This window comes from Hymenobacter sp. UYP22, assembly GCF_040547285.1.
In the GTDB taxonomy this organism is placed as follows: Bacteria; Bacteroidota; Bacteroidia; order Cytophagales; family Hymenobacteraceae; genus Hymenobacter.
This window is the reverse complement of the sequence record NZ_JBEPPK010000004.1, coordinates 286407-344077: the sequence shown is the minus strand read 5'-3', so window position 1 is coordinate 344077 and position 57671 is coordinate 286407. Positions and strand designations below refer to the sequence as shown.

The following is a 57671-nucleotide window of genomic DNA, read 5'->3' as shown; positions in this document are numbered from 1 at the left end:
TTACAGGAAATTTTGGAGCCCGAAAACAAAATCTGCGGTTGGCTGTAGTACTCGCACTTACCCCCAAGGCCACTGGTTTGGGGCGTGTTTTTATCTTTGCCGCGTGAAAAATTACCTCTCAGCCGCCCTTGCCTTGCAGGAAAGCCGGTTGACAACTGCCCGCTTTTCCTCCGTCACCTCCAGCCCGTCCGCTTGCGGCGCAGGCATGGGGTGCTGTTGCTGTTGTTGAGAGTAGCCCTTGGCCGGCCGTAGTGCCCAGGCCGTTTTCACCCTACCCAGGTTTTCTTCTGAGCTGAACGCTACCGGCCAGGTAAGCGTGCAGCGCGTATGCGGGTTAAAGAACCCTCGGAAGAAGCCTGCCTTCTCTTTTGCTGACCTGTGGTTGCTGCCCGGTAGCTGTCCTTTCCCGTGGTTGGAGAGCAGCACCGGTAGCGTGTTGGTTGATGTGCCTTGCACCTACTGCTAAGCCCTTACCCGGGGCTTGGGGCGGGTAGTGTTTCCCTTTTTTCTTCCTTGTTTATGAATCATCTATTCTCCAATCGTCTGGGGCTGGTAACGGCGTTGTCGTTGACCAGCTTTGCCGCCGTTGCCCAGCAAGTGGGCGTTTCGGGGCGCGTGACCAATGCGGCCGGTGAAGGCCAGCCCGGCGTAACGGTGCTGGAGCGCGGCACCAGCAACGGCACCAGCACCGACGCCGACGGCCGCTACCGCCTGGATGTGGCCCCCACCGCCACCTTGGTTTTCTCCGCCATTGGCGCTGCCACCCAGCAACTACCCCTCAACGGCCGCACTAGCCTGGATGTACGCCTGCAGGACAATGAAACGGCCCTGAACGAAGTGGTGGTAACCGGTTCCCGAGCTACCGAGGGCCGGTCCAATATCCTGACCACTTCGCCCGTCGATGTTATTTCGGCCCGGGAAATCAAGGCGTACGCCCAGACCGACGTTACCCAGATCCTGACCTACATTGCCCCGTCCTTCCAGAGCAGCCGCCAAACCGTAACCGATGGCACCGACTTCGTGGACCCCGCCACCCTGCGCGGCCTGGGCCCCGACCAGGTGCTGGTGCTGGTGAATGGCAAGCGCCGCCACACCTCGGCCCTGGTGAACATCAACGGCACGCCCGGCCGCGGCTCGGTGGGTACCGATATGAACGTTATTCCGCCGGCGGCCATCAAGCGCATTGAGGTGCTGCGCGAGGGTGCGGCGGCCCAGTACGGCTCCGACGCCATTGCGGGCGTCATCAACATTCAGCTCAAAGACGATACCACCGGCGTGCAGGCCAGTAGCACCGTGGGCCAGACGGTGGAAGGCGACGGAGAGTTGTTTCAGGCCGATGCTAATGCCGGTTTCGGGCTGGGGCGCCGGGGTTTTGTGAATGTGAGCGGGCAGTTCAGTAACCGCTCCTTTGTGGACCGCAGCCGCCCCGATACGGCCCCCCTCATTTACCTGGGCAGCAACGGTAACTACCCTGCCAGCGCCAACACCGACCAGTTGAAGCGCGACCTGAAAGCTCAGGATGATGCCCTGGTAGCGGAGCGGGGCTATAACCGCCGCAACATCCGGGTGGGCAGCTCCGACGTGCGCACCTACGGCGGTTTCTTGAACGCGGCCTACGATTTGGCCCCCAATCTAGGCCTGGAGGCTTATGTAACGGGCGGCCTCACACGGCGCACCGGTCGGGCCGGGGCCTTGTACCGCCTGCCCAACCAGGCCACCCAAAGCGACCTGACTCTTTACCCCAATGGCTACCTGCCCTTCATCAACAGCACCGTGGACGATGCCTCGCTCATTACCGGCATTCGGGGCCAGGTGCTGGGCTTCGCGGCCGATTTGAGCAATACCTACGGCCGCAACAGCCTGCGCTACGACGTAACCAATACGCTCAACGCCTCCCTGCCCCAGGGCACCAGTCCCAGGGAGTTCTACGCCGGTACGCTCATTTTCCAGCAGAACACCGTGAACCTGGGCTTCTCGCGCAAGTTTACCAGCGTACCCGCGCTGAGCACCCTGAACGTGGCCTTCGGGGGAGAATTTCGGACGGATATGTTTGAGATTGAGGCCGGGGAGGAAGGATCTTACCTGGCCGGAACCCGCACCGTGAACGGGGCCCGCGCCGCCTTTGGGGCCCAGGGCTTCCCTGGCTACAAGCCCCAGGACGCCGCCAGCCACACCCGCACCAACGTGGCCGGCTACCTGGATCTGGAAAGCGACATCACCGAGAAGCTGCTGGTGAGCGTGGCCGGCCGGGCTGAGCGGTACTCTGATTTCGGCAACAACGTGAGCGGTAAGCTGGCCGCCCGCTACAGCATCCTGCCCGATGTGGCGGTGCGTGGCAACCTGGGCAACGGCTTCCGGGCCCCGTCGTTGCAGCAGCGCTACTTCACCAACTCCAGCACCCAGTTTACCAGCGGGGAGCTGCGCGAGGTGCTCACCACCAACAACGATGACCCCCTGACCCGGGCCTTCGGCATTGGCTCCCTGAAGCAGGAAAAATCGAAGAATTACAGCCTGGGCCTCACGGCGCGCGTGCTCCGCACAATTACCCTGACGGTAGATGCCTACCAGATTGACATCAAGGACCGGATTGTGCTCAGCAGCCAGTTCAACCGCAGCAACGCCGCCGTCAACCAGATTCTGGGCACGCTGCCGGTACAGGGCATCCAGTTCTTCGCCAACGCCGTGAACACCCGTACCCGGGGCTTGGATATTGTGGCGGCTGAGCGGCTACAACTGGGTGCCGACAGCCGCCTGACCCTCACGGCGGCGGCCAACTTCAACGAAACCACTGTGCGTAGCTTCAACAGCTCCCCCTTCATTGATGCCAACCCCAGCCTGCAAAACACCCTGTTTGACCGCGCTCAGCGCGCCCGCCTCGAAAACGGCCAGCCCCGCAGCAAAATCAACCTGAGCGCCGACTACGGTTACAAGATTTTCAGCGCGAACCTGCGCACCGTGCGCTTCGGGGAAATCCAGACCAAGGATGCCAACCCCGACCGTTCCTACATCGACCAGACGTTCTCGGCTAAGTGGGTGACGGATTTGGTGCTCAGCGCCCAAGTGCTCAAGAACGTGGGCATCAGCATCGGGGCCAACAATATCTTCAACGTCTACCCCGACCGGCTTTACCAGGACCCCAACAACAACGAGCAGAGCCTGACTTACACCACACTGGATGCTACCAACCGGGGCCGCTTCCCCTACAGCTCCAACCAGTTCGGCTACAGCGGCGCCTTTTACTTCGGCCGCGTGAACGTGTCGTTCTAACGGTTCACCGGCTTTCGGGCTGAATACAAAATGGCCGGCTTCCTGTGCAGGAAGCCGGCCATTTTGTATCTATCAGAGCAGGACTACTCGCGCAGCAACCGGAACTGTTGGTGCCCGTCGGCGGTGCGGGCTAGGTACAAGCCTGGTGCCAGTGCGGCCGTAGGCTGCCACTGCGCGGTGCCATCGGGGCGGCTGATAAGATGGGCTACTGCGCGGCCCAGGCCATCAACTACCGTAATACTCTGCGTGCCGGGTTTCTCTAGGGTAAATTGCACCTGTTCGCGGAAGGGAGTGGGGTAGGCCGTAAGTAGTGTGGCTCTGGGGGCAGCAGATCCTGTAATTACTCGGTTAGTCACTTCAATTGTGACGGCCCGAATTTCCCGGCCATTTTGCGGGCAGGAGTCGTCGTTTACCATCACAGCAAACGTGTAGCGACCCAGCGGCAAGGATGTTGGTACCTGCCACGTAAAGCGCGCTTGCGAAGAGGATACGCTTTGGATGGAGGGAAAGGTAACCGAGGGATATAGTGCGCTATACAGCAAAGGCGTGGAGCTGCTAAAACGGAGCTGCTGTCCGGCATCGGGGTCAGTACCTGTGAGGGTCAGATCAACAGTTTGCCCAGGATTGACAGGAATGGGCCGCGTGAAATCTAGGGTAGATGTTCCGCGCTGTAAAGCGGTGAAACGCGGATTTCTGTTGGAGCTAAAATCAGTCCGGACGTTGTAGAGTACATCGTACTGGATGCTGCCAATTTTAGTCCAAATACCATTCAGACGCCGAAATTCATTGGCCTGAATAACCATCACGTAGCTGCCCTGCACAAGGGTGAAGGGCACGGTTTCCAGTACGCCGGTAACAGCATCCAGCTTGAAATGAGGCGGCTGGACAAAACCAGCTGATGGGCGTGGGCAGCCCTGAGCCGTGAACCCCTCCGTCGGCGTTACAAACGCATAGGCCACTGAATCTCCATCAGCCTCCGCCGCTTTGGCAGTGAACTGGTGGTATTGCGTACCATTTAGGTCAAAAGCATCGGTGGAAACAAATTCCGGCGAATTGTTAACCAGTCCGGTTGAATTGTCGAGCGTTGCTGTAATAGTACCGCTGGAGCTTACTGAGTTGGGTATGTTAAGCACTCCATTTCGACGGTTAACGTTGTCAACCAAAAGCGTCCAGCGGTTGCGTGGTAGGGTAACTACCGCGGTATAATAATTCTTTCTGATGTTGAGCGCACCGCATTGGGCTACCCCAACTTGCTCAAAGCGCTGCCGGGGTATGCGGAGGGTAAAGCCATTTTGTACAGCAGCGGCACATCCGGCTTCCAAATTTGGCAAGCAGTTCAGCGTTGTTGCCGGCTCATCAACTGCGCCAGGAGTAGTATCAGTATAGAGAATGACCTGCACCTCATACTGGCTGGGTTGTGCAAGACGGCGGTAGGTAATGGTACCGGCGAGGTAATGCGTTGCATTGGCGGCAAAGCTGCTACACAACAAAAGGACGCAGATACCAAGACGGAGAATACATACTGCTTTCATATAGAAATAAGTGAGTGTGCTTAGTAATACCAATAAGCCAACGAAAACCCTATTTACCGCCCGCCGTGGAGTTGCTGTCCAGAATCTTCAGGAGCTCGTTGAGCTTGGGCGTCAGGATGATTTCGGTGCGGCGGTTGAGGGCCTTATTCTGGGGCGAGTCGTTGGTGGCTATGGGCACGTACTGGCTGCGGCCCGAGGCCGTTACGCGCTCCGGCTGCACGCCGCCGGTAGTGAGCAGGCGGGCAATTTCGGTGGCACGCAGTACACTCAGGTCCCAGTTGTCCTGCATGGCCCCGGCCGGGCGGCTGAACGGTACGTTATCCGTGTGGCCTTCCACTACCACGTTCACATCGGGCTGTTGCTGAAGCACGGTAGCCAGCTGCTTTAGCGCCTCCTGGCCCTTGGGGTCCACTTTGGTTGAGCCCGATTTGAACAGCAGCTGCTCCGAAAGGGACACGTATACTTTACCATCTTTCATCTTCACTTGCAGGTCGGTGCCCTGGAAGCCGCGCAGGGCGTTGCTTACGCTGGCTTTGAGGGCATCCACGGCCCGATCTTTCTCGGCCAGGGCCTTCTGCAGCTCCGCCAGGCGGGCCTCCCGGGCCGTGAGGTCGGCGGTAAGTTTGTCGATGTCGGTGCGGCTCTTGCGCAGGTTGGTATCCAGCTCGCCCAGCTCGGCTTCCCGGCGGGCCAGGTCCTTGGCTACCTTGTTGTAGTCGGCCGATTTGTCGGCCATAGCCCGGTCAGAGTTCTTCAGCAGCTTATCGTAGCTGTCGGTGAGCTGGGTGTTGAGCTGCTGCATGCGGCGCAGGTTACGGCCGGTTTCGGTGGAGTCGTCCACCAAGCGGCGGGTATCCAGGCGTAGCTGAGCCAGCTCATCGGAGGCCTTTTTTAGCTCCGTTACGGCCTGGCGGTACTGGCGCTCAGCGTCGGCTTTGCCCTGTTCGGTAGCCGTCTGGCGCGCTTTCAGGTCGTCGTATTTTTTGGAGGCCACGCAGCCGGGCAGGGCCGAGGCCGCCAACAGGGCGCACAAAGCAAGGGCAGGAAAGTGTTTCACGGCAAAGAGAGTCAGGAGAGGATAGCCAGAAAGCCCGCTGCTAACGCCTGGGGTTTCTGGCCGGCAAGGTAAGGCTCCGGCGGCGGATTCCGGGTAGGGGCCCCGGCGCTTTGCAGGGCCTTTTCTTCGCCTCATCCAACCCCGCCCGTATCCTACCTTCATTCTCTTTTCGCACTTTTGTATTCTGCCGTAACTTGTACCTCGGCAGTAAACAAACGGCCGGGGTGCTACCTTCACGCCCTCCTCTCCATTGACTTAAGCATCTCTCCATATGTCATCTTGGTTTAAGCGCAAAGAAAAAGGCATCGTCACGCCCACCGAACAGAAAAAAGAAACGCCCGACGGCCTGTGGTACAAGTGTCCCGAGTGCAAAACCGTGGCCACCATGGCTGAGCATAAGCGCCTGCTTTCTACCTGCGGCAACTGCGGCCACCACGACCGGATTGATGCCGCCGACTATTTCGATTTTCTGTTTGATAACCACCAATACCAGGAGCTGGACGCCGACATGCACTCGGCCGATCCGCTCCATTTTGTAGATACCAAGGCGTACCCCCAGCGGGTGGCGGCCACCGAGAAAAGCACCGGTCTGAAAGACGCCGTGCGCTCGGCTCATGGTCAGATGAATGGGCTGGGGCTGGTAGTGGCAGCCATGGACTTCAAGTTTATCGGGGGCTCGATGGGTTCGGTGGTGGGCGAGAAAATTGCCCGGGCCATTGACTACGCCCGCCAGAACCGTCTGCCCTTCCTCATGATTTCGCGCTCCGGTGGGGCCCGCATGATGGAAGCTGGTTTCTCCTTGATGCAGATGGCCAAAACCTCGGCTAAGCTGGCCCTGCTTTCGGAAGCCGGCCTGCCCTACATTTCTCTGCTAACGGACCCCACTACCGGCGGCGTTACGGCCTCCTTCGCCATGCTCGGCGACTTCAACATTGCCGAGCCGGGCGCCCTCATCGGCTTTGCCGGCCCCCGGGTTATCAAGGAAACCATCGGTAAGGATCTGCCCAAGGGCTTCCAGAGCGCCGAGTTTGTGCTGGAGCACGGCTTTCTTGATTTTATCGTGGACCGCAAGGAGTTGAAAAATAAACTTACTGAGCTCCTGACCATGCTTAAGCCAGTTGAAGTGGCTGTTACTGAGCCAGCTACCAGCAACTAGGAAATTTCTGCCGTTCAGCTGGTTGATTTTCGGCAAGCTTTTTGGCTAGAGCCCGTTAAATGCGTATTGGGCGCGTTTGACGGGCTTTTTTCTGCTTGCTACTACTTGGCGGTAGCCCTAAAGGCAACGGTATAGAGTCCTTTCTATATTTGCCGAACATTTTTTGCTCAACCGCAGTAAGAACCTGCACAACCACTCAGTCTGCTCTTTTTCTCCCCCTTCAATTTTCAACTCCTATGACTTCTCGCAATTCCCTGCTGACATTGCTGATGGCCTTTGTTCTCTTCGTGAGCTCCTGTGCCACCACCCGCAACCCCAACATTCCAGAGGCCACCAACGGTGCTGGTCCGCGCAACACGGGCATGAGCAAAACCGCTAAGGGCGGTATCATTGGGGCCGGTAGCGGCGCCGTGGTGGGTGGCGTACTGGGCCGCGTAATTGGCGGCAAATCGGGTACGGCTGCGGGTGCTATTATTGGTGCTGCCGTGGGCGGTACGGGTGGTGCCCTCATCGGCCGCAAAATGGACAAGCAAGCTGAAGAGCTGCAGCGCGACATGCAGAACGCCAAAGTGGAGCGCGTAGGTGAGGGTATCAAAATTACCTTCGACTCGGGCATCCTCTTCGATACCAACAAGAGCGACCTGCGCGCTGCTTCCATGACGGAAATCCAGAAAATGGCCGAAGTCCTGAAGAAATACCCCGATACCAACGTCCTCATCGAAGGCCACACCGATGCCAGCGGTTCCGATGCTATTAACCAGCCGCTGTCGGAGCGCCGGGCCCAGGCCGTGGCTAACTACACTACTTCCCAGGGCGTAGATGCTGCCCGCATCACCACCCAAGGATACGGCTCCAGCCAGCCCATCGGCGACAACACCACCGCTGAAGGCAAGCAGGCTAACCGCCGGGTAGAAATTGCCATCTTCGCCAACGAGAAGATGAAAAAGGCTGCCGAAAAAGGCACTCTGTAAGCTGATTCTCCCAGCACAAAAAAAGCCGCCTCATTTGAGGTGGCTTTTTTTGTGCTGTACCGGTAGAATCTACTAGCAGCAAGCGGGCCAACCGGAAAGAGGACTATGACAAGAATAACATTTTGTTGATGCCTTATGTAAATCCTTAGTTTCCAAACGAGAAGATTACCGATAGTATAGAGTTGATTTACGGCGTAGTAGTGCGCTGTACCAGAAATGAACAATTAATTTTGGCGGCAAACGTTTTTGGCAAGGTGGTTGCAAAACCATTTATACGAAAGGCAGCAACCACTTTTGATTTTGTACCGAGCCATTCTTTGCTGCTTTTCTCTTTACTTCACACCAACACACTAACCTCCCCCAACCCCATGAAGAACCTTCGTTCGTTGTTCGCCCTACTGATGGCGGTGTTGCTGCTGGGTAGCAGCTCCGCTGAAGCTCAAACGACTACTACCGCCAAAAAGCCCTGGAGCAAAACGGCTAAAGGTGCCGTTATTGGTGGCCTGGGTGGTGCCGCCGGCGGTGCAGTGCTGGGCCGCGTTATCGGCGGCAAATCGGGTACCGCCAAGGGTGCCATCATCGGAGCTGCCGTGGGTGGTGCCGGTGGAGCCCTCATTGGCCGCCGCATGGATAAGCAGGCTGCTGAGCTGAAGAAAGAAATGGCCGGCGCCAAAGTGGAGCGCGTAGGTGAGGGTATCAAAATTACCTTCGACTCGGGCCTGCTGTTCGCCAAGAATTCGTCGGCCCTGACCTCGGCTGCCCAGGATAACATTCAGGAGCTGGCCAAAACCCTCATCAAGTACGGTGATACCAACGTAATTGTGGAAGGCCACACCGATATCAGCGGTACCGATGCCATCAATAACCCCCTCTCGCAGCGCCGGGCCCAGGCCGTGGCTAATTACGCTCAGCAGCAAGGCGTTGATGCCTCGCGCTTCACGGTAACCGGCTACGGCTCAACCCAGCCCATTGCCGATAACTCGACGGAAGCGGGCCGCGTAGCCAACCGCCGCGTGGAAGTAGCCATTTTCGCCAACGAGAAGCTGAAGAAAGCCGCCGAGAAAGGCACCATCTAAGCAAGTACGCAGCAGTTTTTTAAGCGGCCCTGTCACCTGTTTGGTGGCAGGGCCGTACTGTTTTCAGTGCTATCTGCCTTGTTTCCTATGCCCTCAACCTACAATTCATCCGCCGCCGAGAAAACCCGGGAAAACCACGCTATCCTGAACGAGTTTTATCCGCCGCTTACCCTGGATAAGCCCCGCCGCTCTCCTATGCGGGAGCTGATATCCACCGTTTTGTCGCACCGTACTACCCACGCCGACGAGGAGCTGGCCTACGACCGGATGCTGGACGCTTTTGGGGACTGGGCCGGGGTGCTGGCCGCACCTACAGCGGAGCTGGCTCATGCTATTCGCACTACCCGTTGGCCCGATACCCAGGCCCCGCGCATTCAGGAAATTCTGCGGCGCATTCAGGCGGAGCGGGGGGAGTTTGCGCTGGATTTTCTGGCTGAGTGGCCCACAGAAAAAGGTATGGCCTGGCTGAATGATATGCCAGGAATTGGCCTGAAAACGGCTTCCCTGGTCATGCTCTTCAACTTTCATAAACCAGTGCTGCCCGTAGATACGCATGTGCACCGCATTGCCCAGCGCGTAGGCATGATTGGCCCCAAAGCTTCGGCCGACAAGGCCCACCAAGTACTGCTGGAGCAACTGCCCAAGGATGCCCTCACGCTGCTCAACTTTCACAAACACAACTACTGGCACGGGCAGAAAATCTGCTTCTACGCCAAACCCGACTGTGCCCGCTGCCCGCTGAAAGGGTTCTGCAACTATTACCTGGAGCACTATGGGCCGGCCACTCCGGAGGCTTTGGCGGCCACCCCCAACCAGTGGAATACTGCCTGGGGGGAGCTGGCGCATTAGGTAGTTACGTAACCGCAACTGGCCGTTTGCTGTTAGCTTTGGGTTGGTGTTGCTGCTATTTGCTGGCTGCCACTTGCTAAAGCTCCCCCCATGCGCCTTGTTCGTCACCCGGTTCTGTGCAATTACTACGTCACGTATCGGTGCAATGCCAAGTGCTCCTTCTGCGACATCTGGGAGAAACCTTCACCCTACATCACCCTGGCTGATGTGGAGCAAAACCTGCGCGACTTAAAGCAGTTGGGCGTGTCGGTGGTGGACTTTACGGGCGGCGAGCCGCTGTTGCACCGCCAGATTCACGAGTTTCTGGGGCTGGCCCACGACATGGGCTTTATTACTACCCTTACTACTAATTGCCTGCTCTACCCCAAGTACGCCGAGCGGCTGCGGGGCAAGGTAGATATGCTGCACTTCTCCCTGGATGCCTCCGAGAAAGAGGTGCACGACCGGGGTCGGGGCGTGGCCTGCTTTGATTTCGTGCTGGAAAGCATTCGGGTAGCGCGGGAACTGGGGGAGCGGCCGGATATCCTGTTCACGGTGTTTCGGGAAAACCTGGCGGACCTGGAAAAAGTGTACCGGGAAATCACCCAGCCGAATAAGCTGATGCTGATTCTCAACCCGGCCTTTGAATATAACTCTGTGGCTACTGGGGAGCAGCTGACGCCTGAGGAGCTGGATTACCTATCGGCGTTTGGCAAGCGGCCGGGCGTGTACCTGAATGAGGCCTTTATTCAACTTCGGCGCGACGGGGGCAACCACGTAGCCGCGCCCGTGTGCCGGGCAGCCAGCACCACGCTGGTCATTTCGCCCAGCAACGAGCTGGTGCTGCCTTGCTACCACCTGGGCGAGCAGAAATTCCCGATTGAAGGCCAGCTGCTGACTCTCTACAACTCCCCCCAAGTGCAGCAGCTGGCGGCCCTGGAAGGCCGGCTGCCGCAGTGTGAGGGCTGCACCATCAACTGCTACATGCAGCCAAGCTTCGCCGTGGAAACCAGCAAATACTTTTGGCAGGCCTTACCCAGCACCCTGAAGTACAACTGGGAGAAAGGCACCTGGAAGCGGATGCTGACGCGGTAAGAGTGTAATTGTGAGGATAAGCCGGCTGCTCGGCCTGGGGCATCTGTGAAGCATATCTTTCCAACGTCAAGTACTTAACTATCAACCTCATCTTTTCTATGCCTGCTCTTATCCTGCCGGTTCAAGGGAAAGCCCCACAATTTGGGGCAGATTGTTTCATTGCGGACAATGCCACGGTAGTTGGCGACGTAACGCTGGGCCGGGGCTGCACCGTGTGGTTCAGCGCCGTAGTGCGCGGCGACGTGAACAGCATCCGGGTCGGCGACGAAACAAACATCCAGGACGGGGCCGTCATTCACTGCACTTACCTGAAAGCGGCCACCGTCATCGGCTCCCGCGTGAGCATCGGGCACAAGGCCATTGTGCACGGCTGCACCGTAGAAGATGATGTGCTGATTGGGATGGGTGCTATTGTGATGGACCGGGCCGTGGTAGGAGCCGGCTGCATTATTGCCGCCGGAGCGGTGGTGCTGGAAGGTACCCAGTGTGAGCCAGGCCACCTCTACGCTGGTATTCCGGCCCGTAAAATAAAGCCAGTAAGCGAGGAGCAGCGGGCCGGCCTGCGCCAAACAGCGGCCAACTACCAGCTTTACGCTAGTTGGTTTCAGCCAGCATAAGGGAGAGGGATAAGGCTGAGTTGAAAATTGCCGCCGGAACTGTAGCTTCAGGCTTTCAACTTAACCTTATCCCTGTACGCATGCGTTCTTTTTACTCGTATTTGCTGGCGGTTTGCCTGCTGTTTACTGGCGCAACCGCCTCAGCTGCTCCCGCTACGCTTAATCCAGATGGGCCCGGTAAGCCAGCTTTAGTAACCACCCTGCCCGCTAGGCCCGCCTTAGCTTCTGCCCAGCAACAGTCTCCAGCGGAGCAAGCGGCAGTAGCCTCACCTGAGCATGCTCAGAAAAAGAAGAAATCGGGTTCCAGCAAAGTATGGCTGCTACTCGGGATAGGGGCCGCACTGGCCTTGGTGCGTATCCTGCTGTAAGAGCTACGGCTGCCTAACTACGAGCACCAAAAAGCCCCGCCAAGCAGTTGGCGGGGCTTTTTATCGTACTGGCTTACCAGGGCGGGCTACAGGGCTAAGGCCTCGTCCTGTTCTTCGGCTGACTCGTTGAGGTCCGTTACCCGGATTTGCACCAACTCTACGGCGCGGCCGGCCCGTTTCAGTACTCGGAACTCGTAGTTGTCGAGTACGGCCACGTCGCCTACCTCCGGAATGTTGCCATACAGCACGTTCAGCAGGCCGCCCACGCTTTCGTAGTCGTCACCCTCGGGCAGGGGGTAGGGTAGGTATTCGTTGGCGTCGGAAATAGGCGTGGCAGTATTGACGCGGTACTCGTTTTCGGATACTTTTTCCACTACGGGTACCTCGTTGTCGTACTCGTCCTGAATTTCGCCCACCAGCTCTTCCACAATATCCTCCATGGTCACAATGCCGGATACGCCGCCAAACTCATCCGACACAATGGCCATGTGCATGTGCTTGCGCTGAAACTGACGCAGCAGGCGGTTAATCTTCTTGGTTTCGGGCACAAAGTAGGCCGGCCGCATGATTTTGGCCAGTTCGATGGGCTGCTGCTGCCGGATAATCTGGAGCAGGTCTTTCACGTAGAGCACGCCCACAATATTGTCGATGTTGCCCTGGTACACCGGAATCCGCGAGAAGCCTTCGTTGTAAACGGCCTCCAGCACGGCCTCCTCGGGGGTGTTTACATCAATGGCCGAAAGCTTGGTGCGGGGCACCATAATCTGCTTCACCATCCGGTCGTTGAACTCGAATACGTTTTCCAGCAGCTCGTGCTCGGAGTCCTGAATTTCGCCGCCCTGCTTACTCTGGTCCAATAGCAGGCGGAGCTCTTCGGTGGTGTGCACCTCGTGCTCGGAGGCCGGAGCAATGCCAATCAGCCGCAGAATGGCGTTGGAAATGCTGTTCATCACCCAGATAACGGGGAAGGTGATGTAATAGAAGAACTGCAGCGGCACCGCTACCACTATGCTAGTAGCCTCGGCACGCTGAATAGCCAACGACTTGGGCACCAGCTCGCCAAATACGATGTGCAGCAGCGTAATCAGGCCGAAGGAAATGGGTACGGCAATGCCATGAGCCCCAGCCTCGGTTATCTCGTAGCCCAGCGCGTGAATAATGCGCAGCACAATTTCCACCACCACTTTTTCGCCTACCCAACCCAGCAGCAGGGAAGCCAAGGTGATACCCAGTTGGGTTGCCGAAAGGTAAGCATCGAGCTTATGAAGCAGGCGTAGCGTCAGTTGGGCGAGGCGGTTACCGCTCTGGGCCCGCAGCTCCATTTGCGAAAGTCGAACTTTGACGAGGGCAAACTCGGCAGCTACGAAAAAGCCATTCGCCACAACGAGCAGAATAGTCAGTAATATGTTTAAGCCCATAGATTCGGAAGCCGGACTCGACCGGTCGGCCTTCCATTGTAGGGCAAAAATACGACATTCGGCGTAAGCGGTTGGAAAATACCCGGCTCCGCTTGTAGGTTGTCCCTCGTACGGGCCTTGTATAGTGCAGCTTTCGTAGTGGAAAAACTACTTTCTGCAGTTAGCTGTTGCGGTTTCTCCCGACCTTTGCTTTTTCCCCGACTCTTCGTCGTTTTTTTTCTGCTTCATGTTCCGGCATACTTCTTTTATTTCCTCGCTGCTGCTAGTGCTCCTGCTCACGCTGGGAGCCAGCGCGCAGGTATTGCAGCCCACCAAGCTTTCCGTGGCCCTCAGTAAGCCTACCGCCAAGGTAGGGGAGGAGCTGGACCTCATCGTGCAGGCCCGCATTGATGAAAAGTGGCACCTCTACGCCACCGACTTCGACCCCGACCTGGGGCCTACGGTGTTTACGTTTACGTTTGCCAAAAGTCCGGCCTATGAGTTGGTGGGTAAGCCCAAATCCATCGGCGCCACCAAGCACTACGACGACGTATTTAAGGGCAACGTCACCTACTTCGAAAAAACCGGCCGCATCACCCAACGAATTCGGGTGCTGCAGCCTGGTTCGCTCACTATCAAGGCCGAAACTGAGTTCCAGAGCTGCACCGACGTGGACGGCCGCTGCATTCCCGGCGAGGAGAGCCTGAGCTTTGGGCCCATTGAGGTAACCGGAGCGGCGGCGGCTCCTGCTACGCCCGCCCCCGCCAAAGGCAGCACTGGCGCAGTCGTAACGCCAACTGCCGCCCCTGCCATTGGTCCTGCGCCCGCAACGGCCACCACCGCCCCCACCGAAACAACGGCTCCCGTAGCTGCCACCGCCGCCGCTACCGTTCCCGATTCGGCTACCCAGCCGGCAATGCAACAGGGCGCCGGCACTTCCGTAGCTGGGGGCGCATCTGGTAGTGCCGTTCAAGTTGCCTCTACCGCCGCCGCGGGTGCTGAAGCCGCTGATTCCGGGCTGCTATCCTTGGCGCTTATTGCCTTTGTTTCGGGGCTTAGTGGACTGCTCACGCCCTGCGTGTTTCCACTCATTCCCATGACGGTATCCATCTTCACGAAGGGCTCCGCCGACCGTCGCCAGGGTATTCTGAAAGCCTTATTCTACGGCTTTAGTATCGTCTTTATTTATGTAGTTGTGGGCCTGCTAACCAGCGTTTTGCTCGGAGCCGATGGCCTCAATCTGATTAGCACGCACTGGCTGCCCAACCTAATTTTCTTTGCTGTGTTCGTGGTATTTGGCATGTCCTTTTTAGGCTTGTTTGAAATCACGCTGCCTCACGGCATGGTTAATAAGATAGACGCTCAGGCCGACAAAGGAGGCTGGGCCGGCGTGTTTTTTATGGCCCTCACGCTGGTAGTAGTGTCGTTTAGTTGCACCGGACCCATTGTTGGCTCTATCCTGGTAATGGCGGCGCAGGGTGGGGGGCTACGGCCGGTTATCGGGATGCTGGGCTTCTCCCTGGCGTTTGCCTTGCCGTTTATGCTGTTTGCGCTGTTCCCAACCTGGCTGAAAAGCCTGCCCAGCTCGGGGGGCTGGCTGAATACGGTGAAGGTGACGCTGGGCTTTGTGGAACTGATGCTGGCCCTGAAATTCCTGAGCATGGCCGACCTGGCGTACCACTGGAACCTGCTCCCCCGCGACTTGTACCTGGTACTGTGGATTGCGCTGTCGGGTCTGTTGGGCGTCTATCTGCTGGGCCGCTTCAAGCTTTCCCACGATTCTGATCTGCCCCACTTGAGTGTGGGCCGCTTGCTGATGGCCGTGCTGGCGTTCAGTTTTATGACTTACCTGATTCCGGGCTTGTTTGGGGCGCCCTTGCCTTTGCTGGCCGGCTACCTGCCGCCCCAAAGTCGCCAGGACTTTTCTCTGGCTGCCAGCGCCGCCCCGGCCATGGCTACGGCTCTACCCAACGCTGAGTGCGAAGCCCCGCGCTACGCCGATTTTCTGGAGCTGCCCCACGGCTTGCCCGGCTACTTTGATTTGGAGCAAGCCAAGCGCTGCGCCAAAGCCGCCAACAAGCCCCTGTTCATCGATTTTACCGGCCACGCCTGCGTGAACTGCCGCAAAATGGAGGCCACCGTCTGGAGCGACCCGCAGGTGATCAAGCGCCTCCGCGAAGACTTCGTGGTGGTAGCCCTATACGTGGATGACAAGTCGCCGCTGCCCCGCAACGAGTGGTATACCTCTGCCCACGACCACAAGGAAAAAACCACATTGGGCAAGAAAAACGCCGATTTGCAGCTCACGGGCTTTAACGTAAACGCTCAGCCCTACTACGTGCTGCTCGACCCCAACTCCCCCGCTGATTTGGCGCATACGCTGGCTACCCCGGTAGCTTACGAGAGCAACGTGGGCAACTTTGTGAAGTTTCTGGATGCGGGCCTGGCCCGGTACCGCCAGCAGGTAGCTGCCCGTTAGCCAGCCATTACTCCCCAGGAAAAGCCCCGCGTCGAACCGTCGTTCAGCGCGGGGCTTTTATCTTGTCGGCTCCTACACCTCTGAAATTCCATCCGTATGTTTTCTCACTTTACCCTTCGCGTGGCTATTCTGGCCGCTTTGTTTGGAGCTCCTGGCTTGCTGCAGGCGCAAACTGCCCCCACCACTACCGTCCCGCCCGTTGATGCTTCCCGCATTACCCTGGTTATTCACGGTGGGGCCGGTACCATCACCCGGGCCCTCATGACGCCGGAAAAGGAAAAAGCCTACCAGGAAGCCCTAAACCAGGCGTTGGATATGGGGTACGCCGTGTTGAAGCGGGGTGGCACTGCCCTGGATGCCGTAGAAGCCAGCGTGCGGTTTATGGAGGATTCACCTCTGTTTAATGCCGGTAAAGGGGCCGTATTCACGCACGAGGGCCGCAACGAGCTGGATGCCGCCATCATGGACGGCCGGACCCTGGCGGCGGGCTCAATAGCCGGCGTAACGGTGGTGCGCAACCCTATTACGGCGGCCCGGGCCGTAATGGAAAAATCGGAGCATGTGCTGCTGACGGGGCCGGGGGCTGAGCAGTTTGCCCGTGAGAAAGGCCTGGATATTGTGCCGCCCAGTTACTTCTACACTGAGGCCCGCCACCAACAGCTTGAGAAGGCCTTGGCCGCGGAGCGGAAACCCGGTACGCCCGACCAGCTGAATGCCCCATCAACTGAAGCCAAAAAGCCCGAGAAAGTTAAAGTCAAGCAGAAAGGCGGCAAGCCTCAGGGGGCTGTTCTGCCCGAAAACCAGATTTTTACGGAAGGTAAGAAGTACGGTACCGTGGGGGCCGTGGCCCTCGACCAATTCGGTAATCTGGCCGCGGCCACCAGTACCGGCGGCATGACCAACAAGCGTTACGGCCGCGTGGGCGATGCGCCCATCATCGGCTGTGGTACCTACGCCGATAATCAGTCCTGCGCCGTGTCCTGCACGGGCTGGGGCGAATACTTCATTCGGGCTACCGTAGCCCGCGACATAGCCGCCCGCATGGAGTATGGCCAGCAGCCTTTGCAACAAGCCGCCCAGGCTACCATTGATAAAGTAGCCAAACTGGGTGGTGACGGTGGCCTGATTGCGGTAGACCGGGCCGGCAACATTACGCTGCCTTTCAACTCGGAGGGGATGTACCGGGCGTACATGCGGGGTAACGGGGAGCGGCAGGTGTTAATTTACAAGCAGTAGAGCCCAGCCTCCCAGGCGCAGATACCAAACTCCTGTTTTGAGAAATTGTTAAATAAAAAGGCTCCGGTGCAACCACCCGGAGCCTTTTTTACCTTTATCCGTGCATTTCTTGTTGGAAAGCCTGACCTTTGCGGCCGAAAAGAAAAGCGTGCACAACCGAAATGAATGGGGCAGAATTGCAGTGGATGTTGCGCAGGCTGGAAAAAGAAAAGGCGGCACCCACCCAGATGCCGCCTCTCGATTCAGAACGTACCCACCCAGATACGCCCCGTTTTTCCTCCTCACATAATCCACCCATTTTTTCGCTGTAGAAGAAGGATTCGAACCTCCATGGAGTAGTTAGCCGGCCGCCGGACCAGTTTTTCCCAAATCTCCACCCCCGAGAGAGGAGGGCGCGTCTGCCAGTTTCACCATTCTACACTGTTAAAAACTATCCGCTGCCGCTTGCGTTGGATTATGACAAATGTACTAGGTTGGTTGAAGTAATAAAATAATTTCAGACATTTGTAAAAAAAATTACATACTTTTTAATAAAGTCTTGTTTTCATTGCAATATAGGTAATCAACACCCTGAAAAATGGCTCGTAATTACGAACTTGACGACACTGACCGGAAGATTCTGGCGCTGTTGATTGATGACGCTAAAATGCCCTACACTGAAATTGCGCGGAAAGTGCATGTTTCGGGCGGTACGGTACACGTACGCATGGCCCGCCTGGAGGAACTGGGCATTGTACAGGGCGCTACGCTCAAGATTGACTACCAGAAACTCGGCTACGGCGTACGGGCATTTCTAGGTATTTATCTGCAGAAAAGCTCCGTGTATGAAAGCGTCGTAACGGCACTGCGGCTGATTCCGGAAGTAGTAAGCATCGACTTCACTACCGGGGCTTACGGCATCTTTGCTCGCCTGATTTGTCGGGACACCAACCACCTGCGGGAAGTTTTGCACGAGCAGATACAGCTGATTGAGGGCATTGAGCGTACCGAAACCCTGATTTCACTGGAGGAGGCCTTCAACCGCCCCATTCAGTTGCAGGAGATAGAGGAGGGCGAGAACTAGGCCCTTTTAGTAAGCAAGCTTGCTTGTTGGCGCCGCTGCCCCACCTTGGTGAGGTAGCGGCTGCTGCATTTTCAGGGCATTAGTAAGCTCGAGAGTACCAATGAGGAATTGGCCCCGAGCTAGCATTAATTGTATTTTTTTGGTGAAGTTAAAAAGGGGCTTGGGGCTTGATTTGCTGCGGGTTATATTTCGTGTATTCGTTTCGGGACTACATTAGTATTGGCTACCGTATGAGAATCCACCGTGCTTTTCTCTTGTCCCTAGTAGTGGTAGCCCGCCTTGCGCAAGGGCAGAGCTTGCCGGCCGTGTACCTGAACGACCAGGACGAGGCAACCATCCCGGATAGTGCCACCCATTACCGCATTGTAGACCGCAAAAATGAGCTCCTCGGCACTTACGCCATGCGCGAGTATGCTCTGTCTGGCACGCTGCTACTGAAAGGTACCCTCTCCGCCATTGATCCACCAGTCCGCAACGGGTTGGTGACCTGGTACCACCCCGACGGGAGTAAAGCCAGCCAGGTACATTACCACGATGACGAGGCCTCCGGCCTATACTTGGGCTGGTACGAAGATGGTCAGGTGAGCCAGCGCGGCGACTACACCGATGGCCAACGGGTGGGCCGCTGGATTACCGTGCACCGTAACGGCCAGAAACGCTCGGAGGGGCGCTACAATGCTGGCCGGCCCGTGGGCGAATGGCGCTACTATTATGATACTGGAGAGCTAAGTGCTATTGAGATGCCTGACCGCCAAGGCAAGCCATTGGCCCTGGCCTTCTTCAACAAAGATGGGTCCCCGTACATGGGCCGCGTACGCACGCGGGAATTGCCGCAGTTTCCGGGCGGAGAAGCGGCCCTGCTCAGCTACATTGCCCGCACTACCAACTACCCGCGCACCCTGCGGCGCAAAGGCATTACCGGTAATGTATACGTGAGCTATACCGTGGGCGAAGACGGACGGGTAGAGCAAGTGCGCGTAGTGCAAGGCCTCGCCCCCGATGCCGACCTGGAGGCCCGCCGGGTAGTGGCTAGCCTGCCAGCCTTCGAGCCTGGCCGTGAGTACAACTTGCCCACGGCCATGACCTTTACCATCCCTATTCACTTCTCCGCCAATTTCTCATTGGCCTCCGGTTTGAAACCTGCCCAGGTACCGCCCTCTGAGGCCCGGGCTGCCGCCCCAAACCTGGAAGAATAAGTGTATCTCGGCGCTGTGGCAGCTGGTAGCTGCAGGCGCACAGCCACAAAAAAGCCCCGGCCTGTATGCAGGTCGGGGCTTTTTTGTGGCTGTGCGCCGCTGGTGCCTAGGCAGTTACCTGCGCATCCAGTTTCTGGGCCAGTACGTGCTTGGGCACTGCGCCAACCTGCTTATCCACAACTTGGCCGTTCTTGAATACCAACAGCGTAGGAATGCTGCGGATACCAAATTTGGCAGAAGTCTGGGGGTTCGAGTCAACGTCAACTTTGCCGATAACGGCTTTGCCTTCGTATTCGCCGGCCAGCTCTTCCACTACCGGGCCCACCATACGGCAGGGGCCGCACCACTCGGCCCAAAAGTCTACCAGTACCGGCTTATCGGAGTTGATGATCTGGTCGAAGTTAGCATCGGTAATTTCGATGGCTTTATGTCCCATAATTGTAGGGTTTTTGATGAAATGAGTCTGTACGCTTGTCTGAGCAGCTTGTACGTACAAGTGGGCCGCAAGGTAGCAGATTGCGTTCCAACAAGCAGCGCGCCGGAAAGTTCACTTCGGCCAGAGTGGCAGATTACTGGCTGGGTTAGTGAAGTTGCCCGATACTATTGGCCCAGCGTGGGCCAACGGTATCGGGCGTTATTCAGCACACGATATTGGCTTAAGAGTGATAAGCCCGGGCGTATTCCTGCGCCCGGTGGCGTAGCTTATAAAACACATATAGATTGAAGAAGTGCATGCCTCCCAAAATCAGGATGATGGTGCCGATTTTGATGCTGAGCGTTTCTACGCTGCCTTGATAGCTGGTTATAGCCTCCGTGGTGCGCAGCGTGAGGGTGGCATAGCCGATATTGACGAGGTAGAAGCCCGTCAGCAGCAGCTTGTTCACGGAGTCGGCCAACTGCTCATTGCCGTGGAAAATATCAACCAAAAACAACCGGCCGTTCTTAAACAGCGTGCGGGCCACCCAAATGGTGAGTAGCACGGTGACGGGCAAATACACTCCGTAAACCAGCAGATAGTAGTTCATGGCGTTGAGAAGTTAAAAGGTGAAAATGGAATGTGAAAGTGAGAAACGGAAAGCCAGGCTTATCATAGAAGAAGGTCAGCTTTGATGCAATCAAGCGGGCAGTAGTAGCTAAGCTGCAAGCTGTGGAAGTAAATCAGCCAAAGCCTGCGGGCAGGTTGGAAACCGGAACTGAAACCCTGCTTCCAATAGCCGCTGCGGCACTACCTTGCGGCTCTTTAGAATCAACTCGGTTTCGGTGCGCAGTAGAAAGGCCCCGATTTCCAGCAGCCATCGAGGTTGCGGCAGGTGCCAGCGCGACTGATAGTGTTGGTCGAGTAAGCTCATCAGGGCGGCGTTAGGTAGAGGTTCGGGCGCGCAAAGGTTGAACGCGCCTTCCAACTCCGGTCGGGCCACCAGAAACTCCACGGCCCGGCAAAAATCCTCGATGTGCAGCCAGCTTACCCACTGCTGCCCATTGCCCTGGAGCGTACTCAGGCCAACCTTTGCTAGCCGGACCATTACGGGTAATGCTCCCCCATCGTGCCCGAGCACAATGGCAGTGCGCAAAGCCAGGCGCCGCGTGCGGGGCGTGGCAGCCAGATTGAACTCGGCTTCCCACTTCTGGGCCACCATCTCGGAAAAGCTGCGCCCAATGCGGCCCGTGGCTTCGGTGTTGGCCGGGGCGTTGCCGGTGGTATGCTCGTAAATAGTAGCGGTGGAGGAATTCAGCCACACGAGGGGTGGGTTCTGGCACTGCGCCACGGCCTCTCCCAGCACCCGGGTACTCTCGGTGCGGCTGCGCACGATGGCATACTTGTTTGCGGCAATCCACTGATTTACCGGCCAGGTTAATGAGTAACGCCGCGCCATCTAGCTTTTTGGCCCAGGGTCCTAGGGTGCGGCCGTTCCATTCCACCTCTCCAAACCGCTTCGCCCGCCGGGTGAGCGTGAGCACCTCGTACCCCAACTGCCGGAAATGTTGGGCCAAGTGCCGTCCTAGAAAACCGTTGCCGCCGGCCAGAATCATCAGGGGTTGGTTCATGGGAGTGAGGATAAAAGGTGAGGCAATGGGTAGACAGAATATGAAATACTATTAATTTAAAACTTTCAATAATTATTGAAATATGATAATAAAAAAATAAGCGCCTCCTAAAACCGGCTGCGCATGAGCTTCATGAACGTGCTGACAAACCAGTTCTCATCGGCTTTAATGAGCGTGTTGGCTGCTTTGTCGGCAAAGTCGGCGAAGCTTTGGATGTTGCCAATCATCTGGGTGAAGGCCTTGGTTTCCTCCGGCGTAGCGGCAGGGGAGGGCTCCACCTGTCTGATTTCGCCCAGCACGCGCATGATGGGGGCCAACTCCCGCTTGTGCCTCTCCTGCAAAATGAGCGTAGCTACCCGGTGAATGTCCTTCTCAGCCGAGAAGAACTCCCGCCGCTCACCCGGGCGCAGTTCCTTGCGCACAAGGCCCCAGTCCATAAGGGCGCGCACGTTCATGTTGGCGTTGCCCCGGGAAATCTGCAGCTGCTCCATGATGTCCTCGGTGCTCAGGGCTCCGGCCGATACCAGCAACAAGGCGTGCACCTGCGCCATCGTCCGGCTCACGCCCCAGGCTGAGCCTAGGGTGCCCCAGCCTTCAATGAACTTGCTTTTGGCTTCGTCGAGTTGCATGGTTCAAATGTAGTAGAGTATTTTAAACTTTCAATAAAAATTGAAAGAATTTTTTTAGGCTATTTCCTGTACAGGCTGATTGGTGCATATACGCTCTATAGCCTTAGTGCCATCTTCGGCTATGTAACATAAGTAATCATCAAAGCCACCGTATACTCGCCCTTCACCATCCATGAACAGGAGTAAATGGTCAGAAAAGGCTGTTCCGATAACACAAAATTGTGAGTGACCGATTCGCTGGGCATAGTCTTTCTGAACCCAACTGACATCAACTCCGGCGCTGGCATCACAAGCGTGAAAGTTCAACTCATCTGATCCACCCTCTTCTCGCTTGAATTTTATCGCTAAGCCGCCAAACTCTTCAAGGAAAGCTGCTACCTCCGGAAACCAGTTATACTTCTCATAGATAGAAAGATACACACGGTATTTAAGGGTCAGAACCTTACGTCCAGTGTACCAGCCGGCTTTCCGTAAGCAAGCTCCTGTCAGAGGCGAGAACCTGCAACCTAGGGCACTATTCAGAATTTCCTGCATGATTGGCGAAAATGAAAACGAGGCGAATATTGCTTCTGAAGATAGAAGATATCCGCCTCGTTCAGCTTACTTCCTGCGCCAACCTAAATCAACTGGCAGGCGTCGATTTCCATTTCGCGCATTTTGCGGATGAACTCCTTGGGCTCGATGCGGTAGCGGCGGGAGTAGGTATCCACGGCGAGGTGCTCGTGGGGCTCGGCGAACTTGATTTCGAGCTTTTTGGAGCCCGCGCAGCCTTCCACGGCTTCCATAAAGCGGTCCATGAAGGGTTCCGTAATGGTACGCAGATCCAGCTGCACGCGCACACCGTTGGCCAGTTTTTCCGCCACGTTGAACAAGGGCTCCATGGTCAGAATCTTGAACTCGAACTGGTCGGAGTCGCGGAAGCGCTGGGCGTACTTGCCCCTAATGTACATGGGCGGCACCTGCTCCTTATCGTAGTTGCGGGGGTTGATGATATTGCTGAAGCGCGAGTAATCGTCGCGGAACAAAGCCAGATTCAACGACGACTCGTAGTCCTCCACGCTGAACGACACGAAGGGCTGGCCGGTCTTGGTAGTTTTAAACAGAACATTGGAAATCAGACCGGCTACTGTTACCTCACGGTTTTTATAATTCTCCACCTTATCCAGCCCGCAGGTACAGTAGGAGTCAATTTCTAGCTTGAAGTCATCGAGCGGGTGCCCCGAGAGGTAGAACCCTACGACTTCCTTCTCACGGCGCAGCAACTCTGTGGCGGGCCAGGGCTCCATATCAGCCACTTTGGGCAGCGGCATAGCCACGGCCCCGAAAGCCCCACCGCCGAACAAGCTCTGTTGGGCGGAATCTTGGTCGGCCTGGTACTGCTGGCCCATTTTTACGGCCTTATCGATGAGATTCTGGTCGCCCGAAGGTGCCTCCACGAACTGGCGACGGTGGTAGCGCTCAAACGAGTCGAAAGCGCCCGACAGCGCCAGACTCTCAAACGTCTTTTTGTTCACGGCGCGCAGGTTTACGCGCTTCGAGAAGTCGAAAATGTCGGTGTAGGGGCCTTTTTTGTCCCGCTCGGCCACAATGCTTTCAATGGCAGCCTCGCCCGCGCCCTTCACGGCGGCCATGCCGAAGCGGATCTGGCCCTTTTCGTTTACGTTGAACTTGAGGATGGATTCGTTCACGTCGGGGCCGAGTACGGGCACGCCCTGGCGGCGGGCTTCCTCGATGAAGAAGGTCACCTTCTTAATGTCCGACATGTTGTTGGTCAGCACGGCGGCCATGTACTCGGCGGGGTAGTTGGCCTTGAGGTAGCCCGTCTGGTACGCTACCACCGAGTAGGCGGCGGAGTGGGAGCGGTTGAAGCCGTAGGCCGCAAACTTCTCCATCACGTCGAACACCTCGTTGGCCTTTTTGGGCTTGATGCCGTGCAGCTTCTCGGCACCTTCGCAGAATTTCTCCCGCTCCTGAGCCATCTTCTTCATGTCCTTTTTACCCATGGCTCGGCGCAGCAGGTCGGCGCCGCCGAGGGAGTAACCGGCCAGAATTTGGGCGGCCTGCATGATCTGCTCCTGGTACACCATAATGCCCTGGGAGTAGTTCAGAATGGGCTCCAGCAACTCGTGCGGGTACTCAATTTCCTCGCGGCCGTGCTTGCGGTTGATGAAGTTCGGGATGAACTGCATGGGGCCCGGCCGGTACAGGGCGTTCATGGCAATCAGGTCCTCGATGTTGGTGGGCTTGAGGTCCTTGAGGTACATGCGCATGCCCTCCGACTCGAACTGAAACGTACCGATGGTGTCGCCGCGCTGGTAGAGCTCGTAGGTTTTGGGGTCGTCGAGCGGGATGTCGTCGATGTTGATGTCGACGCCGTGATTTTTCTTGATAAGCTCCAGGGCATCGACGATAATCGTGAGCGTCTTCAGCCCCAGGAAGTCCATTTTGAGCATCCCGGCGGCCTCAATCACCTTGCCGTCGAACTGGGTTACCAGCAGATCCGAGTCCTTGGAGGTGGACACGGGGATGTACTTGGTGATGTCGTCGGGGGCAATGATGACGCCGGCAGCGTGGATGCCGGTGTTGCGCACCGAGCCTTCCAGCTTGTGAGCCAGGCGCAGAATGTGGCCGCGCAGGTTGTCCGGCGCCATGTCGCGCAGGATGTAATCCAGCTCGGGGTTTTCGGCGAAGGCGCCGGCCAGGGTAGTGCCGGGCTTCTCGGGCACCATTTTGGCCAGCTCGTTGGTCTGGGGCAGAGGCAATTCCATAGCCCGGGCCACGTCCTTAATGCTGGACTTGGCGGCCATGGTACCGAAGGTGATAATCTGGGCCACCTGGGTTTTGCCGTACTTATCCACCACGTAGTCAATCACGCGCTGGCGGTTCACGTCGTCGAAGTCGATGTCAATATCGGGCATCGACACGCGCTCCGGATTCAGGAAACGCTCGAACAGCAGCGAGTATTTGATGGGGTCGATGTTGGTGATACCCACGCAGTAAGCCACCGCCGAGCCGGCGGCCGAACCCCGACCCGGGCCCACGGCCACGCCCATATCCCGGCCTTTGTTGATGAAATCCTGGGTGATGAGGAAGTAGCCCGCAAAGCCCATTGTCTGGATGATGCGCAGCTCGTAATCCAGCCGCTCCTCAATTTCGGGCGTGCGCTCGGAGTAGCGGGGTGGCTTGGTCATCGTGACGATGCCTTTGCCCGCACTCGGCCCAAAAGCCCCCACGTAGGTCAGCTCGCGCAGGAACTCGTCGGCATTGGCGAATGCCGGCGGAATGGGAAAGTTGGGGAGCAGAATGTCGCGCGCTAGCTTGGGCGGCGTGATTTTGTCGACGATTTCGTTGGTGTTGTCCAGGCTTTCGGGCACATCCCGGAACAGTTGGCCCATTTCCTCCTGGCTCTTGAAATAGAACTGGTCGTTGGGGAAGCCGAAGCGGGAGCGGGGGCGGGGCATCTGCGCTTCCTCGTCGATGCGCATGAGCTGGCGGCGCACCTGGTCGTCGGAGCTGGCCAGGGGGCGCAGGTTGTCGAGGTGGTCGTAGAGCACCTTGTTGTCGCCGGAAACCAGGCGGAAATACTTGGTCTGGAAGTCACCCACCGGGATGCTGTGCTCCTCGCCGGTGTTCACGCACAACAGCAAATCGTGGGGCGCAAAGTCCTCCTGATTCACGTAGTGCGAGTCGTTGGTGGCAATGACTTTTACGTTGTACTTCTGAGCCCACTTCAGCAGGATCTGGTTCAGATCCTCCTGGCTTTTGCCCGTATTGTCGATGTTCTCGATACCGTGGCGCTGAATTTCGATGTAGTAATCCTCGCCAAACACGTCCAGCCACCACCGCAGCTGCTTCTCAGCTTCTTCTTCTGTCTTCCAGAGCAGGGCCTGCGGAATTTCAGCCCCGATGCAGCAGCTGGTGGCAATCAGGCCCTCATGGTACTGCAGTAGCAGCTCCTTGTCAATACGCGGATACTTGGAGTACACCCCTTCAATGAAGCTCATGGAGCAGAGCTTGGCCAGGTTCTGGTAGCCAGCTTGGTCTTTGGCCAGCAGCAGCTGGTGGTGGCGCACGTCCCGCTCGCCCTTTTCCCGGCTGAAGCTTTTCTTGTGCCGGTCCTCCACCAAATAAAACTCGCAGCCCACTATGGGCTTCACGTTGTACTTATTCGCCTCGGCCACGAAGTTGAAGGCCCCGAACATGTTGCCGTGGTCGGTGAGGGCTACGGCCGGCATGCCGTCGGTCTGGGCTTTCTTCATCAGGGCCGAAATGCTGGCCTGACCATCAAGCAGGGAATATTGGGTGTGGCAGTGCAGGTGCGAGAAGGTAGGCATGGCAAGCGGCTCCGCGCCGTTAGGGCGCCAAGCGGACAGTAAAGTTACCCACGAATCCGCGGCCGAGAAAGATTGCGCGGCAAGGGATTTTGGCGTACCATAAACAAAGAGGACGGCTATATAGCCGTCCTCTTTGTTTATGGTACGGTGAACCCCGAGCTACGCCTGCGTTTACCGGCTGGCCTCCACCACCAGCACTTCCCCGATTTTCACCGAGGGCTCGGCTTTATCATTCCACTGCTGAAGCTGAGCGGGAGTAGTTTTGTACTGCTTGGCGATGCTGAACAGGGTTTCGCCCTTCTGCACGGTGTGGTGTTGGCCAAGGGAGCCGGCTTTATCGGTCGGGGCGGCTAATTTAGTAACGGGGGCGGCTCCCGACTTAGCAGCCGGCATAAGGCTGTTGGTAGGCAGCGGGTACTTCGGTTTAGCCGCTACTTTGGCAACGGACATATTGATGGTGCCCAACTGAGCTGGAGCCGGGGCTTTCACTGCTACCGGCTTGGCCGTACCCATAAAGCCGGAAGCATGCAACCGCTCGGCTGCCTCCTGCAGCGCCGGGTTTTTGGCGGCCCGAGCATCAAACCCGGTGTACTGGGGGCTGCGCAGGAGGGTATTCAGCTCTACCTGCCAGGGTTGCTGGCGCAGGCGCTGGGCTAATAGTTGCTGCTGCTCGCGCGGCAGGCTGGCAGTGTAGTGACTCAGGCGCTGGTTGAGCACCGGAATATCCACCAGGGCCGCGTCAATGAGTTGTACGGTTTTGGCGTCGTTGGGCTCGAAGTAGATGGCCCGGAGCCGCCGCACGCTCGTTTCAACCAGCCCCGACATGACCCGCACGGAGTCGTTGGAAAGTACGGGCCGCGAAGTAGTAGGCTGAGGGGCTGGCGGAGCCACCTGCTGAGCCTGAGCGGTGAGGGAGGCCAACGAACCGGCCGTTAGCAACAAAGCAGAAGTGAAATGAAAACGCATAAAACCCGAGCGGGTAAAAGCTGAACCGATACGTAAAAAACTAGTTAGCAGGCTTGACAAGCAGCACCTCGCCGGGCTTCACCGAGAAATCCGGCTTGTTATTCCACTCCATAATCTGCTTGATGGTGACGCCGTACTTGCGCGAAACGCTGTACATGGTTTCGCCGGTTTGCACCGTGTGCCGCACTGTTGCCGGAGTTGGGGCAGGTGCCGCCGGGGTTGGTTTGGCGGCAGTTGGAGTGGGCTTTGCGGGTAGGGGAGTAGCAACCGGCGCAGCCTCCACGCTGGGGGCCGAAACGCGCAGTACCTGCCCAATGCGTAGGGCTGGCTGCTGCGGCAGGTTGTTCCAGAGCACAATATCGGCCGGGCGCAGGCCATAGCGCCGGGCCACGGAGTAGAGGTTTTCCTTGGGCTGTACCGTGTGCAGCCCGTTAGCTGGCACAGGCTCCACGGCGGTAACGGGGGCTACCGGAACAGTCGGTTGTGGCGTGCTGGGTGAGGCGGGGCGCGGGGGAGCGACTACTGCCGGAGCGGGTTTAGCCGGAACGGGCGTGGCAGGAGCTGGTACTGCAGGGGAGGGAGCAACCGGGCGGGGAACTGCAGTAACCGGGGCCGGCCGCGAGACGGGCTCAGTTACGGGCTCAGCATCGGTTGGCTCGTCGGCCACCGGGGCCGAAGTTGGCAAAGGTTTCTTAGGCAGAGGTGCCGCCGGGGCCGCAACGGGCGTAGGCGCAGCTGTTGCGGGCCGGGTTGGGGCGGGTGGCAGCTCGTTCAGGTTTTCAGTGTGCTCATCGGTGGCGCTGTCGGGCTGCACTACCACCGTGGAGTTATCCTCCTCCACGGCATCTTCCAACGTCCGGTTTGCGGTGGCTGTGCTACCCATGTAGGGTTCAGCATCCTCCGCCTTCTTTTTCTTTTCGGGCTGTTTGGCCGGTTGCGGGGCCGGTGAGGCGGGCGCGGGGCTGGTGCTGGGTTTTTCGAAGGCCGCCAGGGCTACTGCGTTGCTGCCGTTGGCATACTCCACGGGCACGTTTTTGGGGCGGGTATGCTGCAGCCACAATACGCGGCCAGGCCGTAGTTCCTCGTTGCGGGCCATGCGGTTCTTGCTCCAAATAGCCTTGGCCCGGATGCCATACTTCTGCGAAATGGCTACCACACTCTCGCCGGCTTGAGCCACATGGTACTCCGTTTCGGCTTTGTCGCGCTTCTTCTGCACAAAATAGGGCTGGCCGGCCACGATGTTGTCAAAAGGAAACAGGTCGTTGAACTGCATAAACTTGCGCAGCTTCACGCCGGCCCGCTTAGCCAGACCTTCTTTCGTATCGCCGGGCAGCGCAACCACCGCCCGGAGCCCGTTCACGCGCACAAAGTCAGCGCTTTCGGGGTCGGGGGTTGGGTTGTTGAGGAGCTGACCGGCGGTGGCGTTTTTTTGCTGGGCGGCCAAGGCGGTGAGCTGCAGCGGGTCGGTGATGGGCACCAGCATCGTGTACACCCGGTCGGTGGGCACGGTGGGAGCCAGCAGCCAGCGGTTGTATTTGGCCAAGTCGGCAGGGTTTAGCTGCATGGCCTGGGCCATTACGCTCAGGGGCTGCCCAGCCGGGGCCGGAAACTCCTGAAACAGCAGCGGCGGCTTGGTATTCAGGCCAATGGCCGGCTCAAACGCAATTTTGTGAGCCAGTAGGGTCAGAATATACGGGTGCGTCTGCTCCGAAATTTCCATTTCGGTGGCCCCGGCATCGGTGGGCAGGGTGTAGGGTTTGGTGCCCGTTAGGCCCAGGTTGTAGCTGAGCAGCGCATTGGCCCAGTTGCGGAACGTTTTGTTGTTGCGCAGCAAGTATTGCGCGGCGGCCTTGGACGAGGCCGTAATGTGCTTCCGCTCATCAATGGCTTCGTTCATCAGCAGCCCGTAGTCGGCGGCCGACTCCCGCTTGAATTGCCAGTAGCCCACGGCATCATGAATACTCTGGGCGTCGCCCTGCAGGCCGCTTTCCTGGAGGGCCAGGAAGTGAAAATCCAGGGGCAAGCCTTCCTGCTGAAATACCCGGTCGATGATGGGGAAATACGCATCGGCCAGGGCCACGCGGGCCTGGAAGGAGGCTGGGTGGCGACGCAGGGCATCTACCTTCTGCTGCAGGGCCGCCCGGCCGCCGGGCGTGAGGCGCAGGCGCAAATCGGCCAGGTTAAGCTGGGCCGGTACTGGCACGGTTTGGGCAGCCACCAACAGCGGCAGCCACAGCAACACCAGTAGTACAAGTCGTTTCATAAGCGGGGAAATGCAACCACTCGGAGCCGCTGGTCGGCGTTTGTGCGCTGATGCCGGCCCCGTTAGCCTACAAAATAGCGCAAAAAAAGCCTGCGGTCAGGCGTGTCTGCGGCAAATCCAACAGAATACCGGAATCAGGATAGTGTAGCTGCCGGAGGTGAGTCCATAAGGCCGGACATTAAAAAATAGTCATGCTGAGCGGAGCGAAGGACCTTATCACGCTTGAACAGTTTGTTCAAGCGTGATAAGGTCCTTCGCTCCGCTCAGCATGACAGGGATTCTCAAGGACAAATGCCGACAGCTTACATCCCGCCCCCGGGAGGTAGGCCACCACCCGGCTGGCCGAAGCCGCCCGGACCCCGGCGGCGCTCCGTGGGCGCATCCTGGCCGGGCAGGGCCTCCCCGCGGCCGTTGCTGCCCGCGTAGCTGCGGATGTTGTAGGTGAACATCAGCATGAAGTAGCGCTGCAGAATGTTGGTTTGCACGTCCTCGGTGTAGGCGGCCGTAATGTTGCGCTGGATGCTGTTGTTCTGGCCCAGCAAGTCGAAGGCGTACAGCTTTATTTCCGCCTGCTGCTTCGGTCCGATTTTTTTGCCCACTGAGGCGTTCCAGAGCACGAAATTCTGATTGAAGCCCGCCGATAGGCCCGAGTACAGCTGGTGGTTTACATCCGACTGCACGGTGATGCCCTGGGTAATGATCCAGCTGAAACGCAGGGCCGTGTTCTGGCGGAAATACCGGCTGTTAAGCTGCTGGCGCAAGGTGTTGCGCACGTAGCTCTGGCTGGAGTTGCTGCTCAATGTGAAATCCAGCTGGGGGCTGATATTGCTGCTCAGGGCCACACCTAGGCCGGCCGTGGGCGTGCGGCTGTAGTTCAACTCCCCGAACACCAAACCCGGCGTCTGGGAGTAGGTGCCGTTGGCGTTGATGTTCAGATTTGACTTGATAAAGGCCAGCGGCAGGCTGTAGTTCACGAAGGAACGCAGGGAGTATTGCTGGTCCAGGTTGACGGGGCGGGTGAGCTGGCCACCGGCCGGAATGGTGATGTTGTCGATGGTGATGGGGGCGGTGCCGGCGTAAATGGTGTTGTTGGTGATGTAGCGGTTCACGTAGGAGCCGCCCAGCAGGGCAAAAAACGAGGTCGACTTTTCGGGAACGGCCGAGGAGTAGCGCAGAAACAGGTTGTGGCGGGTTTCCTGGCGCAGGTTGGGGTTGCCGGTGGTCAGCTGCAGCGGGTTGGCGTTATTCACCACTTCCTGCAGCTGGCTGATGCTGGGCGGGTTGGTATTGGAGCGGTAGTTCAGGCGCAGGTTCTGCTGGCGCGAGAAGTTGTAGCGCACCTGGGCGTTGGGCAGCACGTTCAGAAAGCTGCGGCGGGTGCTGCCGGGCCGCGGAAACTCCTGGTCACTGCGGAGCTGAGCATTTTGCACGGCCGCCCCCACTGCCCACTGGAAATCCTTGGTCTGGTAGCGGTACGTCACTTCCCCGGAGTTGGTCAGGTACCGGCTCTGAAATACGCTGCTGAGCGTGTCGTTCAGAATAGAGTACTGCTGCTCACCGGGCGAGAAGTTATAGGTGCGCTTATCGGAGTCGTTGGGCGTGTAGTTGACGGAGTAGGCCAGCTGCAGAATGCTTTTCAGCCCAATAGGCTCAGTGTAGTTCACGTTGCCCGTCCAGGCCCAGCCGGTTTGCTCCAGCTCCGAAAACTGATTCAGCAGCGTGGTCTGGGGCTGGCCGCCGCGGAAAAACGTGGTGCTCGAGAGCAGGTTATTGTCGCCGTTCTTGTCGTTGTAGGTGGTGTTAACGCCCAGCGAGAAGGTGCGGCCCCGGCGCTGAAACCGGTGGCGGTACAGCAGCTGGTTGGCGGCCGTAATGCCCGTGAGGGCCGAGCGGAAGGAGCTGTTGTTGGCGCCCTGGTCGGTGTTGGTGGCGTCGGTGTTTACCTGAAAGGTGTTGCCGTTGAGCAGGCTATTGCCCGTGTTGCGCTGCACCGAGAGGCTGGGCCGCCACAGTAAGGAGTTCAGGGAATCAAACTTGTGCTCCAGTCGGAAGTTGAAGCGGTTATTGATGTTGCGGCTGGTGTTCAGCGAGAGTTCATTGTAGCGCAAATCCTGGGTTTGGCCGGTAGGGGCCACGTAGCGACGCAGCAGGTTGGTGCGGCTGGTGTTGTCGCTCAGGTTCACGAAGTAGCTGCCCTGCACCTCGGTTTTGGTGCCCCACACATCGGAGTAGTTCAGGCCCAGGGCGTGAGTTTTGCTAATACCGCCCTGCTGGCTCACCAGAAAGTCGCCGGAGTTATTGCCCCCGCCACCCCCGAAATTGCCCCCTCCGCCGCCCACGCGGCCACCGCCCTGCCCCCGCTGGCCCTGGCCGCCCCCGCCACCCTGGCGCGAGGAGCCCACCACGCCCAGCAAATCCTCGGTGCCGAAGTTCTGCTCGTTCACGTTGTTGCTCTGGGCCACAACGGAAAACCGTTGCTTGCCTTTAAACACATTAAGGTTGCCGCTTAGGCGGTATCGGTCGTCCTGGGGGCCGTAGCCGGCCAATACCCGCCCAAACTTGCCGTTGCGGAAGCTGGGCTTGGTCACAATGTTGATGGTTTTCTGCTGATTGCCGTCGTCGAAGCCCGTAAACTGGCTCTGGTCGGAGGCCCGGTCGTACACCTGAATCTTGTCAATTACCTCGGCCGGAATGTTCTTGAGCACGGCATCCGGGTCGTTACCGAAAAACTCCTTGCCATCTACCAGCACCCGCTGCACCTGCTCGCCCTGGGCCTGCACCTTGCCGGTACCGGGGTCCACGGTTACGCCGGGCATTTTGGTGATGAGGTCCTGGGCGTTGGCATCGGGATTGGTTTTGTAGGAGCCGGCGTTGAACTGGGCCGTGTCGCCCTTCTGGACGGCGGCCGCGGCTTTGCCCACCACTTCCACACCCTTCAGGGCAATGCCGCCCCCGGCCTGCAGCGTGAGGCTGCCTAAGTTGAGCGGCGCGCCATTTACCTCCACGGTGCGCCGCAGGTTCTGATACCCCAGAAACGAAACCGACAACACGTAACGGCCTGTGGGTACGCCCGCTACCGAGAAAGAGCCATCGGCCTCCACGGCCGCGCCCCGCTTGGTAGAGTCGGGTATCTGGGTGAGCAGCACGTTGGCCCCAATCAGCGGCGACTGGTCTTTGGCATCCAGCACCCGGCCGCTTACCGTGGTGGTTTGGGCCTGCGCCACGCCCATACAGGCCGTGAGCAAAAGCAAAATCAGGAGGAAAGGTCTGAGCATTGGTCGGAGAGGATATACTACAGTGGCAATAGACGCAAAACCTACGTCGGCGTTTAGCTTGCGGGGCCTTTCCTGCGAGAAAAAACCGACCAACCCCGCACTATCATCCCCTCAACCCGCCGCTTTTACCGCTTGCGCACCAACAGTAATCCGTCGCGCAGGGGCAGAAACACGTTTTCTACCCGCTCATCGGCCTGCACCTTATCATTGAAGGCCCGCACCGCAAACGTGTCCTTGTCCGATGGTTTTACCGGGTACTCATCCAACGCCTTGCCTCCCCACAGCACATTATCAATCAGCAGAAATCCGCCGGGTCGCACCTGCGGCAGCACCAGCTCATAGTAGGTGTCGTTGTTGATTTTGTCGGCGTCGATGAACACCAAGTCCCAGGTTTCGGCCAGTGCAGGCACAAGTTCCCGGGCATTACCAATGTGCAGCTGAATCCGGTTTTCCTCGCCCGCCTCCCGCACGTAGCGCCGGATGCGGGTTTCCAGCTCGGGATTCTGCTCCACGGTGTGCAGCAACCCATCCTGCGTTAGCCCTTCTGCCAAACACAGCGCCGAGTAGCCCGTGAAGGTGCCCAGCTCCAGTACCCGCCGCGGCCGGACCATGTGGCTCAGCATACTCAGCAACCTGCCTTGAGCATGGCCGCTCAGCATGCGGGCGTGGAGCAGCTGCACGTGCGTTTCGCGGTTGAGGCGGGCCAACAGCGGGCTTTCGGGCGTGGTGTGGCGGTCGGCGTAGCGTTGGGCGTCGTCGGGGGAGTACATCAGGAAGCTTGGTAAATATGACGCCGATGGTAGCGCGCCCATTCTACTTTGAGGCGATGATCTGGGTGAACCTGCAAAGCACCCGGCAAACCCTGCAGATTGAAATGGTCATCTAGGCTCCAAGTACCCATATCCAGGAGCACATGATGATTAGGACACAGACAAAGTAGATTGTCAAGGGTATCAGGACCATGATGTGGGGCACCGAGTGGCTGAAGATGGGCCGCTTCGGCATACGGCCGAACTGGGTTTGCTAGTCGTTCCAGGCAAACCTGACAGTGGAAATCGTACAACCGCTTTACCCGCAGCATCAGGCTAGTGTCACGGACCAGGCGGTTTACGCTGGTGGTAATGCGCGGCGCTGGCCGATATACAGCGGCCGGTTCCTGCACTTGGGAGGCTGCACGTTCAGGCAGCGAATTTTCCGGTAGCTGCTCCAGTAAGAACCGCCAGATCATAAAGGCGGAGCGACCCCGCTCGTATGAGCAACTGGCAACGCTGTAAAGCCCAGCATATTCATAATACCAAGATGAGCGCGCTTTGGCCGGACGAATCTGGCGTATTACCCGAACGGGAGTTTGCTGCTCGAAGCTGCGGTGCAACGCCAGATTACCACCCGTTAGCGTCTGATCCGCCACCTGCGTGCCTTGCGAGTTGCCGCCTTCGCCCGTGTATAAAATGGTGCCGCCAGCATCCCAGTCATCCTCGTAGCCGCCGGAAAGCACAATGGCTTCGGCCGGAAAGCCGGCAATGGAGGAAATGCCTTTCATCCGGTCACGGTGAATTCCGGCCTCCTGCACCTCGTGGCGGTTTAAGAACTCATGGCCCGGCCTGATAGCAGGCACTGCTCCTAGATATACTGGATTCGGACGAGGCATGGCAAGGTTACTCCGGCACGTACTGCAACACGCTTAGGTTCTCGTCCGTCAGGATGTCGTTGGCCAGTTCCAGCAGTTGGGGGGCGGTGATGCGGCGCACCTGGTCGAAGATTTCGTTGATGCTTTCTACCCGGCCAATGTCGAGGGTGCTTTTGGCCAGTAGCTGCATCAGGCCGCCGTTGCTTTCCTCAGCCATGGCTAGCTGGCCCATTAGCTGCTCCTTGGAGGTGTGCAGCTGGGAGGTACCTAAGGCCTGTTCGCGCAGCTTCTTCAGCTCCTTTTGCACCAGCGAGATGGTACGGTTCACCTGTTTTTTCTCCGTGCCGAAGTAGATGCCGAACAGGCCCGTGTCGGTGTAGGGCGAGTAGGTAGCATCAATGGTATATACCAGGCCGTACTTCTCGCGCACAGCCAGGTTGAGGCGGGAGTTCATACCGGGGCCGCCCAGCAGATTGCTCAGCAGGAAAAACGGAATCCGCCGTTCATCGTGCAGCGCGTAGGCCGGCCCCCCAATCAGGCAGTGGGCCTGAGTAATGGGCTTGCGCTCCAGGCGCTCCAGGCGCTGGTAGCCGCTGAACGACCGGCGGGGCCGGGCGCCCAGCTTGGCCGGCAGCGGGGCCAGAAACTTATCGGCCAGGCGCTTCACTTCCTTGAAAGGCAGATTACTCACCGAACTGAACACCAGCCGGTCGGTACGCACGTTTTCCTGCAGGAAGGTATAAAAATCGGCTTGCTGAAAGCCAGATACACTTTCGCGGGTACCCAGAATATTGTGGCCCAGGGAGTGCCGAGCAAATACCACGTCGTCGAAGTCGTCGATGATGGCGTCCTCGGGGGCATCGTGGTACATGGCCATTTCCTCCAGAATCACCCCGCGCTCCTTCTCAATTTCCTTCTCGGGGAAAGTGGAGTTAAACGTCAGGTCCGTCAGCAATTCAAACGCCCGCTCAAAATGGGTGCTGAGCAGGGAGGCGTAAAAGCAGATTTTCTCCTTGGTGGTGTAGGCGTTCAGCTCTCCGCCCACGGTTTCGAGGCGGTTGAGAATGTGGAAGCTCTTGCGCTTCTCGGTGCCCTTGAAAGCCATGTGCTCCCAGAAGTGCGCCAGCCCCAGCTGATGGGGTTTCTCGTCGCGGGAGCCAATATCCAGCAGGAAGCCGCAGTGCGCAATTTTGGTGTGCAACACTTGTTTATGCAAAACCCGGATGCCGTTGGGCAACTCGTACAGGTCGTAATCGGACATTTTATGGGGACTTAGGAACTTGGGGGCGTAGGGACCTGGTGGAGGTGCCAAGCACTGCCCCGGCCCTGTATAACCATGTCACCCGGCATGTAGTTGCAAAGGTAGGGGCGGTGAAATTGTGAAGTGGTGAGTTCGTGAAATCAGGGCGTCATTTTGAAGGGAGTGAAATGCCTTTTTGCGTACAGATGGGTCGTTCAGCAATGTTCTAGCCTATGTAGGATTCTTAGCTTCGCTCAGGATGACGCCCTGACTTCACAAACTCACCACTTCACAATTTCACCGCTTCCGCCTCGGCTAGCACCGCCAGCAGCTGCTGGGTACGAATACCGTGGGCGCAGTGGAAATGGCCCAGCGGGCACTTGCGGTAGCCGTGCAGGCCGCAGGGGCGGCATTCCAATTCCTCCTCCAGCTCCACCACGCGCGAGAACGGACTTAGCGGTCCAAACCCAAAAAACGGTACCGTGGAGCAATACACCGCGCATACGGGCGCACCCACGGCCGAGCAGAGGTGCATGGGGGCCGAATCGTTCACGTAGTTGAGCACCGCCCCGCGCATGAGGGCCGCCGAAGCCAGCAACGACAACTTGCCCGATAGGTTGACGACGCCCGGCCGCTGGGTGCGCTCTAACAGCTGCTGGCAGGCGGCCGTGTCGGGGGGGCCACCCAGCAGGTACACGGTGTACTGCGGGGGCAACGCGGCCAGCAGCTTCAGCCATTGCTCCTCCGGAAACTGCTTGGTAAACCACACTGAGGTAGGCGCAAGGCAGATGTAAGGCCCCGCAGCAGCGTAGGAGGCCGCAGCGGCTTCATCAGTGGGGGTAGGGTAGAGGCGGGGCGGCACCACCGGGCCTTCGTAGGCGGGGCTGAGCAGATGCAGATTGCGCGACACCTCATGCACGCCGGCTGCTACCACGTGCGGAATGGCCCGCGTAAACCGAAATGCCAGCGGGTTTTTCTCAAAGCCAATGCGTTCCGGGGCCCCCGAAAAGGCAGTTAGCAACCCGGTGCTGGCAAACCGCTGCAGGGTAACCACCCGCCCGTACTTCGTCTGCCGGATTTGCTTGAGCAGTTGCCAGAGGCCGCCGTACTTGTTGGTCCTCTTATCCCAGATAAGCACTTGGCGCACATGGGGGTGGTGTTGCACCAGGCCTTCGTTGCCCTTGCGTACCAGAAAATCAACCGGGGTGGCGGGCTCCGTTTGGTGCAGATACTCCAGCAGCGCCGTGGCCAGAATCACGTCGCCAATGAAGGCAGTCTGAATCAACAGGATGGCGGGTGGGGCAGCGGGTTCGGGCATAATACAATATCAGGCCACAAAGATACCAGTTCAGCGCAGGTTCACCACCTTTTCGTCTTATTGCTCGGTAAGAGTAGCAGCCGCCTGTGCTATGCAGCAAGCCAGCGCCGGTACCCGGAAGCCGCCTGCTTCTGCCTAACTTGGCCCGGCCGCTTCGGCGGCTACCTTTGGTTTCCGTTTGTGTCACTTCATCCGTTTCCCGCCCATGCGCTACGGCTCTATTTCGCCCGACCTGTTTACTGAGAACCGCCGCCGCTTCCGCGAGCAGCTGCCGCCCGCCTCATTGGCTATTTTCCACTCCAATGATGTAATGCCGACCAACGCCGACGGCACCATGGCCTTCCGCCAGAACAATGACCTGTTTTACCTCTCCGGCGTAGATCAGGAGGAAAGCATTCTGGTTATTTTCCCGGATGCCGTGCTGCCCCAGTACCGGGAAATCCTGTTCCTGAAGGAAACCAGTGAGCATATTCTGGTGTGGGAAGGCTACAAGCTCACCAAAGACCAGGCCCGGGAGCAGTCGGGCGTGCCCACCATTATGTGGCTGGATTCCTTTAAGAGTGTGCTGCCGGCCCTCATGAACGAGGCCGAAAACGTGTACCTCAACTCCAATGAGCACATTCGGGCCGTGGTAGAGGTAGAAACCCGCGACGCCCGCTTCATCAAGTGGATTAAGGAGGCCTACCCCTTGCACCAGTACCGCCGGGTAGCCCGCCTCATGCACCAGCTGCGCGCCATCAAGAGCCCCGAGGAAATCCGGCTGATGCAGCGCGCCGCCGACATCACCGACAAAGCCTTCCGCCGCCTGCTGGGCTTTGTGCAACCGGGCGTGATGGAGTACGAAATCGAGGCCGAAATTTTCCACGAGTTTCTGCGCAACGCCTCCCGCGGCCCGGCCTACGGCAGCATCATTGCCTCGGGCGAAAACGCCTGCATCCTGCACTACGTCAGCAATGACCGGGAGTGCAAGGACGGCGACGTGCTGCTAATGGATTTCGGGGCCGAGTACGCCAACTACGCCGCCGACCTGTCCCGGTCAATTCCCGTGAACGGCACGTTTACCAAGCGCCAGCGCGAGGTGTACGAGGCGGTGCTCAGCGTGATGAAGTTTGCCACGGCCCGCCTGGTGCCCGGTGGCAGCATTGAGGAGTATCACGCTGCCGTGGGCCAGCACATGGAGCAGCAACTCATTAAGCTGGATTTGCTCAGTGAGCAGGACGTGCGCAACCAAAATCCGGCCGCTCCGCTCTATAAAAAGTACTTCATGCACGGTACCAGCCACTACCTGGGCCTGGATGTGCACGATGTGGGCTTCAAGTACCGCACCTTCGAGCCGGGCATGGTGTACACCGTGGAGCCCGGTATTTACATCCGGGAAGAAGGGCTGGGTATCCGCCTCGAAAACGATATTCTCATCACCCAAACCGGTAACGACGACCTGATGAAGAATATTCCGCTGGAGGCCGCCGACATTGAGCGGCTAATGCGGCGGTAAGCTGGCGCCGCATTACCTGCGCTACGCAAAAAGCCCCGCGCTCCTAAGCAGGAGTGCGGGGCTTTTTTAATTTTTTTCCGGCAAAATTTTCTGGCACAGCTGGCCAAGAGCCGTGTAGCCGATAATGGCCCGTTGATAGCTGTAAGTAAGTATATAACTTATTGAATATGTAACAATTGTAGCCAATGCCGTTGAGGTAAAAAATGTGCCTGTTTAGGCGCAGGACAACTTTATTACCTAAGGGTAGGTATAGGCGGGTAGTCCGGAGCATGGCCGACTACAGGCGTTTTGCTTCCAGCTAAGCCATTTCTTCCACCTAATTTCGCCCTCATGAGACACCTTTTAGCAACCTCAACGGCCCTGGGTCTGACGCTTCTGGCGGCAGCTCCGCGGGCTCAGGCCCAGACGGCCGACCGGAAGACGGCCATTGGCCTCAACGTAAGCGCCATGCAGTACAAGGGCAATTTCGGCTCTGACTACTGGAAGTTCGGTGAGAACAAATACGCTCCCGGCATCACCTTTAGCCGCTACATTTCCCAGGGGCTTGATGTGCAGCTGAGCGGCAACTACGTGGAGTTCAAGAAAGATGCTCCGGCCGGCGCGCCGTATTTCGGTAGCAACTTTGCCACCAACGTGGTAAACGTAAATCTGGGCCTGAAATTCAAGCTATTTAAGGATGAATCCCCCGTGCGGCCCTACCTGCTGGCGGCTCCGGGCCTTACCTACACCAGCCGGGAGGGAACCATCAACCGCAACGGCACGAGCACCAACATTGCCAACGACAAAAACCACTTCGACCTGTTCGGGGCGGCTGGTATCGACTTCCACTTGGGGGAGGCGGTAACTCTGTTCGTGCAAACTGGCCAGCACGTGCCGCTGAACGCCAACATCGACGGCGACCCGGTTCGGGATGACAACAAGTTTGATGACCGGTTCCTGCAGCATACCGTGGGCCTGAACATTGCCCTGGGCAAAGCCAAGGATACCGACGGTGACGGTGTGCCCGACCGCAAAGACAAATGCCCCGACACGCCCAGCGGCGTGGCCGTAGACGAAAACGGTTGCCCCCTCGACGGCGACAAAGATGGTGTGCCAGATTACCAGGATCAGTGTCCCACGGAAGCTGGTACGGCTGCTATGCAGGGTTGCCCCGACCGTGACAACGACGGTGTAGCCGACAAAGATGACCAGTGCCCCGACCAGGCCGGCCTGCCCGCCCTGCGCGGTTGCCCTGATGCCGACGGTGACGGCGTAGCGGATGCTGCCGATAAATGCCCCGATACCCCCCGTGGTACCCAGGTAGATGCCAACGGTTGCCCGCTGGTAGTGGACGCTGACGGTGACGGTATTCCAGACTCGGCCGACAAATGCCCCGATACCCCGCGTGGTGCCAAGGTAGATGCCAACGGCTGCCCCATGGAAATTGACCCAGGCGTGCGCAAACTGGAGCAACCTGTTCGTTTCGAAACCAACAGTACCGTTATCAAGCGCACCTCCTACGGCACGCTCGATAAAATGGTGAAAGCCCTGAAAGACCACCCCGAATACAGCCTGCGCGTAATTGGCCACGCCGATTCCCGTGGTACCGATGAGTACAACCAGGCTCTGTCGGAGCGCCGTGCCGGCTCGGTGAAGCGCTACTTCACCGGCAAGCAAGTTGACCCCGCCCGCGTGGTTACGGAAGGTCGTGGTGAGTCGGAGCCTGCTGCGCCGAATACTTCCGCCTCCGGCATGTCGCAAAACCGTCGGGTAGAGTTCAAATTTGAATTCTTCATTCCTAACGCTCCCCAGCCCTAAGCTGCCGGAGTAACCAACCTACAAAAGCGGCGTACCACTTGGTGCGCCGCTTTTTTTGTCCGCCTGTGCCCTTTTCCTCTCTCCGTTCATCCTATTTTTTGCTCCCATGAAACTTCGTTCTTCCTCCTTGCTGCTTGCGGTGGTTCTATTGCTGCTGGCCGGTTGCCGGGCCAGCGGCCCGGGCAATCCGGCCCGCACCGTAGCTGAGTTCTTCAACAAATACGAAAACCGCCCCGGCTTCAAAGCCACCGACTGGAACGCAGGGCTTGGTACCCGCTTTATTCTGGGCCGCTTAGGCAAGCTGGGCGGCGGCACCGACCTCACCCAGGCGTTGTCCTCCATCCGCGCGGCGCGCATCATCACCTTCACCCCCACCAGCAACTCGGCCCGTGACCTGGTAACTGAGGGCTTGAACCGGGAGGTCGATGGCCTGCTGGCCAACGAGCGGTATACCCCTCTAACCACTACCAACTCCGATATGCCCAACCAAATGCGGTACTCAGTGCGGGAGCAGGGGGGCAAAGTGACGGAGTTTGTAGCCGTAGGGAAGCAGGAAACCACCGACTCCTTTGTGCTGATGTCGGTGGCGGGTAGTTTCACGAAAGAGCAGGTAGCCGAACTCGGGAAGGTGCTGCCCAGCGTTATCAGAGAGTAGCGGAGTACTTATATCCCTGGTCATTCTAAGCACAGCGAAGGACCTTACCGCGTTGAAACGACCATCGTGCAAACGACTCGTTTAACGCAGTAAGGTCCTTCGCTGTGCTTAGGATAATTAGGTGTAACTGCTCCTCGGCTCTCCCTCAGAACTCCAGCGTATTCAGGAAAAAGACGTCACGGCCGGGGCCTTTCTCGGGGCGCACGTGCTGGTAGCCCACAGCCAGAAACCGACTGCCATACCATTCCATCAGGTATTCCTGGGTGGTCTCGCTGATTTTGTCGGTGGGGTTGGGCGTTTTTAGCTTCACCTCCCAGTCGTTAGGGGTATCGGCAGCGCGGTCTACTACCTTATAGTGAAAGTCCTCATCTTTCAAATAAGCCATAGCCATACGCTGCCCATCCCGGAAGGGCCGGATGCGCACAGTTTCCTGCAACTGAAAGTGGTCCACTTCCTTGAGGAGGAAGGAATTGTCCCAGAGTAGGTTGCCCTGGCGGTCGAAGCCGCAGATGAGGGCGTGCGTGGTGCGGAAGCCCTCGGAGCCGCGGCGCGTATTGTAAAAGTTGTTGTAGCGCGAAGGGTAGCCAAAACCGTTGTAGCCAGGCAGCAGCCCATAGCTGTAGGGGGAGGTCCAGTTGGTGGAGTTGGCATAGCGCGGATAATACACTTCTGATACCAGCACGAAACCCTCTGGGGTGGGCAGCATATCGTGCATGAGCAGCTGAAAACGGTGGCGGTACTGCCGGTCAGAGGCTTTAAGCCGGGCACTGCGCTGCCGCATCCGGGCCAGGCGGGCAGGCTTCATAAAGTCGAAGAAGTGCTTGAAATTCAGAAAGTCGTAGAAGCGCAGGGAGCGACGCTGGCCAGTGGGGGTTACGCCGGCCGTGAGGTCGGAGGCAAACAGGCCCTGGGAGTAGCGCGAGTCGCGGAGGGTGTAGGTGCCGGCCAACAGGCGCGCGGCACTGTCGCCGGGGCTGAGTTGCGCATCCAGCAGGCCCCGCTCACTGCCGGCCTGCACAAACTCCGAGCGAATCAGCCGCCCATCCTCGTCCAGCTGCTTTAACTGCAGCCGCGACTTAAACCCGTTGGATTCACTTAGAATCAGCTCGGCACGCTTGGTTACCGAATCGGCCAGAAAGGTGAAGCGGGCGGGCAGAGGTTCAAACACCGAGGGCAGGAACTGGAACTGAGCCGTGTGCAAGTCCAGCAGCAGAATGGTTAGGTGCTGGTCCACTTCCACGGTTACAAATAAGTTGCCATCCAGCGCCTTCAGCTCCTGAATTCCCCGGGCGCGCTTGGTCTTGAACTCGCCAGTGCCCAGTTCGCCGGTGCGGGTATCATAGGCCGCCACCCACAACGTGGCCGGGTCGAGGCCACTGAATACGGCGTACACATCAGTGCCCTCGGCGCAGATGCGCTGGAAGTCATAGCCGCGCGGTACGGGTATATCTACCTTGCTCTGGGGCTGCAGCGCGTGGTTGAACTTCTGGAAGAAAAACTCCGGCTTTCCGGCTATGCGCGGGTCGCGCTCCACCAGCAGCACCACGCTGCTGTCTTCGGCAATGGGCTGCACCTGCACATCACTGTTATGGGTGGCCAGCTCCAGCTCGGCGCGGTAGGTTTGCTGGGGCTCAAAGGGGGGCTTAGTTGCGGGTGATTTTTGCGCATACCCCCCTACGCTACTGGCCAGAAAGCAGAAGAACAGGTACAGGTATTTCATACAGGCAAGTGGAAAAGTGGCAGAAGGCCGCTGAACTCTAGGAAGATACTGCGAAACTCGCGCATGACCTAACACGCAGCCTGGTAATTAGATGCCCGAAATGCGTAAAATGCACACGGCCCACCCATCTTTTTTGGGTGGGCCGGGTTAGGGCAATTCACATGTGCAGCTGGTTGCAGGGAAATGGTATTGCAGCAACCAGCTTATGCGTACCAGCGTGGCAGCAAGCTGCTGGGCAGGTACGGTAGGCTAGTTACCCAGCTCCACCAGGGTGTCAAACTCCTCGGGCCGCAGAGCCATTACGGAAAGGCGGGACTGGCGCAGCAGGCCAATCTGGCTGAGGCGGGGCTCCTGCTTGATTTGGGCCAGGGTAACGGGCCGGGCAAAGGGCTGCTGGGGCTGCAAGTGTACTGCTACCCAGCCGCTACCGGCTTCGGCGGTGGCATCGGGGGCGGCCGGGGCGGCCACTTGCGCAATGCCCACTACCTGCTTATCGGTTACGCTGTGGTAGTACAGTACCAGGTCGCCGGGCTGCATCTGGTGCAGAAAGTTGCGGGCCTGAAAGTTGCGCACTCCGGTCCAGTCGGTGCCCCCGTCGCGCACGAAATCAGCCCAGGAGTACGCGGCGGGTTCGGATTTAACAAGCCAGTAGTTCACGTAGTCGGTCAGTCAGAGTGAGAGAATGACGCAAAAGTACCACGGCGCTGCCAGCTGGCCTCCGCAGGTTGTGCTCTACTCCCGGCGGGCCTCCATTTTGTCGGCGTCCACGGCTTTCACGCGCAGCACGTAGCCCGACCGTTGCGGATCAAGGAACTGGATGCGGTAGGTGGTGGTGCTGAGCTGCTGCCAGGTGCCGGGGTAATCCACTGGTCCATCGGCGGGGCCAAGGCCTGACTCCACGAACGTATGGTCGGGGTGCAGCTGAATAACCTCGTAGTGCCAGCCCGCTTCAGCTAGGTTGGTAGGCGTGTACGTGGAGTAGCCTTGCTGGGCGGGCCGAAACGTGTTGTGCCAGCGTGGCCCAATTACAGCGTCCGGAGAAACCGGGTTATCTTCTTTCTGACAGGCGGTAGCCAGTAGCATGGCTCCCAGCAAGGATACAGTAGCAAAACGCATACGAGTCGGCATAAACCAATGAATAGTCTCCCAAAGAGAGGCCTGGTACCTGCCGAAAGGTTGCAACTTGGCTTATTGTTCCACGCGGCGCACTTTCAGTACGTCGTTCTCCAACGATACCACTTCCAGCTGGTAGTCGGGGTCCTTTTTATCGTCGAGCGTAATGCGTAGGGTATGGTCATTTTCGGCGGCCCAGCGCCCTTTGCGCCCCTCAATACCGTCGGTTGGGGCAATATCATACTGCGTAAACAGGCCATTGTGCTCGAAGGCAAACCCAGTGCGCCCCCGGGAAGGCGGGAAGGCGTAGGTATTGGGTCGGTACACGCGCACGTCGCCCTGATCTTCCTCGTGGGCGTGAAGCCAGGTGCGCTCCAGCTGCTTAAGCTGACTGGCTGCTTTGGAATCGGGTTTGCAAGTGGCGGCCAGTAGCACAATACTCAGGGAGGCCAGCAGAGAAAATAAACGCATAAGCAGGGGGAAGTAAGCCGTTGCCAGTGAAACGGGACTGGGCGCAAGGTAGTTTATTGATTGGTAGTTGTTTGTTGATAGGTGATTATCCGTAGGCCCTGGTGCTGGACTAGGCGGATGACAACAAAGCCATCCGAATGCCGCCGAGGCTGGCTTCTGCACTTCGCCAAACCGGCCGTCCACAAACAATCAACCGCCAGCAAGTAACAACCACCAACCATCCTACCTTTGCCGCCCTATGGATAACCGCGCCCTCATCCGAGCTTTCCGCCTCACTGCCCAGCTACTGGAGCTGCACGAGGAAAACCCGTTTAAAATCCGGGCCTACGAAGGCACGGTGAATGCCCTGGAGCAACTAACGGTGCCCGTGGCCGATATTGAACGCCACGGGCTGCCCGACCGCACAGGCCTGAGCAAAACCGCCGCCGCTAAAGTAGCCGAATTGCTCGATACGGGCTCGTTTGAGGAGCTAACTCGCCTGCTGGCGGCCACCCCGCCCGGCGTGGTGGAGCTGCTGAAGATAAAAGGCATCGGCCCCAAAAAAATCCGTAGCCTGTGGAAGGAGTTAGGCATTGAAAGTGCCGAGCAACTGCGTGCAGCGGCCCAGAACAACGAGGTCAGCAAGCTGAAAGGTTTCGGGCAAAAAACCCAGCAAGCCATTCTGGAAGCCCTGGAATTCACTGACCAAAGCCGTGGCAAGTTGCTTTACCCCCAGGCCGAAGCGCTGGCCGAAGACCTGCAGAGCCGCCTGGCCGCCACGGCGGGCATCGAGCAGGCCGCCGTGGTAGGGGAGGTGCGCCGCCGCCTCGAAACCATTGAAACCATTACGCTCGTAGCCGCTACCACCCAGCCCGCCGCCGCGCATCAGCTGCTCAAGAGCCTGGATGGCCTCACGCCCGACCCGCACCGCAGCGGCCCCCTGGCCTGGCGCGGCACGGCCACCGAATCGGGGGTGAAAGTGCAGGTTCTGCTGACGTCGCCTGCGGAGTATACCAATGAAGTAGTGTTGCATTCGGCCGCCGCTGCCCACCTCAATGAGGTGGTGACAGACGAGGCCCGCCCCGGTCAGCCCAACACACTGCGCCATTGGCTGAAGCGGGAGCAGTTCAGCTCGGAGCAGGCCCTGTACGAGCGGGCCGGCTTGCAGTACGTAGAGCCCGAGTTGCGCGAGGGTCTGGGCGAGCTGGCGCTGGCCCGCGCCGGCAAGCTGCCCCGGCTGCTGGAAGACCAGGACCTGCGCGGCTCCCTGCACAACCACAGCACCTACTCCGACGGCAGCCACAGCCTGCGCGAAATGGCCACCTTTCTGCAAGGCCAGGGCTACGAGTACCTGGGTATCTGCGACCATTCGCAGGCGGCGCACTACGCCAACGGTCTGCCACCGGAGCGGGTGCGCCAGCAGCAGCAGGAAATTGACGAGCTGAACCGGGAGCTAGCTCCGTTCCGCATTTTCAAAGGCATTGAATCGGATATCCTCTCTGATGGCTCCCTGGATTACCCAGCAGCCGTGCTCGAAACGTTCGATTTTATCGTGGCTTCGGTGCACAGCAACCTCAAAATGGATGAGCAAAAGGCCACCACTCGGGTACTGCGCGCCATTGAAAACCCGTATACCACCATGCTGGGCCACCCCACCGGCCGCCTGCTGCTGCGCCGCGAGGGGTACCCGCTCAACCACAAAGCCGTCATCGACGCTTGCGCCCAGCACAACGTCATCATCGAAATTAACGCCAACCCCTGGCGCCTCGACCTGGACTGGCGCTGGGTACACTACGCCCTGGACAAAGGTGTGCAGCTCAGTATCAACCCTGATGCCCACCATACCAACGGCTACGCCGATATGCGCTACGGTGTGCTAATGGGGCGTAAAGGCGGCCTAACCAAGGATATGACGTTCAATGCCAAATCGGCGGCGGAAGTAGCGGAGTATTTCGCCCGGCGCAAGGCGGCCATCAAGCCCCCGTTAGAGTTCAAGGATTCGTTGTTTGGATAGTCTGGTTGCCAGGTGGTGGTTGTCAGTTGTCAGGTGCTGGTTACCAGTGTGACCCAGGCAACAAACAACTGGCAACCAGCACCTGACAACTGGCAACTGATGCTTATGAAAATTCTCGTTCTGCGCTTTTCCTCCATCGGGGATATTGTGCTGACTACGCCCGTGGTGCGCGGCCTCAAGCAGCAAGTGCCGGGGGCTGTGGTGCACTACGCTACTAAACCCGCCTTCCGTGGCATTCTGGAGGCCAACCCCTACGTGGACAAGGTACACTGCCTCACAGGCTCCTTGCAGGAGTTGGTGGCTAGCTTGCGGAATGAGCACTTCGACTTTGTGGTGGATTTGCACCACAACTTACGTACCTCTCTTATTAAGGCGCAGTTAGGCGTAAAGTCGGCGAGCTTCAACAAGCTGAACTGGCGCAAGTGGCTGCTGGTGAACCTAAAAATGGACACTCTGCCTCGGGTGCATATTGTGGAGCGGTACCTGGCCGCCGCCGCCGCCCTGGGCGTGCGCAACGATGGGCAAGGGCTCGACTATTTCATTCCGCCGCCAGATGAGGTGGACATCAAAGCCGTGTTGCCGCCGGCTTTCCACCAGGGCTACGTAGCCTTTGCCATTGGGGCCCAGCATGCCACCAAGCGCCTGCCCGTGGAGCGGATTATTGAGTTGTGCGGGTTGCTGCGGCGGCCGGTGCTGCTGCTGGGCGGCCCCATCGACGAGACTACCGGCCACGTAGTGGAGCTGGCCTTCGACCAGGGTGCCGCCGCCTCCCCACCCACGCCCGGCCGCATTCCGGATAGCCTCTACTACTTCCCGGACCCCACTGCCGTCGCGCCGGCCACCATCATTTACAACGCCTGCGGCAAGTTCAACCTCAACCAGTCGGCTTCCCTGGTGCAGCAGGCCCGCCTGGTGGTCAGCCACGATACCGGCCTGATGCACATTGCCGCCGCGTTCCGCAAGGAAATTGTTAGCGTGTGGGGCAATACGGTACCGGAGTTTGGCATGTACCCCTACCGCACCGAGTTTCGGGTGCTGGAAGTGAAAGGGCTGGATTGCCGCCCCTGCTCTAAAATCGGCTACGAGCAGTGCCCCAAAGGCCACTTCCGCTGCATGCGCGACATTCGCTTCGACCTGCCCCCGGCGGGGTAGCGGGCCGGAGCTGCGCTGAGAACTGAGTGTACTCCGTGGCCGTGGACTATCCGCCGGGAGTACCTGACTTCTTAAATGTTTTCAGCCGGATGGGCACGCCCAGCGTGGCGCTGAACCCGGAGCCCCGTACGCGCAGCGTAGTGCTGCCCCGCTGCGAGTTATAGCGGTACTCCACCGGAACCAGTAGCATATCGGTCAGGCCCTGAGTGTAATACAGGCTCAGGTTCAGCCGCTCTTTGCCCAGGCGGTAAAACCGGGCCGTTGCCCCCGCCGTGACAAACGTGCCGAAGCGCCGTTTGGTGATTATCTTTTCCTCAAACTCAATAACATCATAGGCCAGGCCGCCCCCGCTCAGGCTACTGCAATCCTCGCAGGTTCGGTTGTTCCAGTTCAGGCCGGAGCCCAGTACGGCATCAAGCCGGAAGCTGGCCAGGTACAGGTGGTTGAGCGTATCAAGCTCCTTGATATTGTACTGGCCGATACGCTTGCTGACCAGAACAGGAAACTGGTGCATGTAGCGGCCTGCACTAACTCCGCTTCTTTCTCCCTCGAATGGGTTAACGGTATATTTCTGGGGTACTTTTATGCTGTATGCCCAAGCCAATGTGCTACCACTGTATCCTGCTGCTATGCCCCAATTCTCCTTAAGCTGTAACCGTAACATTACTACTCCTTGCTCATCAAATCTTAGCGAACTGTATGCTTTAAATGGCTTACGAAATTTGCCAGAATAAGCGCCTTCCGCAAAGTTATAATTGATGCCTGCCCTCAGGTCTAAATACAGCTTGCTTTGTGCTTGGGTATTCAATGATAAAAGAATGGTTATAAATAATATTATTGGTGAAAATCTTGATTTCATGGTGAAGGATATTTTTCAGTGAAAAAGAAAACGGCCACTAATTCAATAGTGGCCGTTCTATATTCTACCATTTATGTTCTATATGATAATTAGGAGTCGTGTATTGGCCTACTCTAAACTTGACATCTGCTTTGTAGCGTTTGAGGCCTTTCATTGAATTGAAGTAGCGGTGAGTGACGGTGTTATGGTCGCCAGTTTCATTACCAAAATAAGGCGCCCCAATATTGTTGTAAGAGTTTAAATTGGACTCAGTATATGTTTCGCACATGGGCTGCCAGTATGAACCAGGGTCAGGTAGAATATACATGGTCGCGGGTGAGCCTAGCCATGCGCCATACCAGGTTTTCTTCTGGTGACTGGCTTTAGCTATTATAGAATGGTATATACCAAAAGGTTGGTACACTATTTTGCAATGCATACGCCCTTTGCTACTATAGTATTGATGCTCATCCTTTTTTCGCCCATCTGCACTTTCCCCGCACCCGATACCAGAGCCAATGCGAATGGTTCCTCGGAAATCAGCTCCGAAACTGGTGCCCTGGTCACCGGCCGCCAGCAGACCGAATATGTCCTCGTCAAAGTTGAAGTACCGGACAGTTATACTCTCGCTAAGCTCATCCGTGACAAACTGCTCATAATAGGTTTCCTGTACCACTGGGATATAGGAAACGATGTTGTTGGCCAAATCAATGCGGAAGATTTTGTCCTCAATCTGGATGGTACCTTCCGGCGAGAGCATAGCCGCGAAGAAGTCATCATGGATAATTAGCCCTTCATCTACGGACTCTGAATAAGGCTCGAAGTACGGTTCAATCGGTTCCTCTCCGTCTACCGGAATGCGCATGGCGGTGGTTCCGCCGCTGGCTTTCGCCTTCTCCTTTAGCTCTTTCTCCTGCTGTTTCTTGGCGTAGCGTGCCCGCAGGGAGGAAAAGCCGTATTTCTTTTCCCACTGCTCCAGATGCTGGGTCGTGGTTTCGCCGGGGGCCAGCTTGTCCAGCTGAGCGGCGGCTTCCAGAAAATCGGCGCTGGTGGCAAACGCCAGGTACCGGCCCTTGTTTTTGGGTTCTCGGGCACCTTTGGCCTCCTGCGTGGCGTGCGTGGCCGCCGGAGAAGGAGAACTATCGGTTTCTTTCTGGCAGGCGGAACCGGCTAGCAGCAGGCTACAGGCGGCCAGCAAAGCGGCAAACCGTGGGGGGGGGGGAGATGTTTGAACATGATAGAAAAAATGGTAAAAGGGGTGAATAGAACACGGTGTTGTCTGCGTGCTGTGGCCAAAACCAGCCGGCTGAGCTAGTCAGGAAGTGGTACAGCGCACAGGGCGCGGGCAATAGGGGTAAATAGGATGGCCACGAAAGTGGCAGGGCGGTACTAATGGCTCAAACCTAGCCAAACAATCTGAAAGCACAACAGTACTAGTAAAAGAATACCAGCGCAGCAAGTGGAGAGCCGTGGGCCTGGAGCTACGTGCATGAGCAAAGGGCTGAATATTAGGCTGATTGGGCAAGTGGTTGTTCCAACATGAGCTGGGAAAGTATTCTGCCCTACATTTGTTTACCAGCTACTTAATCTGAACTCGGGACTTGTGTTTCCGACCTTGCCCCGAATGACTTCTCCTTCTGAATCCGTAGAAATTCTCGCCCGCCTGCGTCAGGAAACCCGCCCCTCCCACGATGCGCTGGAGGCCAACGAGTTCAACCAGGCCCTGACCGCCGGCACAATTTCCGAGGCCGCCACGGCCCGCTTCCTGGCTAAGCTCTACGGCTTCGTGGTGCCGTTTGAGGAGCAGCTGCGCGCCCACAGCCACTGGTTCGGGCCCGAGTGGGAGCTGGAGCGCCGCTTCCGCAGCCCCCTACTCAGCCAGGACTTGCCGGCCGCCGAAACGCTGCCGCTAGCCTCCAACCTGCCGCCTCTGCACACCCGGGCTCAGCTGCTGGGGGCTTTGTACGTGCTGGAAGGCTCCACGCTGGGCGGGCAGGTAATTGCCCGCCAGCTGGCCAAAAACGGTATTCCTACCCGGGCCTACTTCAGCGGCCACGCCGAGCAGACCGGCCCGCTCTGGAAATCCTTCGTGCAGCTGCTGGCCGCCGCCGCGACCCCCGAAACCGCCGACGAAATCGTAGCGTCGGCTTCCCTCACCTTCCAACGCTTACACCAGTGGATAGAATAGGCCTAGTACTCACCGATGAAACCCTGGTAGGCCAGGAAATCAACCTGACCAACTGTGACCGGGAGCCCATCCATATTCCGGGCCTGGTGCAGCCCTACGGCTTCCTGCTGTGCCTGGATGAGCATACGCGCCGCGTTGCCCAGGCCAGCGCCAACACCCAGGAGCTGCTGGGTATTCCGGCTCAGGAGCTAATAGGGCAGGAGCTGGGCTACCTATTTGAGCCCGCCCGCCTCGCCGACGTCAATGCCCAGCTGGACACCCTGCGCGAGGGGCACCGGCTGCTGGGCGTCCGCCTGGATCTGTTGCCCGGCCAGCCGTTCTACAAGCTCATCATGCACCGCTTTGATGGGTTGCTGTGGCTGGAGTTTGAGCCTGTGGACGCGGCCTCCGATGGCCCTTTGAACCTGCCTTCCCTCAACGATGCGCTGGGCCAGATGCTGGCGGCTACGTCGGTGGTGGAGTTCTGTGAGTACGCTGTGCAGCAAGTGCGCAATATCACCGGCTTCGACCGGGTAATGGCTTACCGCTTTGCTGAGGACGAGAGCGGGGAGGTGGTAGCTGAGGCCTGCCGCCCCGATTTGGAATCTTTCCTGGGCCTGCATTATCCGGCCACCGATATTCCTAAGCAGGCGCGGGCCATGTACCTCAAAAACTGGCTGCGCTTTATTCCGGATGTGGGCTATGGTCCTGTGCCGCTGGTGCCGGCCCACCACCCCACCGCGCCCCGCCCCCCCGACATGACGTACGCCATTCTGCGGAGCGTGTCGCCTATTCACGTGGAGTACCTGCAAAACATGGGCGTGGGCGCTACCATGACCATTTCCCTGATCCGGGACGGGCAGCTGTGGGGCCTGCTGGTGTGCCACCACTACTCGCCCCGGCTGGTGAGCTACGAGCTGCGCGACTTGTGCCAGTTCATCGGCAAAACCTTCTCGGCCCTGCTCAAGAGCAAGGAGCAGGCCGATGATTACCTCTATCAGGTGAAGCTCCGGGAAAACCAGGCCCGCCTGTTTGGCCTGCTCACGGAGTTTCCCGACTTCCGCAAAACGCTCTACGACCACCTGCCCGCCGTAAAGGAGGTATTTGACTGTGGCGGGGTCATATTGAGCTTTGATGGGGACGTGGCCACGTACGGTACTGCCCCCGCGCTGGCCCAGGTAGCGCCCCTGCTCACCTGGCTGCATGAGCACATGCAGGGTGAGCTGTTTCATACCAGCTCCTACGCCCGTCATAACCCCCGCGGAGTGGAAATTCGGTCCTCAGCTAGTGGTATTCTGGCCATTCGACTGGGTCACTCCGCCGATGATTTCCTGATCTGGCTGCGGCCCGAGGTACTGCAGACCGTTACCTGGGCTGGGCAGCAGCAGAAAGCCGAAGTGCGCAAAGACGGGGAGATTTTCCTCTCGCCCCGCCAGTCCTTCTCCGCCTGGAGCCAGTCGGTGGAAAACACGGCCTTGGAGTGGAAACCCATAGAAGTTGAAGCTGCCCAGGAAATTCGCCTGCGCATTGCCGATATCCGCCTGCGCCTGTTCAACCAGATTCAGGAGCGCGCCCAGACCCTTTCCCGCCTCAACGCCGAGCTGGAACGCAGCAACGACGAGCTGGACTCCTTTGCCTACGTAGCCTCGCACGACCTAAAGGAGCCCCTGCGCGGTATCCATAACTACTCGCTGTTCTTGCTGGAAGACTACGCCGACAAGCTCGATGCCGATGGTGTAAACAAGCTGGAAACCCTGGTGCGCCTGAGCCAGCGCATGGAATCCCTCATCGAGTCCTTGCTACAACTCTCGCGGGTGGGCCGCTTGGAGCCCGAGGTGAAGGAAGTAGATGTAAACCAGATCCTGCAAGAGGTGACCGAGGTACTACAGCCGCGCTTTGCCCAAACGGGTACGGAGCTTGTTATTGCCGGGCCATTACCCACCGTGCACGCCGACCCCGTACGCCTGCGGGAAGTGCTCAACAACTTGCTCACCAATGCCATGCGCTACAACGATAACTCAACCAAAACCGTAGAAGTAGGCGTGGCTCCCGCGGGCAAAGTAGGCCCACGCGGGGTGATTGATGGGACGGAGTATCAGGTGCTGTACGTGCGCGACAACGGCATTGGCATTGCGCCCCGTCATCACGCCAATATTTTCAAGATTTTCAAGCGTTTGCACAGCCAGGACAAGTACGGCGGCGGTACTGGAGCCGGGCTGGCCATTGCCAAAAAAATGATTGAAAAGAGTGGTGGTCAGCTCTGGGTAGAATCCGAATTAGGCCAGGGCGCAACGTTTTTCTTTTCTGTTCCGAAATAAAGTCATGAGTTCTGCTTCGTTAAAGCCCGTTTTAGTGGTAGAGGATAGTGCGGAAGATTTCACGGCGCTTGGCCGGGCTTTCCGAAAGCACGCCTTGCAAAATCCGGTGCTGCGCTGCGTTGATGGCGACCAAGCCCTGGAATATCTGCAGGGTTACGGGCGCCACGTAAGCTGGCCGGCAGTATTGCCCGCCATTATTCTGCTGGATTTGAACATGCCCGGCACGGACGGGCGGCAAGTGCTGGAAACCATCAAGCAGGACGATGTACTGAGCACTATTCCGGTTATCATCTTCAGTACTTCCTCCAACATGAAGGATATTGATGAGTGCTACCAACTGGGAGCCAACAGCTACCTGACCAAGCCCATTGAGTATGCGGCGCTTGAGGAAAAAATACAACTGATTGTGCGCTATTGGCTGGAAGCTGTTGAGCTTCCGGTTGCCTAATTGCGCAGCTTGCCCCGCTTTCCTTTGCCTGTGAAAAAGATTCTGCTGGCCGATGATAACGTGACCGACCGGGTGCTCTACCGCCGTTTTCTCGGCAACCAGCTGGGGCATGAGAGCCTGGAGTTTTTTGAAGCCACCTCCGGGGAGGCTGCCGTTGCCTTGTACGAGCAGCTCCAGCCCGACTGCATGCTGCTGGACTACAACCTCCAGGATATGGATGGGCTGGCGGTGCTGGAAGAGTGCCGCCGCCGCACTACCAACCGGGTTATGTGCGTGGTAATGATTACCGGCAGCGGCAATGAGCAGCTGGTAGTGCAGGCGCTCAACGGTGGGGCCGCCGACTACTTGGTAAAAGGACAGTTCGACCGGGACTCGCTGAACAAAACCGTCCGCCACGCCATCGAGAAAACGGAGTGGCAGCAGTACCAGACTCGCTACCACGGCGAGCTGCAAAGCATCAATCAGCAACTGCGTGACTCCCTGGCCGAGTTGACCGATACGCGTCAGCAGTTGCAGATTCGTAACCAGGAGCTGGCCGCCATCAACCAGGCCCTGGCCCGCACCAATGCCGACCTCGACAACTTTGTGTACGCCGCCTCCCACGACCTGCGCCAGCCCGTGCACAATCTGCAGGGCTTGTTTGACGAGTTGCGCCGGACTGCCGTTTTCCCCGACCCCGAGGATGCCCAGGTGCTGCGGATGGTAGATGTATCGTTGCAGGCTCTTACCACTACCATCACCGACTTAGCCACCGTGGTGCAGGAGCAGCGCAGCATGGGTACGCAAGCCGTTGAGCAAGTGGCCGTGTCGGAAATAGTAGAGGAGGTATGCAGTTCCCTGCGCCCCCAGATACGCAGCACCAGCGCGCAAATTCACCTGCACGCTGACAGCTTGCGGGAGGTGGCGTATGCCCGCGCCAACCTGCGTACCATTCTGCTCAACCTGGTGTCCAACGCCCTGAAATACCGCCATCCGGCCCGCTCCCCCGAAGTAACCATCCGCTGTTACCGGTCTGGTGGTAAAGCGGTAGTAGAGGTGCAGGATAACGGATTGGGCCTCAACTTACACCGGCACGGCCCGGAGCTGTTTCAACTGTTCCGGCGTTTTCATCCGGGGGTAGAGGGCACTGGTGTGGGCTTGTTTTTGGTGAACCGCCTGGTTGAAGCTGCTGGCGGCCGCATAGAGGTAGAAAGCCAGGAAGGCGTTGGCACCCTGTTCCGGGTTCACCTAGAGTAAAGGAGCCTAGCATACCTTTGCAGTGCTAAGTAGACTGAAATAAAACGGCCGACCTGCTACGTAGCGGGTCGGCCGTTTTCGTGTTGTTTTTGGCCATTAGCCAATCTGCTTGAAGCCACAGTAGGAGTGGAGTACTTCGGGCAACGGAATGCCTTCCGGCGTCTGGTTATTTTCCAGCAGCGCCGCCACAATGCGTGGTAAAGCCAGGGCCGAGCCGTTGAGCGTATGCAGCAGCTGGGTTTTGCCGCCTTCCGTGCGGGAGCGAAGCTTCAGGCGGTTAGCCTGGTAGGTTTCAAAGTTCGACGCCGAGCTGACCTCCAGCCAACGCTGCTGGGCTGCACTCCACACTTCCAAATCGTAGGTGAGGGCCGAGGTGAATCCCATGTCGCCGCCGCAGAGGCGCAGCACGCGGTAAGGCAGCTCCAACTTCTGCAGCAGGCTCTCAATGTGGGCCACCATGTCATCCAGGGCCGCGTAGCTATGCTCTGGCTGCGTGATTTGTACAATTTCCACCTTATCAAACTGGTGCAGGCGATTGAGGCCGCGTACGTGGGCCCCCCAGCTGCCGGCCTCGCGGCGGAAGCAGGGCGTGTAGCCGGTATTGCGAATAGGCAACTGGGCCGGCGCAATAATTTCGTCGCGGTAGAGGTTGGTAATGGGCACCTCCGCGGTGGGTATCAGGTACAGGTCGTCGGCGGTGGCGTGGTACATCTGGCCCTCCTTGTCGGGCAGCTGGCCGGTGCCGTAGCCGCTGGCCTCATTCACGAGGATGGGGGGCTGAATTTCGGTATAGCCGGCCGCCCGGGCCTCATCCAGGAAGAAGTTGATGAGGGCCCGCTGCAGGCGGGCGCCCTGGCCCTTGTACACCGGAAAACCAGCCCCGGCAATCTTATTGCCCAGCGCGAAGTCGATGATATCGTACTGCTCAATCAGCTCCCAGTGCGGCTTGGCCGTGGCGGGCAGCTCCGGCCTGTTGCCTACCTCACGCACTACTTCATTATCCTCAGCCGAGCGGCCAGCCGGTACGCTACTGTGCGGCAGGTTGGGCAGTTTGTACAGCGTCTGCTGCAGCTCCTTTTCCACCTCGCCCAGCTCTTCCGCGTGCGCCTTGGTCAACTGCTTCAGTTCAGCGGTACGGGCTTTCAGCGTTTCGGCTTCCGCTTTGTTACCGGCTTTCATCAGGCCGCCAATCTGCCGGGCCAGCTCATTGGCTTCTGCCTGGGCCTGGTCGTGGGCAGTTTGTAGCTCCTTGCGCCGCTGGTCAAGGCTCAAAATAGCCTGCACATCGGCCTCAGCGGTGGGGTAGTTACGTTTGGCCAGGCCCGCCAGCACGGCGGCGGTATGTTCTTTCAGGACGGAAACTTGCAGCATAACAACAAAACGCAAAAGGGAATACAGCAAAAGTAGAAGTTTACCGTCGCAGATGCAGCAGAAAATGGCGCCTTGCCAAATTTCGCTGCTACCCGGCCCAGGGGTCTGCCAATCGGAACTGTTTACTTGGTGGTCAGGGTTTACCCAGCTGCAAAGGCCCTAACTGGTTGGTGAGCTGTATCCTTTGCGCCGAAATGTGCGTATGGAGCCTCAGCTGCGAATTCTATACTAGGATTTGGCAGTTCCCTGGTATTACGCTAACATTGCACGTACAAGCCCGCTTTGGTTGGCGGACCCAGTGGCCCATTTCGTAAGCCTGGTCCGTATTTTGCCTTTCGCACCAGTAGGCTCCACCCTCGGTTTTATTTTCCCGCTTTCCTCTGCGTTGGGCGCCGCGTTGCGGTTACCTTTTGTGTCCGGAACGGCCCGTGCTGCCCCATTGTAGGCTTTTGATAGCCGCCCCCGCCTTTTTCGCTCAGCTTCCTATATGTACACTATTGACGAGTTAAAGGACCGTTTGCTGTCCGAGCTAAAAGAAATTGCTGAAAACCTACACGTTGGCAACTTCAAGAAACTCAGCAAACAGGATCTGATTTACAAGATTCTGGATCAGCAGGCCATTACGCCCGCCGACAAGCTTCCCCAAAAAGTGAAATCCCCCGTTGCGCCGGCTGCCGAAGCAACGCCCGACGCCAAACCGGCGGCTGCGAAAGCCGCCGCTCCTAAAGCTGCCCGTGCCCCGCGCGCAACGGCTGCCCGGCCCGCTCGTGGCAAAGCAGCGGCTACCACTGCTCCTGCCCCCGAAAGCGAACCAAGCCAGGAAACTGCCCCAGCTGCTGCCACGGAGGCAGTTGCTGAAGCAGTTACTTCGACCCCAGTAGTTACGTTGCCGGCTGAGCCAGCTCCCACCGCCGTGGCTGCCGAGCCCGTAGCCGCTTCGGCCCCAGAAACTACTGCCAATGCTGAGCAGGCTCCTGCTGCTGAAGTGGGTACTGAAGCTGAGCGCCCCGTAAAGCTGTACCAACGCCCTGAGCGCCGGGCCCGTACCGACCGCGCCGGCCGCCCCATTGTAGCAGGAGCACCTGCGGTTGCCACCGATGCCGTTGTGGCTACTGATGTAGCGGCTGCAACCATTGATGCCGCTCCAGTGGCGGAGGTAGCCGTAGCTCCGGTTCGGGAGTTGCAGCCCGTTGACCCTACGGCCCCGGCTCCCCTGCGCGAGAATCGTTCGGAGCAGCCCCGCGTTTTCCGCGAAGGCCGCGAGTACCGCAACGATGCCCCGCGCGAAAACCGGACGGATTTCCGAGCCAACGGAAACGGTCGGGCCGATCAGCCACGGGAAGCCCGCAACGACCAGCCCCGCGCCGATTTCCGCCAGGACGGTACAGCTCCGCGGGAAGCTCGCCCCGAGCAAACTGGCCCCGATCAAACCCGCAACCCGCGTGAGGGCGGCCGCCTTGATTCCCGGGAGCAGCGGGAACAGCGCCGCGAGGAGCGTTACGCGGCACGGGAACTGCAGCGTCAGCAGCGCCAGGACCAGCGCCAGGCTGACCGCCAAGGCAACTCCGACCAGCCCCGCGCTGAGCGGCAGGAGCAGCGGCCTGCCCGCCAGGAGTTCGATATTACCATTCCGGGCGAAGGCACGCTGGAAATGATGCCCGACGGTGGCTACGGTTTCCTGCGCAGCCCGTTCTATAACTACCTGGCCTCGCCCGACGATATTTACGTGGCGCCGCAGCAGGTAAAGCAGTTCGGCCTGAAAGCCGGCGACACGGTAAAGTGCACTATTCGGCCCCCGCGCGAAGGTGAGAAGTATTTTGCCCTGGTAAGTGTGGAAGGCATCAACGGCCGCTCAGTGGAA

45 protein-coding genes, 1 tRNA gene and 1 pseudogene (1 of these 47 only partly in view) are annotated in these 57671 nt (G+C 58.4%); 22 read left to right on the top strand and 25 right to left on the bottom strand.

The window, feature by feature from the left end:
• Positions 1-519: 519 nt before the first annotated feature.
• Positions 520-3267, top strand: coding sequence for a TonB-dependent receptor (locus ABIB60_RS09990; protein ID WP_354579578.1), 2748 nt, complete (start codon positions 520-522; stop codon positions 3265-3267).
• Between the two features lie 83 nt (positions 3268-3350).
• Here ABIB60_RS09990 and ABIB60_RS09985 read toward each other — a convergent pair whose 3' ends face one another.
• Entirely contained in the window at positions 3351-4832 is a 1482-nt protein-coding gene (locus tag ABIB60_RS09985) for a hypothetical protein (protein WP_354579577.1), read from the bottom strand.
• 16 nt (positions 4833-4848) lie between these two features.
• The gene (locus ABIB60_RS09980) at positions 4849-5856 is read right to left on the bottom strand and encodes an OmpA family protein (RefSeq protein WP_354579575.1); all 1008 of its coding nucleotides are present in this window, start codon (positions 5854-5856) and stop codon (positions 4849-4851) included.
• Positions 5857-6127: 271 nt separating this feature from the next.
• Here ABIB60_RS09980 and accD point away from each other — a divergent pair, with 271 nt between their 5' ends.
• From accD to ABIB60_RS09945, 7 genes are all read left to right on the top strand, one after another.
• The gene (gene accD, locus ABIB60_RS09975) at positions 6128-7012 is read left to right on the top strand and encodes an acetyl-CoA carboxylase, carboxyltransferase subunit beta (protein WP_354579573.1); all 885 of its coding nucleotides are present in this window, start codon (positions 6128-6130) and stop codon (positions 7010-7012) included.
• Positions 7013-7248: 236 nt separating this feature from the next.
• Positions 7249-7983 (top strand): YiaD family glycine zipper/OmpA-like lipoprotein, encoded by a 735-nt coding sequence (locus ABIB60_RS09970; RefSeq protein ID WP_354579571.1) that lies wholly within the window; start codon positions 7249-7251, stop codon positions 7981-7983.
• 368 nt (positions 7984-8351) lie between these two features.
• A complete protein-coding gene (locus tag ABIB60_RS09965; RefSeq protein ID WP_354579569.1) occupies positions 8352-9059 on the top strand; it encodes a YiaD family glycine zipper/OmpA-like lipoprotein in 708 nt (235 codons plus the stop codon).
• Positions 9060-9146: 87 nt separating this feature from the next.
• A complete protein-coding gene (locus tag ABIB60_RS09960) occupies positions 9147-9908 on the top strand; it encodes an endonuclease III domain-containing protein (RefSeq protein WP_354579567.1) in 762 nt (253 codons plus the stop codon).
• 90 nt (positions 9909-9998) lie between these two features.
• Positions 9999-10982: a radical SAM protein gene (locus ABIB60_RS09955; protein WP_354579565.1), complete on the top strand. Its 984-nt coding sequence runs from the start codon at positions 9999-10001 to the stop codon at positions 10980-10982.
• Between the two features lie 98 nt (positions 10983-11080).
• Entirely contained in the window at positions 11081-11599 is a 519-nt protein-coding gene (locus ABIB60_RS09950) for a gamma carbonic anhydrase family protein (RefSeq protein ID WP_354579563.1), read from the top strand.
• Between the two features lie 80 nt (positions 11600-11679).
• Positions 11680-11967, top strand: coding sequence for a hypothetical protein (locus tag ABIB60_RS09945; protein WP_354579561.1), 288 nt, complete (start codon positions 11680-11682; stop codon positions 11965-11967).
• Positions 11968-12053: 86 nt separating this feature from the next.
• Here ABIB60_RS09945 and ABIB60_RS09940 read toward each other — a convergent pair whose 3' ends face one another.
• Positions 12054-13385: a hemolysin family protein gene (locus ABIB60_RS09940; protein WP_354579559.1), complete on the bottom strand. Its 1332-nt coding sequence runs from the start codon at positions 13383-13385 to the stop codon at positions 12054-12056.
• Between the two features lie 226 nt (positions 13386-13611).
• On the opposite strand from ABIB60_RS09940, the gene ABIB60_RS09935 reads away from it, so the two are divergent.
• Together ABIB60_RS09935 and ABIB60_RS09930 are read left to right on the top strand one after the other, a co-directional pair.
• Complete coding sequence (locus ABIB60_RS09935; RefSeq protein ID WP_354579557.1) at positions 13612-15843, top strand: protein-disulfide reductase DsbD family protein; 2232 nt, start codon at positions 13612-13614, stop codon at positions 15841-15843.
• 96 nt (positions 15844-15939) lie between these two features.
• Complete coding sequence (locus ABIB60_RS09930; RefSeq protein WP_354579555.1) at positions 15940-17079, top strand: isoaspartyl peptidase/L-asparaginase family protein; 1140 nt, start codon at positions 15940-15942, stop codon at positions 17077-17079.
• A 305-nt stretch (positions 17080-17384) separates the two neighbouring features.
• Here the strand turns inward: ABIB60_RS09930 and ABIB60_RS09925 are convergent.
• Positions 17385-17499: transfer RNA gene (locus tag ABIB60_RS09925), tRNA-Glu, on the bottom strand.
• A 157-nt stretch (positions 17500-17656) separates the two neighbouring features.
• Here ABIB60_RS09925 and ABIB60_RS09920 point away from each other — a divergent pair.
• Both ABIB60_RS09920 and ABIB60_RS09915 read left to right on the top strand, forming a co-directional pair.
• A complete protein-coding gene (locus ABIB60_RS09920; RefSeq protein ID WP_315999342.1) occupies positions 17657-18142 on the top strand; it encodes an AsnC family transcriptional regulator in 486 nt (161 codons plus the stop codon).
• 230 nt (positions 18143-18372) lie between these two features.
• On the top strand, positions 18373-19338 hold the full coding sequence (locus tag ABIB60_RS09915; RefSeq protein ID WP_354579553.1) for a TonB family protein: 966 nt from the start codon (positions 18373-18375) through the stop codon (positions 19336-19338).
• 106 nt (positions 19339-19444) lie between these two features.
• On the opposite strand, the gene trxA is transcribed toward ABIB60_RS09915, so the two are convergent.
• The 14 genes and pseudogenes from trxA to ABIB60_RS09845 form a co-directional block, all read right to left on the bottom strand.
• Positions 19445-19774 carry a thioredoxin gene (gene trxA, locus ABIB60_RS09910; RefSeq protein WP_044003005.1) on the bottom strand — a complete coding sequence of 110 codons (330 nt, stop codon included), beginning with the start codon at positions 19772-19774 and terminating at the stop codon, positions 19445-19447.
• 220 nt (positions 19775-19994) lie between these two features.
• On the bottom strand, positions 19995-20363 hold the full coding sequence (locus tag ABIB60_RS09905) for a hypothetical protein (RefSeq protein WP_354579550.1): 369 nt from the start codon (positions 20361-20363) through the stop codon (positions 19995-19997).
• 108 nt (positions 20364-20471) lie between these two features.
• Positions 20472-21212 carry an epimerase gene (locus ABIB60_RS09900; protein ID WP_354579548.1) on the bottom strand — a complete coding sequence of 247 codons (741 nt, stop codon included), beginning with the start codon at positions 21210-21212 and terminating at the stop codon, positions 20472-20474.
• Positions 21213-21312: 100 nt separating this feature from the next.
• Positions 21313-21369 (bottom strand): annotated as a pseudogene (locus tag ABIB60_RS09895) (hypothetical protein); the annotation flags it as partial.
• Between the two features lie 122 nt (positions 21370-21491).
• On the bottom strand, positions 21492-22013 hold the full coding sequence (locus ABIB60_RS09890) for a GbsR/MarR family transcriptional regulator (RefSeq protein ID WP_354579546.1): 522 nt from the start codon (positions 22011-22013) through the stop codon (positions 21492-21494).
• Between the two features lie 54 nt (positions 22014-22067).
• Positions 22068-22547, bottom strand: a complete 480-nt coding sequence (locus ABIB60_RS09885; RefSeq protein ID WP_354579544.1) for an SUKH-3 domain-containing protein — start codon at positions 22545-22547, stop codon at positions 22068-22070.
• Positions 22548-22630: 83 nt separating this feature from the next.
• Positions 22631-26347: a DNA polymerase III subunit alpha gene (gene dnaE, locus ABIB60_RS09880; RefSeq protein ID WP_354579542.1), complete on the bottom strand. Its 3717-nt coding sequence runs from the start codon at positions 26345-26347 to the stop codon at positions 22631-22633.
• 171 nt (positions 26348-26518) lie between these two features.
• Positions 26519-27313: a LysM peptidoglycan-binding domain-containing protein gene (locus ABIB60_RS09875; RefSeq protein ID WP_354579540.1), complete on the bottom strand. Its 795-nt coding sequence runs from the start codon at positions 27311-27313 to the stop codon at positions 26519-26521.
• A 40-nt stretch (positions 27314-27353) separates the two neighbouring features.
• The gene (locus tag ABIB60_RS09870; protein WP_354579539.1) at positions 27354-29576 is read right to left on the bottom strand and encodes a LysM peptidoglycan-binding domain-containing protein; all 2223 of its coding nucleotides are present in this window, start codon (positions 29574-29576) and stop codon (positions 27354-27356) included.
• Between the two features lie 302 nt (positions 29577-29878).
• The gene (locus ABIB60_RS09865; protein ID WP_354579537.1) at positions 29879-32851 is read right to left on the bottom strand and encodes a TonB-dependent receptor; all 2973 of its coding nucleotides are present in this window, start codon (positions 32849-32851) and stop codon (positions 29879-29881) included.
• A 125-nt stretch (positions 32852-32976) separates the two neighbouring features.
• On the bottom strand, positions 32977-33624 hold the full coding sequence (locus tag ABIB60_RS09860; RefSeq protein ID WP_502915118.1) for an O-methyltransferase: 648 nt from the start codon (positions 33622-33624) through the stop codon (positions 32977-32979).
• Positions 33621-34499 carry a YDG/SRA domain-containing protein gene (locus tag ABIB60_RS09855; RefSeq protein WP_354579534.1) on the bottom strand — a complete coding sequence of 293 codons (879 nt, stop codon included), beginning with the start codon at positions 34497-34499 and terminating at the stop codon, positions 33621-33623. Before ABIB60_RS09855 ends, ABIB60_RS09860 begins: the two co-directional genes overlap by 4 nt.
• A 7-nt stretch (positions 34500-34506) precedes the next feature.
• Positions 34507-35739 (bottom strand): M16 family metallopeptidase, encoded by a 1233-nt coding sequence (locus ABIB60_RS09850; protein WP_354579533.1) that lies wholly within the window; start codon positions 35737-35739, stop codon positions 34507-34509.
• A gap of 268 nt (positions 35740-36007) precedes the next feature.
• Complete coding sequence (locus tag ABIB60_RS09845) at positions 36008-37036, bottom strand: glycosyltransferase family 9 protein (RefSeq protein ID WP_354579531.1); 1029 nt, start codon at positions 37034-37036, stop codon at positions 36008-36010.
• A 205-nt stretch (positions 37037-37241) separates the two neighbouring features.
• On the opposite strand from ABIB60_RS09845, the gene ABIB60_RS09840 reads away from it, so the two are divergent.
• From ABIB60_RS09840 to ABIB60_RS09830, 3 genes are all read left to right on the top strand, one after another.
• Positions 37242-38531 carry an aminopeptidase P N-terminal domain-containing protein gene (locus tag ABIB60_RS09840; RefSeq protein ID WP_354579529.1) on the top strand — a complete coding sequence of 430 codons (1290 nt, stop codon included), beginning with the start codon at positions 37242-37244 and terminating at the stop codon, positions 38529-38531.
• Between the two features lie 330 nt (positions 38532-38861).
• Positions 38862-40328: an OmpA family protein gene (locus tag ABIB60_RS09835; RefSeq protein ID WP_354579528.1), complete on the top strand. Its 1467-nt coding sequence runs from the start codon at positions 38862-38864 to the stop codon at positions 40326-40328.
• A gap of 106 nt (positions 40329-40434) precedes the next feature.
• Positions 40435-40983, top strand: coding sequence for a DUF4252 domain-containing protein (locus ABIB60_RS09830; protein WP_354579526.1), 549 nt, complete (start codon positions 40435-40437; stop codon positions 40981-40983).
• Between the two features lie 145 nt (positions 40984-41128).
• On the opposite strand, the gene ABIB60_RS09825 is transcribed toward ABIB60_RS09830, so the two are convergent.
• The 4 genes from ABIB60_RS09825 to ABIB60_RS09810 all read right to left on the bottom strand — a co-directional run bounded on the left by ABIB60_RS09825 (position 41129) and on the right by ABIB60_RS09810 (position 44287).
• Positions 41129-42703: a hypothetical protein gene (locus ABIB60_RS09825; protein ID WP_354579524.1), complete on the bottom strand. Its 1575-nt coding sequence runs from the start codon at positions 42701-42703 to the stop codon at positions 41129-41131.
• Between the two features lie 249 nt (positions 42704-42952).
• Entirely contained in the window at positions 42953-43360 is a 408-nt protein-coding gene (locus ABIB60_RS09820) for an EVE domain-containing protein (RefSeq protein ID WP_354579522.1), read from the bottom strand.
• Between the two features lie 75 nt (positions 43361-43435).
• A complete protein-coding gene (locus ABIB60_RS09815) occupies positions 43436-43819 on the bottom strand; it encodes a hypothetical protein (protein WP_354579521.1) in 384 nt (127 codons plus the stop codon).
• A gap of 72 nt (positions 43820-43891) precedes the next feature.
• Positions 43892-44287, bottom strand: coding sequence for a hypothetical protein (locus ABIB60_RS09810; RefSeq protein ID WP_354579520.1), 396 nt, complete (start codon positions 44285-44287; stop codon positions 43892-43894).
• Positions 44288-44525: 238 nt separating this feature from the next.
• On the opposite strand from ABIB60_RS09810, the gene ABIB60_RS09805 reads away from it, so the two are divergent.
• Together ABIB60_RS09805 and ABIB60_RS09800 are read left to right on the top strand one after the other, a co-directional pair.
• Positions 44526-46280 carry a DNA polymerase/3'-5' exonuclease PolX gene (locus ABIB60_RS09805; protein ID WP_354579518.1) on the top strand — a complete coding sequence of 585 codons (1755 nt, stop codon included), beginning with the start codon at positions 44526-44528 and terminating at the stop codon, positions 46278-46280.
• 105 nt (positions 46281-46385) lie between these two features.
• A complete protein-coding gene (locus tag ABIB60_RS09800) occupies positions 46386-47432 on the top strand; it encodes a glycosyltransferase family 9 protein (RefSeq protein WP_354579517.1) in 1047 nt (348 codons plus the stop codon).
• 46 nt (positions 47433-47478) lie between these two features.
• Here ABIB60_RS09800 and ABIB60_RS09795 read toward each other — a convergent pair whose 3' ends face one another.
• Positions 47479-47946 carry a hypothetical protein gene (locus ABIB60_RS09795; protein WP_354579516.1) on the bottom strand — a complete coding sequence of 156 codons (468 nt, stop codon included), beginning with the start codon at positions 47944-47946 and terminating at the stop codon, positions 47479-47481.
• A gap of 409 nt (positions 47947-48355) precedes the next feature.
• On the bottom strand, positions 48356-49468 hold the full coding sequence (locus ABIB60_RS09790) for a hypothetical protein (protein WP_354579515.1): 1113 nt from the start codon (positions 49466-49468) through the stop codon (positions 48356-48358).
• 426 nt (positions 49469-49894) lie between these two features.
• On the opposite strand from ABIB60_RS09790, the gene ABIB60_RS09785 reads away from it, so the two are divergent.
• From ABIB60_RS09785 to ABIB60_RS09770, 4 genes are read left to right on the top strand one after another with little or no spacing between them, the layout of a single operon-like run.
• On the top strand, positions 49895-50458 hold the full coding sequence (locus ABIB60_RS09785) for a biliverdin-producing heme oxygenase (RefSeq protein ID WP_354579514.1): 564 nt from the start codon (positions 49895-49897) through the stop codon (positions 50456-50458).
• Positions 50446-52755, top strand: a complete 2310-nt coding sequence (locus ABIB60_RS09780; RefSeq protein ID WP_354579513.1) for an ATP-binding protein — start codon at positions 50446-50448, stop codon at positions 52753-52755. Before ABIB60_RS09785 ends, ABIB60_RS09780 begins: the two co-directional genes overlap by 13 nt.
• Positions 52756-52759: 4 nt before the next feature.
• Positions 52760-53203, top strand: coding sequence for a response regulator (locus tag ABIB60_RS09775; protein ID WP_354579512.1), 444 nt, complete (start codon positions 52760-52762; stop codon positions 53201-53203).
• A gap of 30 nt (positions 53204-53233) precedes the next feature.
• Complete coding sequence (locus tag ABIB60_RS09770) at positions 53234-54439, top strand: sensor histidine kinase (RefSeq protein ID WP_354579511.1); 1206 nt, start codon at positions 53234-53236, stop codon at positions 54437-54439.
• Positions 54440-54535: 96 nt separating this feature from the next.
• On the opposite strand, the gene serS is transcribed toward ABIB60_RS09770, so the two are convergent.
• Positions 54536-55810 carry a serine--tRNA ligase gene (serS, locus tag ABIB60_RS09765; protein ID WP_354579510.1) on the bottom strand — a complete coding sequence of 425 codons (1275 nt, stop codon included), beginning with the start codon at positions 55808-55810 and terminating at the stop codon, positions 54536-54538.
• Positions 55811-56297: 487 nt separating this feature from the next.
• Here serS and rho point away from each other — a divergent pair, with 487 nt between their 5' ends.
• Positions 56298-57671, top strand: partial view of a transcription termination factor Rho gene (rho, locus tag ABIB60_RS09760; protein ID WP_354579509.1) — the 5' portion only. The gene runs 873 nt beyond the window's last position; only the first 1374 of its 2247 coding nucleotides appear in the window; its start codon is at positions 56298-56300; the stop codon falls past the right edge of the window.

Coding starts and splice junctions, on each gene's coding strand:
- ABIB60_RS09970 (WP_354579571.1), top strand. CDS start 7,249: ATGACTTCTCGCAATTCCCTGCTGACATTGCTGATGGCCTTTGTTCTC.
- ABIB60_RS09930 (WP_354579555.1), top strand. CDS start 15,940: ATGTTTTCTCACTTTACCCTTCGCGTGGCTATTCTGGCCGCTTTGTTT.
- ABIB60_RS09990 (WP_354579578.1), top strand. CDS start 520: ATGAATCATCTATTCTCCAATCGTCTGGGGCTGGTAACGGCGTTGTCG.
- ABIB60_RS09835 (WP_354579528.1), top strand. CDS start 38,862: ATGAGACACCTTTTAGCAACCTCAACGGCCCTGGGTCTGACGCTTCTG.
- accD (WP_354579573.1), top strand. CDS start 6,128: ATGTCATCTTGGTTTAAGCGCAAAGAAAAAGGCATCGTCACGCCCACC.
- ABIB60_RS09955 (WP_354579565.1), top strand. CDS start 9,999: ATGCGCCTTGTTCGTCACCCGGTTCTGTGCAATTACTACGTCACGTAT.
- ABIB60_RS09965 (WP_354579569.1), top strand. CDS start 8,352: ATGAAGAACCTTCGTTCGTTGTTCGCCCTACTGATGGCGGTGTTGCTG.
- ABIB60_RS09945 (WP_354579561.1), top strand. CDS start 11,680: ATGCGTTCTTTTTACTCGTATTTGCTGGCGGTTTGCCTGCTGTTTACT.
- ABIB60_RS09885 (WP_354579544.1), bottom strand. CDS start 22,547: ATGCAGGAAATTCTGAATAGTGCCCTAGGTTGCAGGTTCTCGCCTCTG.
- ABIB60_RS09850 (WP_354579533.1), bottom strand. CDS start 35,739: ATGTCCGATTACGACCTGTACGAGTTGCCCAACGGCATCCGGGTTTTG.
- ABIB60_RS09855 (WP_354579534.1), bottom strand. CDS start 34,499: ATGCCTCGTCCGAATCCAGTATATCTAGGAGCAGTGCCTGCTATCAGG.
- ABIB60_RS09900 (WP_354579548.1), bottom strand. CDS start 21,212: ATGGCGCGGCGTTACTCATTAACCTGGCCGGTAAATCAGTGGATTGCC.
- ABIB60_RS09775 (WP_354579512.1), top strand. CDS start 52,760: ATGAGTTCTGCTTCGTTAAAGCCCGTTTTAGTGGTAGAGGATAGTGCG.
- ABIB60_RS09785 (WP_354579514.1), top strand. CDS start 49,895: ATGACTTCTCCTTCTGAATCCGTAGAAATTCTCGCCCGCCTGCGTCAG.
- trxA (WP_044003005.1), bottom strand. CDS start 19,774: ATGGGACATAAAGCCATCGAAATTACCGATGCTAACTTCGACCAGATC.
- ABIB60_RS09905 (WP_354579550.1), bottom strand. CDS start 20,363: ATGAACTACTATCTGCTGGTTTACGGAGTGTATTTGCCCGTCACCGTG.
- ABIB60_RS09815 (WP_354579521.1), bottom strand. CDS start 43,819: ATGCGTTTTGCTACTGTATCCTTGCTGGGAGCCATGCTACTGGCTACC.
- ABIB60_RS09840 (WP_354579529.1), top strand. CDS start 37,242: ATGCGCTACGGCTCTATTTCGCCCGACCTGTTTACTGAGAACCGCCGC.
- ABIB60_RS09810 (WP_354579520.1), bottom strand. CDS start 44,287: ATGCGTTTATTTTCTCTGCTGGCCTCCCTGAGTATTGTGCTACTGGCC.
- ABIB60_RS09825 (WP_354579524.1), bottom strand. CDS start 42,703: ATGAAATACCTGTACCTGTTCTTCTGCTTTCTGGCCAGTAGCGTAGGG.
- ABIB60_RS09865 (WP_354579537.1), bottom strand. CDS start 32,851: ATGCTCAGACCTTTCCTCCTGATTTTGCTTTTGCTCACGGCCTGTATG.
- ABIB60_RS09940 (WP_354579559.1), bottom strand. CDS start 13,385: ATGGGCTTAAACATATTACTGACTATTCTGCTCGTTGTGGCGAATGGC.
- ABIB60_RS09875 (WP_354579540.1), bottom strand. CDS start 27,313: ATGCGTTTTCATTTCACTTCTGCTTTGTTGCTAACGGCCGGTTCGTTG.
- ABIB60_RS09830 (WP_354579526.1), top strand. CDS start 40,435: ATGAAACTTCGTTCTTCCTCCTTGCTGCTTGCGGTGGTTCTATTGCTG.
- ABIB60_RS09950 (WP_354579563.1), top strand. CDS start 11,081: ATGCCTGCTCTTATCCTGCCGGTTCAAGGGAAAGCCCCACAATTTGGG.
- ABIB60_RS09920 (WP_315999342.1), top strand. CDS start 17,657: ATGGCTCGTAATTACGAACTTGACGACACTGACCGGAAGATTCTGGCG.
- ABIB60_RS09800 (WP_354579517.1), top strand. CDS start 46,386: ATGAAAATTCTCGTTCTGCGCTTTTCCTCCATCGGGGATATTGTGCTG.
- ABIB60_RS09805 (WP_354579518.1), top strand. CDS start 44,526: ATGGATAACCGCGCCCTCATCCGAGCTTTCCGCCTCACTGCCCAGCTA.
- ABIB60_RS09890 (WP_354579546.1), bottom strand. CDS start 22,013: ATGCAACTCGACGAAGCCAAAAGCAAGTTCATTGAAGGCTGGGGCACC.
- ABIB60_RS09915 (WP_354579553.1), top strand. CDS start 18,373: ATGAGAATCCACCGTGCTTTTCTCTTGTCCCTAGTAGTGGTAGCCCGC.
- ABIB60_RS09845 (WP_354579531.1), bottom strand. CDS start 37,036: ATGCCCGAACCCGCTGCCCCACCCGCCATCCTGTTGATTCAGACTGCC.
- serS (WP_354579510.1), bottom strand. CDS start 55,810: ATGCTGCAAGTTTCCGTCCTGAAAGAACATACCGCCGCCGTGCTGGCG.
- ABIB60_RS09870 (WP_354579539.1), bottom strand. CDS start 29,576: ATGAAACGACTTGTACTACTGGTGTTGCTGTGGCTGCCGCTGTTGGTG.
- ABIB60_RS09795 (WP_354579516.1), bottom strand. CDS start 47,946: ATGCACCAGTTTCCTGTTCTGGTCAGCAAGCGTATCGGCCAGTACAAT.
- ABIB60_RS09935 (WP_354579557.1), top strand. CDS start 13,612: ATGTTCCGGCATACTTCTTTTATTTCCTCGCTGCTGCTAGTGCTCCTG.
- ABIB60_RS09960 (WP_354579567.1), top strand. CDS start 9,147: ATGCCCTCAACCTACAATTCATCCGCCGCCGAGAAAACCCGGGAAAAC.
- dnaE (WP_354579542.1), bottom strand. CDS start 26,347: ATGCCTACCTTCTCGCACCTGCACTGCCACACCCAATATTCCCTGCTT.